41 protein-coding genes, 1 tRNA gene and 1 pseudogene are annotated in these 45,794 nt (G+C 58.9%); 16 read left to right on the top strand and 27 right to left on the bottom strand.

Features of this window, described 5'->3' with window-relative positions:
• The 3 genes and pseudogenes from AC33YF_RS04335 to rpmH all read right to left on the bottom strand — a co-directional run.
• Positions 1-247, bottom strand: a pseudogene (locus tag AC33YF_RS04335) (membrane protein insertase YidC); the annotation flags it as partial.
• A 50-nt stretch (positions 248-297) separates the two neighbouring features.
• Positions 298-684 carry a ribonuclease P protein component gene (gene rnpA / locus AC33YF_RS04330; RefSeq protein WP_491775972.1) on the bottom strand — a complete coding sequence of 129 codons (387 nt, stop codon included), beginning with the start codon at positions 682-684 and terminating at the stop codon, positions 298-300.
• 23 nt (positions 685-707) lie between these two features.
• Positions 708-842 (bottom strand): 50S ribosomal protein L34, encoded by a 135-nt coding sequence (gene rpmH, locus AC33YF_RS04325; RefSeq protein ID WP_083240473.1) that lies wholly within the window; start codon positions 840-842, stop codon positions 708-710.
• Positions 843-1,142: 300 nt separating this feature from the next.
• On the opposite strand from rpmH, the gene AC33YF_RS04320 reads away from it, so the two are divergent.
• The 3 genes from AC33YF_RS04320 to AC33YF_RS04310 all read left to right on the top strand — a co-directional run bounded on the left by AC33YF_RS04320 (position 1,143) and on the right by AC33YF_RS04310 (position 5,011).
• Complete coding sequence (locus AC33YF_RS04320; RefSeq protein ID WP_491775971.1) at positions 1,143-1,934, top strand: TVP38/TMEM64 family protein; 792 nt, start codon at positions 1,143-1,145, stop codon at positions 1,932-1,934.
• Between the two features lie 44 nt (positions 1,935-1,978).
• Positions 1,979-3,403, top strand: coding sequence for a dihydrolipoyl dehydrogenase family protein (locus AC33YF_RS04315; RefSeq protein ID WP_491775970.1), 1,425 nt, complete (start codon positions 1,979-1,981; stop codon positions 3,401-3,403).
• Positions 3,404-3,550: 147 nt separating this feature from the next.
• Complete coding sequence (locus AC33YF_RS04310; RefSeq protein WP_491775969.1) at positions 3,551-5,011, top strand: sensor histidine kinase; 1,461 nt, start codon at positions 3,551-3,553, stop codon at positions 5,009-5,011.
• A gap of 28 nt (positions 5,012-5,039) precedes the next feature.
• Here the strand turns inward: AC33YF_RS04310 and AC33YF_RS04305 are convergent, their stop codons facing one another.
• A complete protein-coding gene (locus AC33YF_RS04305) occupies positions 5,040-5,411 on the bottom strand; it encodes a hypothetical protein (RefSeq protein WP_491775968.1) in 372 nt (123 codons plus the stop codon).
• A 191-nt stretch (positions 5,412-5,602) separates the two neighbouring features.
• On the opposite strand from AC33YF_RS04305, the gene AC33YF_RS04300 reads away from it, so the two are divergent.
• Positions 5,603-5,679: transfer RNA gene (locus tag AC33YF_RS04300), tRNA-Arg, on the top strand.
• A gap of 34 nt (positions 5,680-5,713) precedes the next feature.
• Here the strand turns inward: AC33YF_RS04300 and AC33YF_RS04295 are convergent.
• The 14 genes from AC33YF_RS04295 to AC33YF_RS04230 all read right to left on the bottom strand — a co-directional run bounded on the left by AC33YF_RS04295 (position 5,714) and on the right by AC33YF_RS04230 (position 22,655).
• Positions 5,714-8,893: an efflux RND transporter permease subunit gene (locus tag AC33YF_RS04295; RefSeq protein WP_491775967.1), complete on the bottom strand. Its 3,180-nt coding sequence runs from the start codon at positions 8,891-8,893 to the stop codon at positions 5,714-5,716.
• A 26-nt stretch (positions 8,894-8,919) separates the two neighbouring features.
• Positions 8,920-10,026 (bottom strand): efflux RND transporter periplasmic adaptor subunit, encoded by a 1,107-nt coding sequence (locus AC33YF_RS04290; RefSeq protein WP_491775966.1) that lies wholly within the window; start codon positions 10,024-10,026, stop codon positions 8,920-8,922.
• Positions 10,027-10,261: 235 nt separating this feature from the next.
• Positions 10,262-11,275 carry an alpha/beta fold hydrolase gene (locus AC33YF_RS04285; RefSeq protein WP_491775965.1) on the bottom strand — a complete coding sequence of 338 codons (1,014 nt, stop codon included), beginning with the start codon at positions 11,273-11,275 and terminating at the stop codon, positions 10,262-10,264.
• 8 nt (positions 11,276-11,283) lie between these two features.
• Entirely contained in the window at positions 11,284-12,645 is a 1,362-nt protein-coding gene (glnT, locus tag AC33YF_RS04280; RefSeq protein ID WP_491775964.1) for a type III glutamate--ammonia ligase, read from the bottom strand.
• A 106-nt stretch (positions 12,646-12,751) separates the two neighbouring features.
• On the bottom strand, positions 12,752-12,928 hold the full coding sequence (locus AC33YF_RS04275; RefSeq protein ID WP_491775963.1) for a hypothetical protein: 177 nt from the start codon (positions 12,926-12,928) through the stop codon (positions 12,752-12,754).
• 39 nt (positions 12,929-12,967) lie between these two features.
• Complete coding sequence (locus AC33YF_RS04270) at positions 12,968-14,281, bottom strand: ammonium transporter (protein WP_491775962.1); 1,314 nt, start codon at positions 14,279-14,281, stop codon at positions 12,968-12,970.
• A gap of 239 nt (positions 14,282-14,520) precedes the next feature.
• Positions 14,521-15,876 carry a type III glutamate--ammonia ligase gene (gene glnT, locus AC33YF_RS04265; RefSeq protein ID WP_491775961.1) on the bottom strand — a complete coding sequence of 452 codons (1,356 nt, stop codon included), beginning with the start codon at positions 15,874-15,876 and terminating at the stop codon, positions 14,521-14,523.
• Positions 15,877-16,042: 166 nt separating this feature from the next.
• The gene (locus AC33YF_RS04260) at positions 16,043-16,519 is read right to left on the bottom strand and encodes a GNAT family N-acetyltransferase (RefSeq protein WP_491775960.1); all 477 of its coding nucleotides are present in this window, start codon (positions 16,517-16,519) and stop codon (positions 16,043-16,045) included.
• Complete coding sequence (gene glnT / locus AC33YF_RS04255) at positions 16,519-17,823, bottom strand: type III glutamate--ammonia ligase (protein ID WP_491775959.1); 1,305 nt, start codon at positions 17,821-17,823, stop codon at positions 16,519-16,521. Before glnT (AC33YF_RS04255) ends, AC33YF_RS04260 begins: the two co-directional genes overlap by 1 nt.
• Positions 17,824-17,883: 60 nt before the next feature.
• Entirely contained in the window at positions 17,884-19,209 is a 1,326-nt protein-coding gene (locus AC33YF_RS04250; protein WP_491775958.1) for an FMN-binding glutamate synthase family protein, read from the bottom strand.
• Positions 19,209-19,898 carry a protein glxC gene (locus tag AC33YF_RS04245; protein WP_491775957.1) on the bottom strand — a complete coding sequence of 230 codons (690 nt, stop codon included), beginning with the start codon at positions 19,896-19,898 and terminating at the stop codon, positions 19,209-19,211. The genes AC33YF_RS04250 and AC33YF_RS04245 overlap by 1 nt, the downstream gene beginning before the upstream one ends.
• 2 nt (positions 19,899-19,900) lie before the next feature.
• The gene (locus AC33YF_RS04240; protein ID WP_491775956.1) at positions 19,901-20,782 is read right to left on the bottom strand and encodes a class II glutamine amidotransferase; all 882 of its coding nucleotides are present in this window, start codon (positions 20,780-20,782) and stop codon (positions 19,901-19,903) included.
• 115 nt (positions 20,783-20,897) lie between these two features.
• Complete coding sequence (locus tag AC33YF_RS04235; RefSeq protein WP_491775955.1) at positions 20,898-21,602, bottom strand: helix-turn-helix domain-containing protein; 705 nt, start codon at positions 21,600-21,602, stop codon at positions 20,898-20,900.
• A gap of 96 nt (positions 21,603-21,698) precedes the next feature.
• Positions 21,699-22,655, bottom strand: coding sequence for a GlxA family transcriptional regulator (locus AC33YF_RS04230; RefSeq protein WP_491775954.1), 957 nt, complete (start codon positions 22,653-22,655; stop codon positions 21,699-21,701).
• A gap of 194 nt (positions 22,656-22,849) precedes the next feature.
• Here AC33YF_RS04230 and AC33YF_RS04225 point away from each other — a divergent pair, with 194 nt between their 5' ends.
• From AC33YF_RS04225 to AC33YF_RS04200, 6 genes are all read left to right on the top strand, one after another.
• The gene (locus AC33YF_RS04225; RefSeq protein ID WP_491775953.1) at positions 22,850-24,100 is read left to right on the top strand and encodes a sarcosine oxidase subunit beta family protein; all 1,251 of its coding nucleotides are present in this window, start codon (positions 22,850-22,852) and stop codon (positions 24,098-24,100) included.
• Between the two features lie 9 nt (positions 24,101-24,109).
• Positions 24,110-24,373 carry a sarcosine oxidase subunit delta gene (locus tag AC33YF_RS04220; protein ID WP_491775952.1) on the top strand — a complete coding sequence of 88 codons (264 nt, stop codon included), beginning with the start codon at positions 24,110-24,112 and terminating at the stop codon, positions 24,371-24,373.
• 7 nt (positions 24,374-24,380) lie between these two features.
• Positions 24,381-27,353 carry a sarcosine oxidase subunit alpha family protein gene (locus AC33YF_RS04215; RefSeq protein WP_491775951.1) on the top strand — a complete coding sequence of 991 codons (2,973 nt, stop codon included), beginning with the start codon at positions 24,381-24,383 and terminating at the stop codon, positions 27,351-27,353.
• Positions 27,346-27,948, top strand: coding sequence for a sarcosine oxidase subunit gamma (locus AC33YF_RS04210; protein ID WP_491775950.1), 603 nt, complete (start codon positions 27,346-27,348; stop codon positions 27,946-27,948). The genes AC33YF_RS04215 and AC33YF_RS04210 overlap by 8 nt, the downstream gene beginning before the upstream one ends.
• Before the next feature lie 182 nt (positions 27,949-28,130).
• Complete coding sequence (locus tag AC33YF_RS04205) at positions 28,131-28,565, top strand: hypothetical protein (RefSeq protein ID WP_491775949.1); 435 nt, start codon at positions 28,131-28,133, stop codon at positions 28,563-28,565.
• Positions 28,566-28,837: 272 nt separating this feature from the next.
• The gene (locus AC33YF_RS04200; RefSeq protein ID WP_491775948.1) at positions 28,838-30,595 is read left to right on the top strand and encodes a cation:proton antiporter domain-containing protein; all 1,758 of its coding nucleotides are present in this window, start codon (positions 28,838-28,840) and stop codon (positions 30,593-30,595) included.
• 23 nt (positions 30,596-30,618) lie between these two features.
• Here AC33YF_RS04200 and AC33YF_RS04195 read toward each other — a convergent pair whose 3' ends face one another.
• Both AC33YF_RS04195 and adh read right to left on the bottom strand, forming a co-directional pair.
• Entirely contained in the window at positions 30,619-30,993 is a 375-nt protein-coding gene (locus AC33YF_RS04195) for a DUF779 domain-containing protein (RefSeq protein ID WP_491775973.1), read from the bottom strand.
• Between the two features lie 104 nt (positions 30,994-31,097).
• Positions 31,098-32,618: an aldehyde dehydrogenase gene (gene adh / locus AC33YF_RS04190; protein WP_491775947.1), complete on the bottom strand. Its 1,521-nt coding sequence runs from the start codon at positions 32,616-32,618 to the stop codon at positions 31,098-31,100.
• A gap of 395 nt (positions 32,619-33,013) precedes the next feature.
• Between adh and AC33YF_RS04185 the strand changes: the two genes are divergently transcribed.
• Together AC33YF_RS04185 and AC33YF_RS04180 are read left to right on the top strand one after the other, a co-directional pair.
• Entirely contained in the window at positions 33,014-34,177 is a 1,164-nt protein-coding gene (locus AC33YF_RS04185; protein ID WP_491775946.1) for an FIST N-terminal domain-containing protein, read from the top strand.
• Positions 34,177-35,565 carry an ATP-binding response regulator gene (locus tag AC33YF_RS04180; RefSeq protein ID WP_491775945.1) on the top strand — a complete coding sequence of 463 codons (1,389 nt, stop codon included), beginning with the start codon at positions 34,177-34,179 and terminating at the stop codon, positions 35,563-35,565. The genes AC33YF_RS04185 and AC33YF_RS04180 overlap by 1 nt, the downstream gene beginning before the upstream one ends.
• On the opposite strand, the gene AC33YF_RS04175 is transcribed toward AC33YF_RS04180, so the two are convergent.
• The 4 genes from AC33YF_RS04175 to AC33YF_RS04160 form a co-directional block, all read right to left on the bottom strand.
• The gene (locus AC33YF_RS04175; RefSeq protein ID WP_491775944.1) at positions 35,562-36,236 is read right to left on the bottom strand and encodes a response regulator; all 675 of its coding nucleotides are present in this window, start codon (positions 36,234-36,236) and stop codon (positions 35,562-35,564) included. The two genes, AC33YF_RS04180 and AC33YF_RS04175, sit on opposite strands and share 4 nt — an antisense overlap.
• An 85-nt stretch (positions 36,237-36,321) precedes the next feature.
• A complete protein-coding gene (locus tag AC33YF_RS04170) occupies positions 36,322-37,320 on the bottom strand; it encodes a zinc-dependent alcohol dehydrogenase family protein (protein ID WP_491775943.1) in 999 nt (332 codons plus the stop codon).
• An 8-nt stretch (positions 37,321-37,328) separates the two neighbouring features.
• Positions 37,329-37,760: an Ivy family c-type lysozyme inhibitor gene (locus AC33YF_RS04165; RefSeq protein ID WP_491775942.1), complete on the bottom strand. Its 432-nt coding sequence runs from the start codon at positions 37,758-37,760 to the stop codon at positions 37,329-37,331.
• A gap of 71 nt (positions 37,761-37,831) precedes the next feature.
• The gene (locus AC33YF_RS04160) at positions 37,832-38,473 is read right to left on the bottom strand and encodes a hypothetical protein (protein WP_491775941.1); all 642 of its coding nucleotides are present in this window, start codon (positions 38,471-38,473) and stop codon (positions 37,832-37,834) included.
• Positions 38,474-38,914: 441 nt separating this feature from the next.
• On the opposite strand from AC33YF_RS04160, the gene apbC reads away from it, so the two are divergent.
• Both apbC and asnB read left to right on the top strand, forming a co-directional pair.
• Positions 38,915-40,108 carry an iron-sulfur cluster carrier protein ApbC gene (apbC, locus tag AC33YF_RS04155; RefSeq protein WP_491775940.1) on the top strand — a complete coding sequence of 398 codons (1,194 nt, stop codon included), beginning with the start codon at positions 38,915-38,917 and terminating at the stop codon, positions 40,106-40,108.
• 111 nt (positions 40,109-40,219) lie between these two features.
• Positions 40,220-42,220, top strand: a complete 2,001-nt coding sequence (gene asnB / locus AC33YF_RS04150) for an asparagine synthase (glutamine-hydrolyzing) (RefSeq protein ID WP_491775939.1) — start codon at positions 40,220-40,222, stop codon at positions 42,218-42,220.
• 146 nt (positions 42,221-42,366) lie between these two features.
• Here asnB and moaA read toward each other — a convergent pair whose 3' ends face one another.
• Positions 42,367-43,371 (bottom strand): GTP 3',8-cyclase MoaA, encoded by a 1,005-nt coding sequence (moaA, locus tag AC33YF_RS04145; protein WP_491775938.1) that lies wholly within the window; start codon positions 43,369-43,371, stop codon positions 42,367-42,369.
• Between the two features lie 220 nt (positions 43,372-43,591).
• Here moaA and AC33YF_RS04140 point away from each other — a divergent pair, with 220 nt between their 5' ends.
• Positions 43,592-43,786, top strand: a complete 195-nt coding sequence (locus tag AC33YF_RS04140; protein ID WP_491775937.1) for a DUF6494 family protein — start codon at positions 43,592-43,594, stop codon at positions 43,784-43,786.
• 4 nt (positions 43,787-43,790) lie between these two features.
• Positions 43,791-44,162 (top strand): gamma-butyrobetaine hydroxylase family protein, encoded by a 372-nt coding sequence (locus tag AC33YF_RS04135; protein ID WP_491775936.1) that lies wholly within the window; start codon positions 43,791-43,793, stop codon positions 44,160-44,162.
• Positions 44,163-44,192: 30 nt separating this feature from the next.
• Here the strand turns inward: AC33YF_RS04135 and ahr are convergent, their stop codons facing one another.
• Both ahr and AC33YF_RS04125 read right to left on the bottom strand, forming a co-directional pair.
• Complete coding sequence (ahr, locus tag AC33YF_RS04130) at positions 44,193-45,194, bottom strand: NADPH-dependent aldehyde reductase Ahr (protein WP_491775935.1); 1,002 nt, start codon at positions 45,192-45,194, stop codon at positions 44,193-44,195.
• An 86-nt stretch (positions 45,195-45,280) separates the two neighbouring features.
• Positions 45,281-45,794: methylated-DNA--[protein]-cysteine S-methyltransferase (locus AC33YF_RS04125; protein WP_491775934.1), on the bottom strand; the 514-nt coding region annotated here is incomplete at its 5' end.

Below are 45,794 nucleotides of genomic sequence, written 5' to 3'. Positions count from 1 at the left end.
CAGCCGCCCTCGTCATTCCCGTCGGAGCGCCTTCGGGCTGCGGGGCGGTGCCCGTGCTCGGGCGCGGCGCCTGACCGATTGCGGATGGAGACGGAGGCCCTTGTTCGCCGGTCTTTTGAGCCTGCTCGGTTTGGGCCGTCTGCTGCTCCCTGGGCGGGGGCGTTGGTACAAAGAAGAACTGCCAGGCGAAAAGCACGGTCATCGACAGCACGATTGCCAAGATGAAGTTGCGGTTGTTCTCGTCCATGTCGTCTTTGGCCCGGTGGCTGTTGTCGTGCTCGGTTCGTCCAATCGGTGCTAGGCCGAAGGGGGCTTGCGGTGCCGCTTGCCTGAAGAGGGCTCGTGCACCTTGGTCATCGCGCGCTGAAGATCCTTGATCACCTCGGTGAAGGGCCGTTGTACCGCGCCCCCGCGTGCGATCAACACATAATCATAGCCTTCGACGGCCTGATCGGCGGCCGTGAGGCGTACGGCTTCCTTCAGTCGCCGTCGCGCGCGGTTGCGCGTCACCGCACCGCCGAGACGTTTGGTCGCGGTAAAGCCGAACCGTGCAAGTTCGCTGTTCTCAGAGGAATTAGGCAATCGCCGCCGGGCCTGGAGGACGAGCGAAGGTGTCGCGAAGCGCGTTCCGCCCTTCACGAACACGTACTCTGAACGGGTCTTGAGACGTCCGATGGCCGTCACCGGGGGAGGCGGCTTATCTCCGCCTAAGCTGACAAGCGCTTGCGGCCCTTGGCTCTCCGGCGCGCGATGACTTTGCGGCCGCCCTTGGTGGCCATACGCGCGCGGAAACCATGGCGCCGTTTGCGGACGAGCCGCGAGGGTTGATAGGTGCGTTTCACGGACTTTCTCCTGCCTTCCGTCCTCGCAATTCACTCAGGAATTCGGGCCTCGGAGGCCAAATGGTTCGGAGCGGCTTATAGGTCTGGTACGCCAGCAAGTCAACAAACTGGGCGTCTTTTGGTCCCTCATAGGCAAGAAAAAACCCCAAAAATGGTTCGTTCGTTGATAAAACCCTTCACAGACCCTGACGGTCTATCACAAGACTGCGACAGAGCATTCCCCGATGGGTTTAATAGGTCCTATTTATGAGAGGCCGGAAAGGCGGGCGTTTTAATTTGCACGAAGGAGTGCCGGTCGGCATGGAGCGGGTAGAAGACATGACCTGGGGGGCGACAAATTGGCTGAAGCGGCTTTGGCCGCTGCTGCTTTTGGCTGCGGTTGCGGTCCTGGTCGTGACTTCGGGCTTGCATCGCTATCTGTCTCTGGAACACCTGGCGGTGAACCGGGATGGGCTGCGGACGCTGATAGGTGAGCACTACGTGGTCGCGCTGACCGCATTTACGGTCCTTTATGCCCTGATCATTGCGCTTTCGATCCCTGGGGGTGTCGTCCTCACGATTGCGGGAGGCTTTCTCTTCGGTTGGCTTGTTGGCGGCGCTCTCTCTGTCGTTGGGGCTACGATCGGAGCGACCATCATCTTTTTGGTTGCCAGAAGTGCGCTCCGCGACGTCTTGATCGCCAAGGCCGGCCCCAAGTTGCAGCGCTTTGCCGAGGGCTTTCGCGAAGACGCTCTCAGCTATCTCCTATTTCTCCGTCTGATCCCCGTCTTTCCGTTCTGGCTCGTGAACATCGCGCCGGGCCTCTTAGGCGTTTCCTTTTGGACCTATGTCCTGGCAACGGCAGTCGGCATTATCCCCGCTACGTTCGCCTTCGCGCTCGCTGGCAATGGTCTCGACAGTGTCATCGACTCACAGCAGGCCGCATACCAATCCTGCCTTGCAAAGGCGGGGGAGGGCGGTCATGACTCGTGTATGTTCGGGATTGATCCGGGGCGCTTATTGACCGCGGATGTGATTATTGCAGTCGTGGCGTTGGGCGTGGTGGCACTCATTCCTGTCGTGGCAAAAAAGCTGGGCCGGCGGACTGTCTGACTGATGCGGCCGACCGGATCGGCGCAAGGGGAAACAGGGCAAAAATGGAAGAAGAGCTAACGCCTGACCTGTGCGTTATTGGCGCGGGCTCAGGTGGCCTTTCGGTGGCCGCCGCCGCTGCTCAGTTGGGGGTCTCCGTTGTGCTCGTCGAGAAAGGCCTCATGGGGGGCGATTGCCTGAACTATGGCTGCGTCCCCTCGAAGGCTCTGCTGGCGGCCGCAAAACGCGCGGATGCGGTCCGGACTGCCTCAACGTTCGGTATTGACGTTCTCGAAGCCCAAATCGATCATCGCGCTGTCCACGATCATGTGCATCGGGCAATTGCGAATATCGCACCCAACGATTCCCTCGAGCGCTTCACCGGTCTTGGCGTCCGGGTGATAAAGGCGCAAGCAAGTTTCCTCGACAAGGACACGCTTGAAGCCGGGCCGGTGCTTGTGAAGGCTCGGCGTTTCGTGATTGCGACTGGCGGCACGCCTAATGTGCCTGCGATCCCCGGCCTTGATGAGGTGCCCTATCTCACAAACGAGACCATTTTCGATCTGGGAGAAAGAGTACAGCACCTGATTGTGCTTGGCGGCGGACCGATCGGTTTGGAGCTCGGCCAAGCCTACAACATGCTCGGTGCAGAGGTGAGTATCTTCGATACCGGAGACTTCATCACAAAAGAGGACCCCGAGGCGGCCCAGGTCGTGCTCAAGCGCTTGGAGGAGTCCGGAGTAGCGATGTATCCACACACGCGCGTCGAGCGAGTGGAGCCGTCAGTCCAAGGATTAACGGTACATTTCCAACAGGGTAATGAGAATGTCATCGTCAAGGGCTCACATCTATTGGTGGCCATTGGCCGGCGGCCGAATTTGAAAGCCCTCAGCCTCGATCGCGCCGGCGTTACCCATACGGATCGCGGCATCAAGGTCAACGAACAACTCAAGACGTCCAATCGGAAGATCTATGCCATCGGCGATGCGGTTGGCGGTCAGCAGTTCACGCACCTTGCCAACTACCACGCGAGTATCGTGATCAAGAACGCGCTATTCCGGCTGAAGCCCGATGTGAGCGCCATGCATATTCCACGGGTCATGTATACCGACCCCGAACTCGCTCAGGTCGGATTGACCGAGCAAGAGGCGCACGAGAAGTCACGCCGAATTCGGATCTATCGTTGGCCGTTTGCAGATAACGATAGAGCCCAGTGCGAACGCCAGACGGAGGGCTTCATCAAGGTCATCACAAAAAAAGACGGTACGGTGCTGGGCGCTACGATTGTCGGACCTGAGGCGGGTGAATTGCTGCAGCTTTGGATTGTCGCTATTGCGAAGGAGATGCGCATTGGCGATCTGACCTCGCTTGTTCTGCCTTATCCGACGTTCTCAGAGATTTCCAAGCGCGTGGCATTCTCATTCTATCGGCCAATGCTGCATAAGCGTTGGCTGCGCTGGATCATTGGGCTGTTGCGCAAGCTTGGATAACTCGTCTTGATCTATCTCCGACGATCCTACGAATTGATAGGCAACACGGCTCACAACGCGAAGATTATTGCCTCAATTGCGAGTATGATGTCGGCGCGTGTCGCAGGCCGCCGCCTGAGTGTGTGCGCCTTGAAAAAGAGCGAGCCAGTGAACGACGAGACTGAGCGCAAGAAACTTGCTTCCACACGGGTCACCCGGGCTGTAGCTGGGTTGTCAACGAAGCTCCTTTTGCTGACCATTTTGTTTGTGATGGTCGCAGAAGTGCTTGTCTTCGTGCCGTCCGTCTCGAATTTTCGCCACCAATGGCTCATGGAGCGGTTGCAAGCGGCACAAATCGCGTCGGTAGCAGCCGAGGCGGCGCCGGACGGCCGCCTTCCCGCCAAGCTGCGAGAGGAGCTTCTTGACCGTGCAGGAGTCAAGGCCATCTCCGTAAAGCACGAAGACAAGCGCGCGCTGATCGTGCGGTTGGAGACACCGGAGGAGGTTGAGACCTATGATTTGCGCGATGCGTCTTGGGCTGAGCTCATTACCGACGCTCTGATGGTCTATGTCACGCCCGGGAACCGTGTGATCCGCGTTGTTGGTGAGCCTGAATTGAGTCCGGGCGAGATGGTCGATGTTGTGCTGGACGAAGCGCCACTCAAGGCCGCAATGGTAAAATTCGGGCTCGATATTCTCGGCCTATCGATCTTGATTTCCGTTATCACCGCAACCTTGGTCTTTTTGGCGCTTGACTGGCTGCTCGTAAAGCCGATGACGCAACTCACCCGCAACATGGTGCGGTTTGCCGAACATCCCGAGGATCGCAGCCGTATCATCGCCCCATCCAAACGGCGCGATGAGATCGGCACGGCAGAACGTGAGCTTGCCGCGATGCAAAACGAGCTCTCGCAAACCTTGTCGCAGAAAACACGTCTTGCGGCGCTCGGATTGGCCGTCAGCAAGATCAGTCACGACTTGCGCAATATGCTGTCGAGCGCACAGCTTCTCTCCGATCGTCTCGCGGAAGTCAGGGACCCAACTGTCCAGCGTCTGGTTCCGAAGTTGATCGCATCCCTTGACCGCGCAATTCGCCTTTGCGTGCAGACGCTGGATTTCGGACAAGCCCAGGAGTCGCCTCCCAATCGCGCACGTTTCCCTCTTGCTCCTCTTGTTGGTGAGGTGGGCGATTCGCTCGGTCTGCCGCGCGAAGGTGCAATTGATTGGGAGACGGATCTGGAGGAGGGGCTCGAGGTCGACGCCGATCGAGATCATCTCTACCGGATTCTCGCAAATCTCTGCCGCAACGCAGTTCAGTCTCTAGAGAGCGAACCGGACCGCATTGGGCTAATCCGCGTTTTCGCGCGGCGGAATGGCGCTGTCGTGACGATCGACGTTGCGGATTCGGGGCCCGGTGTTCCGGAGCAAGCGCGGAAGCGCCTGTTTCAGGCCTTTCAGAGTGTCGCGCGCAAGGGCGGCACGGGCCTTGGACTGGCGATCTCAGCCGAATTGGCGATGGCGCACGGTGGCCAGATTGAACTTGTGAGCAACGACGGCGGCGCCACCTTCCGCGTTACAATTCCCGACGTGGTCGTGGAACTGGAGCGCGCACGCCGCCGTCGTGCCTAGTCCTCAGCCGTGCTGAATTTGGGCGACGTTATTGGGTTTTTTCCGCCGCGACCGCGCTGCCCTCTTCCTTGCCGTCCTTGAAAGCCGTCTTGCTGTAGCCTTCACCCTTCTTGGTGATCTTCGTGACCCATCCGTCCTGCCAGTTGATGGACACGGTGTCGCCCTCGACCTTCCACGAGCCTGACAGCTCTTTATCGGCGCGCTTGCCGGTGGCCGATCCCTCTTCATCGAGCATCACGGACATATCATTGCCCTGCGTGTCCTTTGTGGTGTAGCTGCCGACGAAGCTGCTGCTTTCCGTACCGGCATCGCCCTCGCTCGGGGCATCGCAGGCGGCGACGGTTAGCGCTAGTGCAGCTGCTGCGATCAAGGCTGCCAACTTCGAGATCGTTTGGGTCATCGTACTCCTCCCTTGCAGTGGTTGCGTCAAGAATAACCGAAAAACATGTTGAGTTGTGCGTGAGCCGCGCGTTTCGCGCAACGCCCTTGCCATCAATGTCCCGAGGTATTAGGTAGGCGGGTCTTGGGCAGCCGGTGACGGCCAGCTCATTATTGGCCTCACCGCTAAGCCACTGCGGTGCCATGGCTTTTGCGCCGGTAGCTCAGCTGGATAGAGCACTAGACTACGAATCTAGGGGTCGGGAGTTCGAATCTTCCCCGGCGCGCCACTCATGCCAAGTCGGCCCATGGCCGCAAAAAACTCTACTCCCCCGGCGCTGGGGTGGGAGCCGTCGCGGATGCGCGCGCGTCGGATTGCTTTCCATACCCCGCAAGCCGGAACACGGTTATCGACAGCGCTGGCAAGAAGGTTAGCGTTACGATTGCTGTCCCCAAAATGCCGAACAGCACGATCGCACCTACCCCGCGATAGAGTTCGGTGCCCGCACCGGGGATGAACACGAGAGGCGCGAGGCCGCAGATCGTGGTGACCGTCGACATGGCAATGGGCCGAAGCCGCGAGGCGACGGCTTCCATTACAGCCTCCCGTGCGTGCATCGACTTCTCACGCAGGTTCGACAGCGCTCGATCCACGATCAGAATTGGGTTGTTCACAACGGTGCCCATAAGAATGAGGAAGCCGAGCATGGTGATCATATCGAAAGGCTGAACCAGCGGGTCCAGGCCGAACCGCGGCATGAGCGTCCCCACCCAATTCATCAATGCGAGTCCCACAAGTCCGCCGGCGACACCTAGCGGGATCGTCGTCATGATCAGGAGCGGATACCCCCAATGGGTGAAGATCGCGACGAGCAAGAGGAAGATGATAGCGACGGCCACGAGATAGTTGCCCGCAAGCGCATCGCGTGTGGCGTCAAGGTCATCCGACGCCCCGGAGATGGTCATCGTCACCTCGAGGGGCACCTCGCCTGCGCGCTTGAGATGGTCGATCAACTGCTCCTGGACCATGGCTACGCCGGTCTCAAGGGCGACGTCGTCTGGCGGAATGATATTCAGCGTCACCGTTCGGCGGCCGTCGATCCGACGGATCGTGCTTGTGTCCACCGTCTCCCTGATTTCGGCCACGGAGGAAAGCGGTACGATCGTGCCTTGCGGCGTGTAGACTGGCATTTGCGGGAGCGAGTCGACTGAAGTTCGCAGCCCATCCTTGCTGTAGAAGTAAATGTCGAGTTTCTCGTCGCCTCGGAAGAACTCACCCACATAAGCCCCGTCCGTCAGTGCGGCCACGGTGAAACCCACATCGGCCGCTGTCATCCCAAGTTCTGCGGCACGTTCCCACTTCGGGCGAATCTCGATGAGCGGTTGGGACAGCGTCAGGGTCGACGGTTCGGCCTGGATGCGTGGATTGTCGAAGATCTCGCCAGCGCGCCGGTAAGCGCTGCCCGCCACGGCGTAGACTTCTTCGAGGCTGGGGCCCGCGATATCGAGGCTGACACTCCGTGTACCGCCATCGTTGCTGGTGATGATCGAGCCGCGCGAAACAAACGACCGCATCCCCGGATAGGTTTGATACCGTTCGCGCACCGCAGCCATGAACTTACCGATGTCTCTAGGTGACACGGTCTCGGCAATTATGAGGATGCCGTCCGCCTGGACCATCAGAAAGAAGTATTTTATCGCCGGTACGTCCGCTTCGCCGCGCTGGAAGCGCTCAGGGTCGTCGTCCACGAAAGGCAAGAGCCAATCCTGAAGGTCCTTGCCGATATCCTCCATCGTTTCGAGATTGTACCCGGGCGGAGCATTGAGCCGGGCGAACATTTTGGGCTCCTCGCCCTCCGGCAGGTACTCCGCCGGCGGTGTCAGCAACAGGATGATCGCGGCGCTCGCGGCAGTGACACCCAAGATGGTCAACGCACGCCTAAATGCGGTGGCCATCAACCAACCGACGCCCTTCACAATGGCGCCGTCCGCAGCATCCACAGCCTTATTGTCCTTCGGCTTTAGGTCGAAATGGGCCGCGGCAGTCGGAACAAGGGTGATTGCCACAATCATGGAAGCCAGGATCGAAGCCGAAATCGCGATTGCGATATCCGAGTAAAGCTGACCGGCTTCCTCTTGAATGAAGATGATGGGCACAAAGACCAGAATCGTCGTGAGCGTCGAGGCAAGAATAGCGGGCCATACCTTGCGCACGCCTTCGACGGCTCCTTTGAGACGCCCTAGTCCACGTCGCCGTTCCAGGTCGATGCTCTCGAGTACTACAATCGTGTTGTCGAGAGTCATGCCGATGGCGAAGGCCACTCCGGCCAGTGAGATCACATTGATGGTCCGTCCCGCTAACAGCAACCCGATGAACGCGGCAATGGTACAGATTGGGATCCCGATAATGCCGATCACCGTGGCTTTAGCCGAGCGCAGGAATAGGAACATCACCAGCGTTGCCAGTGCCGCGCCGATAGAAAGATTGGTCCAAACATTGCGGATTGAGGACTGTACGTAAGTCGCATCGTCCGCCGTCAGTTGCAGCTCCATGCCCGCCGGGATCAGAATCTCGCGGTTGATCGCCTCGATCTCTTCCACAACTGCGTCCTTGATGGCGATGACATTGGAGCCAGCCTCACGGCGGACGGAGAGGAAGATGCCGGGTCTTTCATTCAGAAAAGCGCGCGTATAGATCTCAAAATGGCCAAGCCGCACCTCGGCCACGTCTTCGAGCTGAATAATGTTGTCGCCTCGACGCGCGATGATCAGCTCCTTCAGGTCTTCGGGATTGTCGAAGCGTCCAATGGTCCGTAGGAGGTAGCGTCGTTTGCCGCTTTCTATTTCACCGCCCGATGTATCGCGATTGCGGTCCGCAACCGCGCGACGGACATCGGTTACGGATATCTTGCGCTCCGCCAGTGCTGAAGGATCGAACAGGATTTGAATCTGTTTCTCGGCGCCACCCCAAAGGCCGACGTCTGACACGTCCGTGACGCTCTCGAGCCGTGCCCGCACATTGTCGTCGATAAAGTCTCGCATCATCGGCAGATCCAGCTGGCGCGGATTGCCCGTCAGCGGGGTGACCCGGAGATACATGAAGGCGTTGGCGCTGAAGGAACTTGCGCGCACGCGAGGCTGGTCCACGTCTTCCGGATACGAGGGAACCTGACTCAGCGCGTTGTTGATGCGGATAAGAGTTTCGTTGAGATCGATATCGAACGGGAACTCGAGTTCAATCCGAGCCTCGCCGCTGGAGGAGCGTGAGATGATCCGCTCTAGACTTGGGATCGAGCGGAGGTACTCCTCCTGCTCGATGATGATCTCCTTTTCAACATCCTGAGGCGTTGCGCCGGGCCATCGCGTTTGCACGGTCACGGTCCTGACCTCAAGGTCCGGGATCATCTGAACCGGTATGCGAAATGCCGCGACAATGCCCAGCACGCAGACGATGAGCGCCATCACCGTGACGAGGGTTCCACGCTGGACGACACGCTCAAACATTTAGGGTCCTTCTCTCGTCCCGCGTCTCAGCTCGCGAGCCGAACGGTTTGGCCTTCACGTAACGACTCGTTTCCACGCACGACTACGCGCTCTCCTTCTTTCAGGCCAGAGAGCACTTGGACTAGGCCGTCAAAAGCAAGCCCGATTTCGATGCGCCGTTCGGTGACACTCATCTTGTCGCCTTCGGTATTGACGACCCATACCGTGATCCGCCCATCAGGATATCGGATCAGTGCATCCCTGCTCACGACCACATCGTGCGCGCCCGTATCGAGATCCACGAGCACCCGGGCCGACATGCCCGGCGCGATGGGGATATTGTCGCGTGTGGGCAAAACGCGCAGCGTGAATGTCCGTGCGTCCGGATCGCTGACCGGGATCAGGGCGCCGATCTTGGCGGGAATCTCTTCGCCAGGGAGTGTGTCGACTTCGATGGCGACATCGGCGCCTTCGCGCAGGCGTGCGTAATAGTATTGCGGGACCGGCACGTCGATGCGGAAGTTTTTCATTGCGACCAGCTCGAACACGGCAGTCCCAGGCGTGACCCATTGGCCCACTTCGACCATGCGCTTCGAAATCACCCCGTCGAAGGGCGCTTTCAGCTTGTGCCGGTCGAGGATGACCGCCCGGCGTTTTTGTTCGGCTCGGTACCCGTCATGAGTAGCAACATCAATCTCGACTTCGGCGGAGCGCGCGTCGACTTCGTTCTGCGGTCCGTACTGCCGTTTTGCGAGACTGGCGGCAATATCTAAGCGGCGCTTCGCATCCTTGACCTCGCCGGCCGCCTGCTCGGTTTGCGCGGCCGCCTGTTCGTAGGCGGCTTCTTCAAGCTCAGAATCGAGCTCCAGCAACAGATCGCCTTCTTTTACATCGGCGCCGCTGTCGAAATGGACCTTGCTCACGAGACCCGGCACCAATGTTGAGATTTGCGACTGATGGGGCGAGGTCACGCTTCCCGACAATTCCAGCTTCCTGATCACTGGCGACTCTCGGACAGTCTCGGTCTCGACCGGCGGCACGGGTTGTGCCGCGGCGGGGGCTGCGGGATAGGCCCAAGCGCACAGGGCAGCGAGTGCAAGAACATAAGGGCCTAGGCCGCGTGCACTGAAGTCCACACGTTCTATCCTCTTCAAGCGCCGTTCCATCAAGATCTTAAGTCTGGTTTGGATCATTGGAACCAATGGTAATCCAGGCCCATCGTTCAGAACATTACGATGAGGAAAGGTCAGGCGAACCAGCCGGCCATTTCTCTCCATGGATGTAAGGACTTGAGAGGAATGGCGCCAGGATGAGCCATGTCTATAACCCGGATTTGATGGACCCCGAAGCGCTCTGACCAGCGTCGGTGCCAGTCATCGTTAACGCGACCTAGGAGGCCAGTAGGGCCTTTAGTGTCTGGTCAATGAACTCAGTGTCCGCCTCGTGCTGCCCCGCCCCACACATATGTCCCCATATCGATGGTATCTCTTGAAGGCGACCATCCTGCAGATGCTGAAGCTCTTCCTCGCTGTCCGCGGTCCTAAAGTAGAGGTCGGTCATGCCGGGCATGAGCACGGTCTTCGCCGTAATCGCCCCTAGTGCTGCGTCGAGGTCGCCGTCGAAAGTCTCATTGGCGCTGATGTCATTGTGGATCCAGGTCCACGTCATGGCCATGATGTTGTTGGCGTCCCGCTCCTTATAGAGAGCATCCCAATAGCCGGTGAGGTAGTCGTCTAGAGTCTGAAACCCGAGCGCGCGATAGCCCTTTGCGCGATACCAGTCCTGCGAATAGGCCCAGCCCGCGTAAATGCGGCCCACGGCGCGAAGGCCGCCGAGCGGCTGGGTGTCGTAGTGCCCGTCGCGGAACAAGTCATCAGCCTCGATGGCCGCGCGGAGACTCTCAAGGAAGACGCGATTGTGGTCCGTCGTTTTTGCGGTCCCGCAAAGACATGCCAGTCGCGGCACCATGTCGGGATAAAGCGAGGCCCATTGGTAAGCTTGCTGCGCGCCCATCGACCAGCCCACCACCAGCGCAAAACGTTCGATGCCCAGAACTTCTGATATCAAACGGTGTTGCTGGCGAACATTGTCGTAGATCGTGATGTTGGGGAAAGCGCCGCCGCCGTGCGGGGCGGGCGTATTTGTTGGCGATGACGAAGCACCGTTGCCGAACATATTCGGCACAATGATGAAGTACTTCTCGGTGTCGAGCGCGTGGCGCGGCCCAATCATAAATTCGTTTTGCTCATGCATTCCCCCGAAACGGGTGGGGAAGAGGATCGCGTTCGAGCGCGTCGCATTCAGCGTGCCATAGGTCTTGTAGACGAGCCGTGCCGCGGGAAGGGGGGCGCCGCCTTGACGCCTCAAGTCGGCAACAAGCTCGTGAATCTCGCCATCGGTCACAGCGCACCCTAGAAGAATTTGAGGTAGCGGTCCCGTTCCCAGTCAGAGACGTGATTATGATAGCTCGACCACTCATCTCTTTTAAAGTCTATCCACGCGGCGTGCATCGCCGGACCGAAGACGTCTTTCGTAAGAGGATCGGCCTCGAAAGCTTCAACGGCTTCTTCGAGTGTTCTAGGGAGGAGGCTGACCCCGAGCGCTTGCAGTTCCTCCGGGGACTTCTTGTACATATTGTCCCGATAGGGCTCGCCCGGGTCGATCTTCTCGCGAATGCCCTCTAGCCCGGCTGCTAGCGCAAGGGCAGCGCCAAGATAGGGGTTGCACGAACTGTCGGCCGGCCTCAGTTCGACACGACCGCCAGCCAGCGGAATGCGCAGCGAATTGGTTCGATTGTTGTTGCCGTAGCATGCGAACACGGGCGCCCACGTGAAGCCGGACATCGACCCTTGCTTGATCAGCCGCTTATAGCTGTTGACCATCGGCGAGCACACCGCGCAGATCGCCGGAACATGAAGGAGCAGTCCTCCGAGAAAGTAGTAGCCGAGTTCCGAGAGCTTGTTGCCTCGTGCATCGCTCTGCGAGGCGAATAGATTGTCGCCGGTCTTTATATCGGCGAGAGACATGTTGAAATGAGCGCCTGATCCCGCTCGGTCGCCGAGGGGCTTGGGCATGAATGTCGCAAAGGCCCCGTGGCGCCGCGCGATTGAATTCGCCATGAAGCGAAAGAAGACATAGCGGTCAGCCATCGTCAGGGCATCCGCATAATTGAAGTCGATCTCAAACTGGCCGATGCCGTCTTCATGGTCGAAGGAGTACACGCCCCAGCCGAGGTCGTTCATCGCGTCAACGAGGTCGGCGAGCCAGGGAAGATTATCGAGGAGCCTTGTCGCGTCATAGGCAGGCTTGTCGAGATGAGGAAGCGTAGAGAGCGGCTCGTACCCGCCATTTTCCGTGTCCTTGAACACGAAGAACTCGGCCTCCATGCCGAACTGCATGAGAAAACCGAGTTCCTCGGCGGCGCTGACTTGGCGCTTGAGGATGTTGCGCGAACACGGCTCAAAAGGTGCGCCCTCGCACCAAAGGTCACTGGCGAACCATGCGACATCGCGCTGCCAGGGCAGTATCGTGCACGAGGAAGGGTCCGGGTGCGCGGAAACCTCTTCGTCACTGACATCTTGAGGGACGCCGTCCAAGGCCGCGCCCGTGTAGAGTTCCGAGCCCGCTAGCATCTGGCCGATATGATCGAGTGGGACCATTTTCGTCTTGGACACACCATGCATGTCCGAGAAGCTGGCCATCAGATACTTAACGCCCTTCGCCGCGAGAACTTGCTCGAGCTTGGCTGCATTCGCCGGTGCTTGTTCGTCCATGGGCGTACCTCTGATACAGTCTTTCGCCTTTGTTTTGGACCACTAAATGACGAGCCCCGCCGACCCAAGAGAGGCCAACGGGGCTCGCCGTTCCAGGTGGGCTAACTTAGTCGGAATACTCGACCTTCTTAAAGGCTTCCGTCTCATGCTTCGCCGCTTGGACGATCGTGAGAACACAAGCAAGAACTGCCAGTGCGAGAATGAGGTAAAGCGCGCCGGGCATGTCCGCGAACGTGAAGTAGGCGCCCACATCCTCCCAGCTTGTGACTGGACTGCTATTCATCGATATCTCCTTTCGATCGTTAGGTTTGATGCAGCTCGGTTACTCAGCTGGTACCAGGCTTCCGCTCTTGTACCCCGCCGCTTCCGGATAGGCCTTGGACGGAATCTCAGCAATGTCGAGACCGACCTCTTGCACTTCGTCCGGCACTCGCAGGATTCCAATCGACTTGAGCAACAGCGAGATGACGTAGCCCGGTATGAACCCGCATAGGATCATCACGATCACACCGACAAGCTGACCGACAAAAGACGTGTCCGGAGCATCGCCTGGGTTAGGATACCCAGCGGCAAATACACCAACGGCCATGACGCCGAGAACACCAGCAAATCCGTGGACCGAGACGGCGCCGACGGAGTCGTCAATGCCCATCTTCACCAAGAAGTCGTTGCCGGGTTTGATGATCGCTCCGCCAACCATGCCAAGAAGGAAGGCAAGCGGCGGATACCAGATATCGAGCCCAGCAGCGGCAACAAAGATGCCGGCAAGTGCTCCCGACATCATCCAGAACGGATCGCGTGTCGTAATCCAGGCTCCGATAATCCCGCCGGAGAAGCACATCAGCGTATTGAAGGCATAGGCCGAAAGGGTCATTGGCTGGCCGTAGATGTTCGTCCACTGAGCGCCAGGGTTTAGGATTGCACAGCCTCCGAGGAACCCAAAGAAGCCGACAATGATGAGCATCAATCCAATCAGCACCATCGGGATGTTGTGAGGCCGAAGGTCATTCGCCGTGCCGTCCTTGTTGAACTTCCCGATGCGTGGCCCGAGATTGATCAGCACGCCGAGCGCAAAGAACCCGGCGACAACGTGGATGAGACCGGCGCAGCCAACGTCATGGTAGCCAAACTTTGTCAGCAACCATCCGTCCGGGTGCCATCCCCAAGATGCTGCCAGGATCCAGGCGCCCGAGCCAAGGGAAATCGCAAGGATCACGAACGCCGAAACCCGAATACGTTCGATAACGGCGCCGGAGAAGATTGAGGCCGTTGTCGCGGCGAACAAGACAAAGGCCGCCCAGAAAACGCCGGTCGCATTATCTTTGAGGTTCGGACCCATATCCTGCGCCCACGGAAGGCCAGCATTGCCCGCTTCAACAGGGATGAAGCCGTTTGGAAAGGCGAGGTAGATCCACCAACCAAAGAAAAAGAACGTGGGAACGATAAAGGCGAACGCGAGTATGTTCTTAACGCCTGAGGCGAGCACGTTCTTCGCCCGCGATGCTCCCATTTCGTAGGCGAGAAATCCTGCATGGATCAGGATCATGATCGCCGTACACCACCAATAAAAGATCTCAAGTTGGATCGTGCCGAGCATCGCGCCCGACTTTGTCAGTTCAGCTATTTGCTGTTCCATCAGCAACACCCCCTTCAGAGCGAATAAGGCCAATTTTCTTGGCCGTTCGCCGCTTCTCGCATCGCGACGCTGTTTCCGCGTAGGAAACAGAATTTACGAGCATTTGTCTCAGCAAGGAGTGTGCCAGCACGAAGAGAGTGGGCGAATCAACGGCTTGCCCAAAGTCGGCTGCAGCTGCGGTTCGAGCTGCCCTTTTTGCAGGCAGCGAACTGCCCAAGATTTGTTGTCTCGTAATATGGTCAGAAAAAGTTGAGGTAGCGGTCCTGCTCCCAATCGGAGACGTGGTTGTGATAGGCCTCCCATTCCTCACGTCGGAATGCGGCATAGGCCTTGAACATCTCGTCACCCATTACCGCGCGAGAAAAGGGATCGGTTTCGAAGGCGTCGATCGCCTCTTCGAGCGTCCGAGGTAGGAGCGCAATTCCCAGTTCTTCCAGCTCCTCAGGGGTCTTGTTGTACATGTTCTCCGTATGCGGATCGCCGGGATCTAGTTCTTCCCTGATGCCTTCTAGTCCCGCGCTGAGTACCATCGCGGCGCCAAGATATGGATTGTTGGCGGAGTCTGATGCCCGTAACTCAACGCGTCCCCCACCAAGCGGGATACGCAGCGCATTCGTTCGATTGTTGTTGCCATAGCACACGAAGACTGGCGCCCAGGTTGAGCCGGACATTGAGCCCTGCTTAATGAGACGCTTGTAGCTGTTCACCGTAGGCGACACGACTGCACTAATTGCCGGCAGATGCCGCAATACGCCGGCGACGAACTGATAGCCGAGGTTTGAGAGCCCGCACCCCCGAGGATCGTTATCGTCCTTGAAAAGGTTTTGGCCCGTTTCCAAGCTTTCCAGCGACATATTGTAGTGGGCGCCTGACCCGGTACGATCGGCGAACGGCTTGGGCATCCAGGAAGCGAAGTAGCCATGCTTCTGGGCGATTGCATTTGCCATCATCCGCAAGAACACGAACCGGTCGGCCATGGTCATCGCATCTGCATAGCGGAAGTCGACTTCGAACTGCCCATTGCCGTCTTCGTGGTCGAAGGAATAAACATCCCAACCAAGATCATCCATGGCGTCGACGAGTTCGGACAGCCAATGAAGATTGTCTAGAGCGCCATAACCGTCGTAGCAGGGCTTGTCGAGTGTATCGCGGGCCGACACTGGGACGACATCGGACTCACCATCTTTCAACACATAGAATTCGGCCTCCATGCCGAGGTTCATGACGAATCCCATGTCGGCAGCCGCCTGAGTGGCGCGCGCAAGAATGTTGCGGCTGCACGCGTCGAAGGGTTTCCCCTCGCACCAGAGATTGGATGCGAACCACGCGACGTTGGTTTGCCAAGGCAATATGATGCACGACTGAGGATCCGGATGGGCCGAGACTTCCTCATCGCTCACATCTTGAGGAACGCCGTCCAAAGCCGCTCCCGTATACAATTCTGACCCGGCCATCATCTGATCGATGTGAGAGAGCGGCACCATCTTGGTCTTAGACACACCATGCATGTCGGCGAAGCTTGCCATCAGGTAGGCCACGCCGTTGCTACTCAAGTGACTGCGGAGTGTCTCAATCTCAGTGGGCGTAGGCGGCATGCTGATCTCCCATTCTATTTCCGGAATTAGGACGAGCGAATGCTAGCAACGGTGGGATGGTCGTAAGAGCTTTTTGTGTAGGTGAAGGCCTTATGACGCATATGCCGGGCCTCTAGTAACCGATCCATGGACCCGGAGCCTCCATCAAATCAATTCGCGTTCGTTGTTACTCCCCTTTGACATAGTCGCTTAGGGAAATGCGGTAGCGGACGAAGCCGTCAGCCTTCGTATAACGGTCGTAGAGCGCTCGGGCGGTACTGTTGCCAGAATCGGTGTGCCAATAGACCCGGTCCCAGCCCTTCTCCTTGGCCATTTTGAGGAGATCGTCGATCAGTGCGCGTCCGACGCCGTGGCCGCGCGCGTCTCGATCAACAAAGAGATCCTCAAGGTAACAGTTCAGGTCTGGTGTCCATGTCGAGGGGTGGAGCGTGGAAATCGCAAAGCCGACAACCTTGCCGTCGTAGTCCGCGACGCGCGCGAACATCGGAACGGTTTCAGCGAGGATGCGCGACCAGGTAAGACCGGTCACCGCGTCGGGGACCTCGACCTGATAGAAGTCGATATGCCCGGCCCAGAGGCTTCGCCAGGCTGATTCGTCTTTGCTCTCCGCCGCACGGATGAGAACTCGTGCTGACCCGGCCACTAGCAATCGAGCGTATTAGCCCGTTCCCAGCTCGTGAGCTGGTGAGAGTATTCGTTCCAGTTGTTTGTCTTCAGCTTCACATAAGCGTTGACAAATTCGTCACCGAATTCCCGCCGCAACAGTGCCGAACCGTCGGTGAGACGGAGCGCATCCAAGAGATTGAGCGGCAGCTTCTTAACGTCAGCGGGTGCCTTGTGACCCTCCGCATACATGTCAATGTCGAGTGGTTTGCCCGGATCTGCGTTGTTGGCAATGCCGTCGAGGCCGCTTGCCAGCACAGCCGCGGGGAACAGGTAAGCATTGGTTGCGCCATCCGCGAGACGTAGCTCGAACCGTCCGCTGCCCGGGACGCGGACCATATGGGTCCGGTTGTTTCCGGCGAAGGTCACTGTGTTGGGCGCCCAGGTCGCCCCGGAAGACGTGACCGGCGCGTTGATCCGCTTGTATGAGTTGACCGTGGGATTGGTGATTGAGCAGATCTCATCCGCGTGGTCGATCAGGCCACCGATGAAGTTGTAGGCTACTTTCGATAAGCCGAGGCCGTCATTTTGGTCTTCAAACAGGTTCTTGTCCCCGTCCCAGAGCGATACGTGCATGTGGCAGCCGTTTCCGGTCAAATGCGAGAAGGGCTTCGGCATGAATGTCGCGCGGATGCCGTGCTTTTCGGCAATCGCCTTCACCATGTATTTGAAGAAGACCATCCGGTCCGCTGTGGTCAGCGCGTCGGCAAACTCCCAGTTCATTTCGAACTGACCATTCGCGTCTTCGTGGTCGTTCTGATAGGGCCCCCAACCGAGTTCCAACATGCAATCGCAAATTTCGCTCACGACATCATAGCGGCGCATTAAGGCCGATTGGTCGTAGCAGGGCTTGGCCTGAATATCGGTTGCATCGCTCAGCGACTCCCCGTCGGCACTTACAAGGAAATACTCTGGCTCGACGCCCATCTTCATGGTGTAGCCCGCGTCCTCGGCTTTATTCAGCATTCGCTTCAGCAAGTTGCGAGGGGCTTGTTCGACAGGTTTGCCATCCATGTACGGGTCGGCGGCGAGCCAGCCGACCTCCGGTTTCCACGGGATCTGTATCAGGCTATTGGGGTCCGGGATTGCAAGCATGTCGGGATGCGCCGGCGTCATGTCTAGCCAGCTTGCAAATCCAGCGAAGCCCGCCCCTTCCTCGGCCATGTCGGCAATGGCACTTGCTGGCGCGAGCTTTGCGCGCAGCGTCCCGAACAAATCAACAAAAGAGATAAGGAAATACTTGATGCCCCGCTCACGGGCCTCTTTCTCTAAATCGATCGCCATTGTCGTCCCTTTCAAATGGAAAACGGCTCGCATATGCGAGCCACCCAGTGTGCCGTCAAGCTATGCGCCCGTCAGCCCCGGAATCCAAGTTGTCCCAGCAAGAGGCACTTGCGCCATAGCGGCGGCTTCGACCGTGAGCGCCACAAGATCCTCGGGTTCGAGGTTGTGAACGTGGCTTTTACCGCAGGCCCGAGCGATCGTCTGGGTTTCAAGCGTCAGTACCGACAGATAGTTGGCCAGGCGCCGCCCGCCGAGTTCCGGGTCGAGTCGCGCCGCGAGTTCAGGAATTTGAGTGCTGATGCCGGCGGGGCAATTGCCCTCATGCCAATCGTCGTAAGCGCCAGCCGTCGTGCCCAGCTTCTGGTAGTCTTCTTCGTATTTGGGGTCGTTGTCGCCGATAGCCGCAAGAGCCGCTGTGCCGATCGCAACTGCATCCGCGCCGAGCGCCAGCGCCTTCGCAACATCGGCGCCTGTCCGAATGCCGCCGGACACGACCAGCTGAACCTTGCGGTGCATGCCAAGGTCCTGCAGGGCTTGGACGGCTGGGCGGATAGCGCCCAGCAACGGTAGCCCGATATGCTCGATGAACACTTCCTGCGTCGCTGCAGTGCCGCCTTGCATGCCGTCGAGGACCACAACATCGGCCCCAGCCTTCACAGCAAGCGCGACATCGTAGTAGGGCCGGGAGGCGCCCACCTTGATGTAAATGGGAATCTGCCAGTCGGTGATTTCGCGGAGTTCCTGAATCTTAATTTCGAGATCGTCCGGCCCCGTCCAATCGGGGTGACGGCAGGCCGAGCGCTGATCGATGCCCTTGGGCAATGTTCGCATCTCGGCAACACGGTCAGAGATCTTTTGGCCGAGCAGCATCCCTCCACCGCCTGGCTTGGCGCCCTGACCCACGACCACTTCGATCGCATCAGCGCGTCGCAAATCATCGGGGTTCATGCCGTAACGAGATGGGAGCAGTTGATAAACAAGAATGGAGGAGTGTCCTCTTTCTTCTTCCGTCATGCCGCCATCACCTGTTGTGGTCGACGTGCCCATAGTGCTAGCGCCTCTGCCGAGGGACTCTTTCGCCTGCGCCGACAGCGAGCCGAAGCTCATGCCTGCAATGGTAACGGGGATTTTGAGGTGAATTGGCTTTTCCGCAAAGCGCGTTCCAAGCCACACATCTGTCGAACACTTCTCGCGATACCCTTCCAACGGATATCGGCTCATCGAAGCGCCAAGAAAGAGAAGATCGTCGAAGTTTGGCAGCTTGCGTTTGGCGCCACCGCCGCGAATGTCGTAGATGCCCGTGGCCGCTGCCCGGCGAATCTCGGAGAGCGCATAGTCGTCGAATGTCGCCGACTTCCGGGGTTTCGTGATCGGTGTGGCATCCATTAGTACTCTCCCGCGTGGTCCACATTGAAGTTGTATAGTTGACGGGCCGAGCCGTAACGCCGGAATTCGCCGGGATCGACTTCGCCGTTGAAACCGGCCTTAGACAGAATGTTGTGTAGAGCCGACTTGTGCTCGTCGCGCATTTCCTTCTCGATGCAGTCCGCGCCGAGGCTCTTGACGTCACCCCGAATGAAGAGCCGTGCTTCGTAGATAGAGTCCCCAAGGGCGTCGCCTGCGTCACCAAAAACGATCAGGTTGCCGGCCTGCGCCATGAAAGCGCTCATATGGCCAACGGAACCTTTCACCACGATGTCGATCCCCTTCATCGATATGCCGCATCGAGAAGACGCATTGCCGTCGATGCGCAGGAGGCCGCCACGGCCTGTGGCGCCTGCGGCCTGGCTCGCATCGCCGCTTACATGCACGAAGCCGCTCATCATGTTCTCGGCCACGCCAACACCAGCATTCCCGTGAATCTGAACGGTCGCGAGCTTGTTCATGCCGGCGCAGTAATAGCCAACGGGACCCTTGATCTCGACCTTCAGCGGGGCATCGAGGCCCGCGGCGATTGCGTGCTGACCTGCCGGATTCCCGATAACCCAGTGCGTCTCATTCGTATCTTTCGGGAGCTTGTGCAGCGCTCCGTTCAGTTCTCTTAGTGGCGTTACGCCGAGATCAATCTCAGGCATGCCTAGCGCTCCCAGAAGTAGACGGTGGCGGGCTCTGGCTCCCAGATCCGAGCCTGGCCAATCCCCGGTAGGTCGGCGAGAACGCGGTACTCGGATCCGAAGGCCACGTACTGATCGGTCTCCGCCATGACCGCGGGCTTGCAGGCAATGCCGTCGCGGAGCACGCCAAAGCCGTTCTCGGTTCCGACGACGAACGTGTAGAAGCCGTCGAGATCCTCAAGACCCACTTCGAGCGCATCGCCAAGGGAGAGTCCTTTGCGCATGCGCCATGTGAGATAGCCTGCGGCGACTTCCGTATCGTTCTCGGTTTCGAACGTCATGCCCTCGAGGCGGAGTTCGCGGCGAAGATTATTGTGGTTGGAAAGCGAGCCGTTGTGGACCAAGCACTGGTCTTGTCCAGTCGAGTAGGGGTGTGCGCCGTCGGTGGTCACCGCCGACTCTGTGGCCATTCGCGTGTGCCCAATTGCATGAGTCCCGCTCATTGTCGGCAGGCTAAAGCGCGCGGCCACGTCAGCGGGTAAACCGACTTCCTTGAAGATTTCCATGCGCGACCCTCGGCCGACAATCTCTGCGTCTGGCGTCAGCTCGAGCCAAGCGATCAAAGCTTCAACTTCATCATCGGGAACTGAGATAACTGCGTGGGTATCGTAGATGGCTGTCTTCGCGCTTGGGAATCCGGAGTCGAGTGCACGTTCCTCAATGGCGAGCGGTGATGTTCCGCGCACAGTGACCTTCGTACGACCCGCTTCGCCTTCGCCATAGACAGCAAAGCCGGCGCTATCAGGCCCGCGCCCCGTCATGGTCTCAAGCATGCCCGCCGTTAGCTTCCCGAGTTCGGGCTCAAGAGCGGGGTCCTTAATGAACAATCCAACAATGCCACACATGCGCTTGTGCTCCAGATTCCAGCTCCGAGCAGCATGCGACAAACGGCTAGAAGCCGTCAACCATGAAGAAATTATATTTCCTAGAAGGAAATAAAGCTGTGTGGGATGATTGGTGCTATTGGCGTGGGTAGACGATGATCGAAAGGTAAGTCATTGGCGTGGTTACAAGTTCCTCTGGGCCGTGGAGGGCTCCCGCATCGAAGAACAGGGTGTCGCCCGGCGCCAACGGATAAAGCTTGTCAGCATGGCGATAGATCACCTTGCCGCTGAGCATGTAGATGAACTCCATCCCATCATGCTGGAACTGCGTGTATGTGCTTGCATTGGCGTCAAGCCGGATCAGGTAGGGTTCGACCACGATGTCGCCGGACAGCGAGTGGCCTAAGAGCTCGTAATGATGGCCGGCTTTCGTGCCTCGCCGTTCAATTCGAACGCCTTGGCCAGCCGGCACGAACGAACAATCGCGCCGTTCCTCGAAATCGGCGAAGAAGCTGGTCATGGGAACGTGTAGTGCTTCGGCGAGCGCTCTCAGCGTCGAAAGGGACGGGGATGTGCCGCCATTTTCTATTTTGGACAACATACCAGGCGAGAGTCCGGCCTGCGCGGCGAGGTCTGTTGCCGTGAGTTGAAGACGTTGGCGTAACGCACGCACACGGCGACCGATAGACGCTTCAAGATTAAGATCCGTTGGTGGCGCGTTGGAGCCCGTGACCGACGCATTCGCCTCGGCCGACGTCTCACCGGCATCGGTTCGCGTCGCCGATCTTCTTCGTGATTGGGTTCGGGTGCGGAGTTCTTTCGAAGTCAACCGTGATGCCATCGCTCCCCTCCCTGGCCTTCGAGCAAACGCCTGCTTCGCAGAAACCCAATACTCTAGCCCGAGACTCTAGCACCTTTGGTTTGACCCACGCGACTGTTACGTCAGTGTTCGCGTTCGGCTTGGCGGTTCTCCGAAGGCTTGCGCGTAAGCTCGTGAAAACTGGCTGGAAGAAGCGAAGCCCGTTGCAAGCGCGACGTCGAGGACGGGCAGTGAGGTTTCACGCAAGAGGTGCCGTGCACGCTCTAGCCGCAGCCATCGATAGTGCTGATGAATTCCATGTCCCACATATTCGTGGAAGAGCCTTTCAAGCTGCCTGAGGGATATCCCTGCTTCCTGCGCCAGATCATGTCGCGATATGGGGTTCTCGAGATTCATCTCCATCGCACCCAGGACGCGCAGAACTTTCTCATCCGCTATGCCCAACCGATAACGCAAGTCGAGCCGCTGAGGTCCGTAGCCCTCGCGAATGTGCGTGTGCAAGAACCAGTCTCCTACCGCGGCTGCCAGCGGCCGGCCATGGTCTCGCTCGATCAACGCAACCATCATATCAAGCGCCGAGATGCCACCCGAGCACGTGATGCGGTTTCCATCGATTTCGAACAAAGACGGCACGACAGTTACATGTGGGAACGCTTCGCGAAATGCCGGCAAGTGTTCCCAATGCAGAGTGGCTCGTCGGTCGTTCAGGAGACCGGCCTTTGCAAGAAGAAATGGCCCCCCCGAAATGCCGCCGAGCGTGGTGCCTTGCCGCGCAAGCCGGCGAAGCCAAGAGAAGGTCAATTTGTCGCCAAACGTTGTCGGGTTGCCGCCGGCGCAGACAAAGACCATATCCGCGCCTCGTTCCGAGCGCGTGCCGCAATCAGGTATTACCGCAACGCCATTGGAAGCCGAAACAGGCTCTCCAGACGGAGCGGCGTGCCACCAACGGTAAAGCGTTTTTCCGGACAAAAGGTTTGCCGCACGCAATGGTTCAATCGCCGCTGTGTAGGACATCAGCGCGAAGCCGGGCACAAGCAAAAAGCCGACCGTCGAAGTCGATATCTCACGAGCCATGCGCGAGCCCCTATGGTCACCTGTGTAATCGAGAACACGCGTGCTGAGCTTCAGAGCCTAGAGCGCTGTATGCTGACCCAACTTGCGTGCGTTTGCGATTATTCCAAAGGTAGTAATCACTCAAAGGCGTAAAAGCTCAAATATATGTCGCAAAATGTCAATTGATAGAATCGGCATCGCGCACAGTTGCGCCGATGCGCTATTCACTCGCCAGCCTTCTCGCGAATGCGCTGACCGGCAATAAGAATTGGAAACCGGTCTGGCGCGAGCCGGAGCCCAAACCTTCCTACGATGTCATCATCGTTGGCGGTGGAGGGCACGGCCTTGCGACGGCGCACTATCTCGCCAAGGAACACGGCATTACGAATGTCGCGGTAATCGAGAAGTCCTATCTGGGTTCGGGCAATGTCGGCCGTAACACGACGATCGTCCGGTCGAACTATCTGTTGCCAGGCAATGAGCCCTTCTACGAATGGTCGTTGAAGCTATGGGAAGGGCTGGAGCAAGACCTCAACTACAACGCAATGGTCAGTCAGCGCGGCGTTTTGAATGTCTTCCACTCCGATGCGCAACGCGATTCATTTGTCAGGCGCGGAAACGCCATGCGATTTCACGGCGCGGATGCTGAACTCTTAGACAATGATCAGGTCCGGGCACTGGTTCCGTTTGTGGACCTCGACAATGCGCGCTTCCCCATACGCGGCGGCCTGTACCAGCCGCGTGGCGGCACGGTGCGGCACGACGCCGTGGTCTGGGGCTATGCGCGGTCCGCGGACCAGCGCGGCGTCGACGTCATCCAAAACTGTGCGGCGACCGGGTTTCGCGTTGAGAAGGGCCGCATCGTGGGCGTCGAAACCGAAAAAGGGTTCATCGGCGCGAAGAAGGTTGCGCTCTCTGTTGCTGGAAGCTCCTCTCGGGTCGGAGAGATGGTGGGCCTGCGCCTGCCTATCGAGAGTCATGTACTTCAGGCTTTCGTTACGGAAGGGATCAAGCCGCTGCTTGATACGGTGATCACTTTCGGCGCCGGCCACTTCTATTGCAGTCAGTCCGACAAAGGCGGGCTCGTCTTCGGTGGCGACATCGATGGCTACAACACGTACGCGCAGCGCGGGAACTTGCCTGTCGTAGAGGATGTCGCCGAGGGTGGCATGGCGCTGATCCCCGCGATCGGCCGACTGCGCATTTTGAGATCCTGGGGCGGACTGCTTGACATGTCGATGGACGGATCGCCCATCATCGACCGGACCGACATCGATGGCCTCTACTTCAACGGTGGCTGGTGTTACGGAGGCTTTAAAGCCACCCCGGCCGCTGGCTGGTGTTTCGCGCATCTTATCGCTACAGGCCAGCCTCATCCTTACGCCGCAGCTTATCGCTTCGATCGTTTCGCCTCGGGCCGCGTGATCGACGAAAAGGGCATGGGCGCCCAGCCGAACTTGCACTGAGGAAGGGCCATGCGGATCACCTGTCCATATTGCGGCGCGCGCGGCTTGGAAGAGTTCACCTATCGCGGCGACGCGACCGTGCCGCGGCCTAGCAGTATCGACGCGCGCGCGACTGAAGCCTGGGTTGACTACGTCTACCTTCGAGACAATCCGGCCGGGCTTCATAAGGAATTCTGGCAACACAGCGCGGGCTGTCGCGCCTGGCTCGAAGTAGCGCGCGATACCACTACCCACGAAATCGTTGCCGTCGAACTCGCTGCGAAGGAGCGCTGAGGTGCGGATGAGCCAGATCAACCGACTGATGAAGAGAGGACTTGTCGACCGCGACAAGAGTATCTCGTTCCGGTTCGATGGGCAGCGTCTCGAAGGGCATCCAGGCGACACGTTGGCTTCGGCACTTCTGGCTAACGGCATTCGTCTCGTCGGGCGTTCGTTTAAGTATCACCGTCCGCGGGGCGTGCTTGCTGCCGGGTCCGAGGAACCTAACGCACTCGTTGAGCTTCGCACCGGTGCGCATCGAGAACCGAATACGCGCGCAACCACGATTGAGCTCTATGAGGGCCTAGATGCCGCGAGTCAGAACCGCTGGCCGTCGCTGAAATACGATCTCCTTTCGGTAAATCAGCTGGTGTCCCCGATTTTCGGCGCGGGCTTTTACTACAAGACCTTCATGTGGCCGGCCTCGTTTTGGGAGAAGCTGTACGAGCCAACGATTCGTCGGGCCGCGGGGCTCGGCTATCCATCGAAGCAGCCCGATCCCGATACCTATGAAAAGGCTAACGCATTCTGCGATGTTATTGTCATCGGCGCTGGGGCGGCGGGACTGTCGGCGGCGCTGTCGGCGGCGCGGGCGGGCGCACGCGTTATTCTGTGTGATGAGGATTTCGTTCTGGGCGGCCGCTTGCTGGCCGAGCGGGGCGAGATTGACGGTAAGCCTACACAGGAGTGGGCGGCCGCGGCTGCTGCCGAACTGGAGAGTTTTCCCGACTGCCGGATCTTACGGCGCACGACGGTGTTTGGCGTTTACGATGGTGGCGTCTACGCGGCTGTCGAACGCGTCGGCGATCACCTTCGCAAACCCGCGCCGTACACGCCGCGGCAGAGGCTTTGGCGCATCGTGGCCAAGCAGTCCGTAGTTTGCGCCGGCGCATTCGAGCGGCCCATTGTCTTCGGCGACAACGACCGACCGGGCGTGATGCTCGCAAGCGCCGTGCGGACCTATGTCAACCGTTTCGGCGTCACACCCGGCCGAGCCGTAGTGGTCTTCGCCGACAATGACGCGGCGCTGAGCACGGCAAAAGATCTTTCAGATAGCGGGGTCGAAGTGCGCGCGATTGTTGACCCGCGGCCGGACGCTTCGCCAACGGCCGGACAAGCAGCGACGGCTATCGGCACTGAATATGTGAGCGGAATCGTTGATAGCGTCAGCGGCGCCCATGGGATCAAGTCCGTGCGCATCAAGGACACTCAAGGCAGGATGACGTTGTTTAACTGCGACCTGCTTGCAGTTTCGGGCGGCTGGAATCCCGCAATCAACTTGACGACCCATTTGGGCGGCAAGCCTGTCTGGGACGAAGCTCGATCCTGCCTCGTGCCGGGCGCTCTCGCGCCTGGCATGCGGGTCGCCGGTGCGGCAGCCGGCCGGTTCTCGCTGGACGCCTGTTTGGCGAGCGGGGAGACGGCGGGTGGTGAATCCGCAAGAGACTGCGGATTTTCTCCTGTGGCACCCAGCCGTTCAGCGCCGGCGCAAGACGACGAGCGTGTTACGCCCGTCTGGCATGTCCAAAGTAGGGGCGGCAAGGCGTTCGTCGACCTTCAGAACGACGTCACGGTCTCTGACGTAAAGCTCGCGGCACGTGAGGGCTTTCGCGTGCCCGATCACCTAAAACGTTACACAACGCTCGGCATGGCTACCGACCAAGGCAAAACGTCCAACCTCAACGGTGCGGCTTTGCTCGCCGAGGTGACCGGGCGGTATCTCGGTTCTGTCGGTTCCACGACATTTCGCCCGCCCTATACGCCTGTCGCGATTGGCGCTCTGGCAGGGCACCATCGCGGCAAGGAATTTCGCCCAAAGCGCCTACCGCCGTCGCATCGCTGGGCGGAGGAGAACGGCGCTGAGTTTGTCGAGGTTGGCGCTTGGATGCGCGCGCTGATGTTTCCGAAGTCTGGCGAGACGGCACAAGAGACTGTCGATCGCGAAGTTGCCAATACGCGCAACAATGTCGGCGTTTGCGACGTCTCGACCCTTGGCAAGATCGACGTTCAAGGACCCGATGCTGGAACGCTACTCGATCGCGTTTACATCAATGGATTTTCGAAGCTGCCAGTGGGAAAAGCGCGCTATGGGCTCATGCTGCGCGAAGACGGCTTTGCCATGGACGATGGCACGACCGCGCGCCTCGCCGACGATCACTTTTACATGACAACAACGACCGCCAACGCGGTGCGGGTCAGTCAGCATTTGGAGTTCTGCCAGCAGGTGCTATGGCCTGAGCTCGATGTTCAGACCGTTTCCCAAACAGAGCAATGGGCGCAATATGCTGTCGCAGGTCCTCAGTCACGCAAAGTGATCGAGGCGCTGCTGGATTCAGGCCAAGACATTTCCAACGAGGCCTTCCCCTACATGGCCTGTGGAACCTTCACAGTCTGTGGAGGTACGCCCGCGCGGCTCTTCCGGCTCTCCTTCTCAGGGGAACTAGCATATGAGATCGGTGTGCCGGCGCGATTTGGCGATGCTTTGATACGCGCGATCATGGATGATGGCGCCGAACACGGTATCGGGCCTTACGGTACTGAGGCACTTGGTGTCATGCGGATCGAGAAAGGCCATGCCGCGGGCCCCGAGCTGAACGGTCAGACGACCGCGCACGATTTGGGGCTTGGTAGAATGATGTCCAGAAAGAAGGACTTCATCGGCCGTTTCATGGGCGAACGAGAGGCCTTGAACGAAGCCTCACGAGCGACGCTTGTCGGTCTGAAGCCGCTTGATCCAAAAATGCGGGTCAGCGCCGGCGCGCATCTTGTACCCCGGCACGCAAAGGCCGACGCGGCGAACGATCAGGGCTATGTGACATCACAAGCGTACTCGCCCGAGCTTGAGAGCTTCATCGGGCTGGCCATGCTGAGCGATGGCCCAGCGCGATACGGCGAAGTCGTCAGGGTTTGCGATCCACTACGCAACTACGAAACGCTGGCTGAAGTCTGCAGTCCGCATTTCGTCGATCCGGAAGGAGAGCGGCTACGTGTCTGATTTGCAATGCGCGTCTGCACTTGACGGCATGTTGGTCTCGGGGCGTCACGGCAGTCCTGATGGTGACGCCGGAGTCACTTTGACAGAGCGCGCCGACCTTGGTCTCGCGACCTTAGAGGTGCGCAGATGCCAAGGCGCCGCTCTGGATGAGTCCGTTCGAACAAGTTATGGCGTTGGGCTGCCGAGCGCGCCAACCTGTGTTGAAGGCAAAGACGTCCGTTTTATCGGCGTTGCACCGGGCCAATGGTTTGCCGTATCCGAGGCGCTGCCCAATGAGATGCTCGCGGACGATCTTGCCTCAAAGCTCCGAGGTAAGGCGTCGGTCGCCGATCACAGTAGTGGCCGAGCGGTCGTTCGCCTCGAAGGATCAGCGGTCCGCAGTGTGCTGTCCAAAGGTCTGGCAATCGATCTCGACCCAAGAGTTTTCGTCGATGGCGCGGCTGCGGTGACGTCCATCGGGCACATGGGCGTGTTGATCTGGCGTGACACAGAGGCGTTCGATTTAGCCGTCTTTCGCAGTTTTGCTGGTAGTTTTTGCGCATGGATCGAGGACGCCTCCGCCGAGTTCGGCTTGGATGTAGTCACGAGATCGTGACCGGTTGGCCCACGGTCATACCCATTCCGAGCGAAGACCGCCTTGGGAATCCTGGCAATTGCCACTAGAGTTGCCCGTATTGGGGGAGGCGGGGGCATGAGCTCCGCAGCGGCATCGGCCAGCCGCAGTCAAGATTCTCGATGAGGGCGTGGCCGTCAGCCCTGGGAACGAGAAAGAGTACAATGAGATCTCTCACTATCCTCGTCTGCGCGTTGGGCATCTTGCTTTGTGGCCCCGCAGCGGCTGACCCCGATCAACCAACCCGCATGGGTGCTGAAAAAGAAAAGACCGTATACGTACAGCTCATCGTGAAGGCCTGCCGCGGTGTTGTGACGCCGCTCGAACCGATCAATCACGGCAAGATCTACGACAATGAAAAGCCGATGACTGCGGCAGAACGAAAGGCAGCCATCGTGGCGACGGGCTGCATCGATGTGCCTGTGCCCATGGATTTCTTGGCCGACGCCATGTCCCCGAACGCATGCCTTGGCCGCGGTGGCTACATGGCTGCGATGCAGTTCCTGCAGCAACGACAGGATTTGCGTGAGTTTCCCACAGTGGGCTCTTGGCACTGTGTTGTGACGGACCACGAAGTCATTGGCCCGACGACGATGTAGGGCTTTGCTTGGAGCGCCCACGTTCCCGGAGGGGCGCGCATGCATATCGCAAAAAAAAGCGGCACGAGACTTGGTCATCGTGCCCTTTTTTGTGTCGCATGGTTTGATCGTGCCAAATTTGCAAAGGTTCTGAAAAACCTTTGGTTGCGGCAAATCTCTCGTCACATCGAGACGCAGATGTCGTATTCAGAATGAGGGGAGTTGGTGTGGGCTGACTCACGGATTAGCCGTGGGCGCCCTGCCACGACGACGGCCACCTGGGACCGAGCGATATGCACCATGTGCCACCACTCGTTTCGACGCTTACGATTGGTCTGGTGCTCGCCTTCAGCCTAGGCGTCTTGGCGCACCGGCTAAAGCTGCCGCCGCTCGTCGGATATCTGGTGGCTGGTATTGTTATCAGCTTCGCACCTGCTGTCGGTGCTGACCAGAATATCGCCAACCAGCTTTCGGAAGTTGGCGTCATCCTTCTCCTCTTTGGCGTTGGTCTACATTTCTCGGTGAAAGACCTATTGTCGGTCCGCGCGATCGCAATACCGGGCGCGATCGCGCAGGGTCTCGTTGCCACGCCGCTTGGCATGGCGGTTGGCTGGGCGCTTGGCTGGAACCTTGCCGCAGGCTTCATCTTCGGTCTCGCCCTATCGGTGGCCAGCACCGTTGTGCTTCTGCGCATGCTGCAAGAGCGCCGTCTCCTTGAGACAGAGCGCGGAAAAATTACGATTGGCTGGCTGATCGTTCAGGACATTGCCATGGTGCTGGCTTTGGTCTTGTTGCCCGCCATAACGAGTCTTTTCCAGGGCGATGCGCCACCCGACATTGTCCAGATGACACGGCAGGTCGCTGAGGTCGTCGGCAAGCTTGTTGTTTTCACATTGGCAATGCTTGTGGTCGGCAAAAAGCTGATCCCAGCACTCCTTCACTACATTGCGCACACGGGGAGCCGAGAGCTGTTTCGCCTTGCCGTCTTGTCGATCGCGCTCGGCTTTGCCTTTTTGGCGGCTGAGCTGTTCGGGGTGTCGCTGGCGCTCGGCGCATTTTTCGCTGGCATGGTCTTGAGTGAATCTCAGCTGAGCCAACAAGCCGCGACGGAATCGCTTCCTCTGCGCGATGCGTTTGCGGTTCTGTTCTTTGTCTCTGTTGGCATGTTGTTCAGCCCAGCCATCATGATCGAAGCGCCTCTTGCTTTGCTGGCTACGGTGGCGATCATAATCTTCGGCAAGTCACTCGCCGCTTTCGCCGTGGTGCGTCTATTCGGGCAGCCGACAAATACAGGCTTAATGATCTCCGCGTCGCTCGCCCAAATCGGCGAGTTCTCGTTCATCCTTGCCAGCCTGGGCCTGACTCTCGGCGTATTGCCGAATGAAGCGCGTGACCTGATCATCGCAGGCGCGATTATCTCGATCCTGTTAAACCCTCTCCTGTTCGCGTTGCTCGACCGGTACTATGCCTGGCAAGAGAATGCCAACGCCCGCACAGATGATGCTCGGCCGGAGACGAAGGACGAGGAAGCCGAGGCAAAAAAGGAGGCAACCCCAACCCGCGAGCCCATCCCTGCAACGACACTCACCAACCACGTCGTGCTAATCGGCCACGGACGTGTCGGACGCTTCGTGTCGAAGTCTCTGCTCGAGAGAGGTATCCCGGTCTACATTATTGAAGATGATTCGGAGGACGCCGCCGACCTAAACGCGCATGGCGTTCAAGCGTTGCACGGCAATGCGGCCGATCCCCACGTCATCGAGTCCGCCAATCTCGACGAGGCGCGCTGTATGCTGGTTGCTATTCCGGACGCATTCGAAGGTGGACAGGTAGTCGAACAGGCTCGGGCCATAAACCCGACACTTCGCATCGTGGCCAGAGCGCATTCGGAAGCAGAGATTGATCACCTCGCTAAGCACGGTGCGGACTTCGTCGTGATGGGCGAGCATGAGATTGGCAAAGCCATGCTCAGCGAGTTGAGCGATGAGGAACGACCCATTTCCGATGCGGTGACCGGGATGGCAACCATGGGTCCGATCCGGGGCCGTTAGCGGCGTGCCTCTATTCCGCTCGGTTACGACGCGGTTGCAGCCTCCGCTGCCAGCAAGTCGGCTTCTTCGTCGGTGAACACGCGTCCACGGGTCAGGAACCGGACGCCCTCCGGTGCTTCTAGCGAGAACCCCGCGCCTCGACCTTTGACAACGTCAATCGTTAGCTGCGTATGTTTCCAATAGTCGAATTGATCGGCGTCCATAAAGAAGGGACAACCTCCGATTTCGCCGAGCTGAACGTCATTGACGCCAACGCGAAATTCCCCTTCCGGGTAGCACATCGGCGCAGAGCCATCGCAGCAGCCGCCGGATTGGTGAAACATCAAAGGTCCGTGCAAGTCCCTGAGCTTGTCGATTAGCTCAAGGGCCGCATCTGTCGCCAAAACCCGCTCAACCATCTCTTCACCCTTTCTCGCGAAACGGCCCGGCGAGGGATCCCGCCAGGCCGCCAATAACGATGTGTTAGCCCAAGCCGTCTCGCTCAGGCCCATGCCCTTTTGGCCTAGAAGAAGCCTAGCGCTTTGGGGCTATAGCTCACCAGCATGTTTTTGGTCTGCTGGTAGTGGTCGAGCATCATTTTGTGTGTTTCACGCCCAATGCCGGACTTCTTATAGCCACCGAAGGCCGCGTGGGCCGGATAGAGGTGGTAGCAATTCGTCCAGACACGGCCGGCCTGAATGCCACGCCCGAAGTGGTAGGCGCGGTTGATGTCGCGGGTCCACACGCCTGAGCCAAGGCCGTAAAGCGTGTCGTTTGCGATCTCAAGCGCCTCTGCATCGTCCTTAAACGTTGCAACTGAAAGCACCGGCCCGAAGATCTCCTCTTGGAAGATGCGCATCTTGTTGTGGCCGCGGAAAACCGTGGGCTTCACATAGTAACCCTCGGCCAGATCGCCCTCATGGACCGCACGCTCTCCGCCCGTCAGCAGCTCGGCGCCTTCCTTGGTGCCGATGTCGACGTAGGACAGGATCTTTTCCAGCTGATCGTTGGACGCTTGAGCACCGATCATGGTGTCCATATCGAGCGGGTTCCCCAGCTTGATCTTTTCGACGCGCTCAACAGCCTTTTCGATGAAGCGGTCGTAGATGGACTCCTGAACCAATGCGCGCGATGGGCACGTGCACACTTCGCCCTGGTTCAGCGCAAACATCGCGAAACCTTCGAGGGCTTTGTCGAAGTAGTCATCGTCTTCGGCCATCACGTCGGCGAAGAAGATGTTCGGCGACTTGCCGCCCAGCTCAAGCGTGACCGGGATCAGGTTTTCGGACGCATACTGCATGATGAGGCGACCAGTGGTCGTTTCGCCCGTGAACGCGATCTTGGCGATGCGCGGGTTTTGCGCGAGCGGCTTACCCGCCTCGACACCGAAACCGTTGACGACGTTCAAAACGCCAGGCGGCAGGATGTCGGCGATGACGTCCATGAGGACCATGATCGACATCGGCGTTTGCTCGGCCGGCTTCATGACAACACAGTTGCCAGCGCCCAGCGCAGGCGCCAGCTTCCAGGCTGCCATCAGGATCGGGAAGTTCCACGGAATGATCTGGCCGACGACACCAAGAGGCTCATGGAAATGATAGGCAACAGTGTCATGGTCTATTTCACCAAGCGTTCCTTCTTGCGCCCGAATGCAAGCGGCGAAGTAACGGAAATGGTCAATGGCGAGGGGAATATCCGCAGCGGTGGTCTCACGGATGGGCTTTCCGTTATCGATCGTCTCGACAGCGGCCAGAAGCTGGAGGTTCTCCTCCATGCGGTCGGCGACCTGGTTCAGAAGCTTTGCGCGTTCTGCAGGGGAGGTCTTGCCCCACGCCTCGCGAGCTTTATGAGCGGCGTCGAGTGCGAGCTCGATGTCTGCGGCTTGCGAGCGCGCGATTTGGCAGACGGACTTGCCCGTGACGGGGCTGATATTATCGAAATAGCGACCGTCCACCGGGGCAACCCACTCACCACCGATGAAATTGTCATAGCGCGTCCTAACGGCCACGCGTGCATTCAGGGTTTCGATAACCTCGTGAAGCATTGTCTTCTCCCTAGATTTCCGGCGATTTCACCAATTTTTACCCAACTTCGAGCGGCGAATTCATCACCGATTCCTGGGTGCGGCCCGGTACGCTCGATTGGTCAATTTGTAGACTATTTGAGTTTCTTCAACGGCAAAACTCTACTTTCGGCGCACAATGAAGCCTCGTGTGCCCTTGACCCGCCTCCCCGGTATGAGGCGGCCTGGGGTCGCGGCGACTTCGAACATCACCTCCGAAGTGCTGCCCGAATATGATACTCCATTGATTGCTTCTCAGCACGGGTATTGTACTTTCGGCCAATAGTGCAGCCGAATACGGCAATAGACCCGGAAGTCGCTGATGTAAATCAGAATATACGAAACTGGGCGTGCCACGGAGATGGAGGAAACGCGCTTTGCCTCGAGCGCATGCAGAACGCCGTGCCTGCGGCATCCAAACGGCCTGGACGTGTGCCGATACGCCGGACAAGGCAATCACTGAAATCGCGCAGGTCTTGGACCCGTCGGATATCGGGCAGATACTGGTCTTTTTCTCTCAGCCCTATGAGGCGGAATCGCTCTGTGCGGCTCTTTCAGCCAAGTTTCCTGACGTACCGGTCGCGGGCTGCAGTACATCCGGAGAAATCACCTCCGACGGCTTCAGCGAACAAAGCGTCTTGGTTGTGGCCTTTCCCGAACAGGGGTTCCACTTCGTGAGCAGCGTGATCCCCGAGGTCAAAGCCCTCAGCGTGGACCGCGCCTCAGAGGCCGTGCAGGCATTGCGTGCGCGGCTCGATAAGCCAGATGGCGCGCACTACGATAATTTGTTTGCCATTTCGCTGATCGACGGACTCTCAAGGTGCGAGGAAGCCATCGTGTCCGCCATTGCGTGGGCTCTGGGCGATATTCCCCTGGTTGGCGGCTCTGCAGGCGATGGTCTCACGCTCTCGGGCACGAGCCTCCTTCATAACGGGCGGGTCTATCGGGGGGCGGCGTTGTTGCTCCTGGTCGAGACTGAGCATCCGGTACGGAGCTTCTACTGCGACCACTTTGAGCCGACAGAAACGAAGCTCGTCGTAACGTCGTCGGATACGTCCACAAGGACGGTCTACGAACTCAACGCCGAACCTGCAGCCCTCGAGTATGCCAACTCAGTTGGCCTCGAAACATCTTCATTGGCCCCGATGAGCTTTGCGGCACACCCCGTCGTCGTTCGCATAGGTGGAGACTATTATTGCCGATCAATTCAACGCGTGAACGACGATGGTTCGTTGTCTTTCTTTTGCGCAATCGATGATGGGGTCGTGCTCACCGTGGCCGAGCCCAGAGATATGGTGAAGTCGATGGAAGCCGAAATGGAACGTCTTGACGAGGCGGTTGGGGGCGTCGACTTTGTCTTGGGTTTTGAGTGCGTGCTCCGGCGCCTGGACGCGGAGAACCGCCAAATGAAGCGGAAAGTCAGCGAACTCTACCGTCGTTACCATGTTGTCGGATTTCACACCTACGGCGAGCAGTACAATGCAATGCATCTCAACCAGACCTTCACAGGCGTTGCGATCGGACGGCAGGGAGGTGCCTGATGCAAGGTGACGCGCCGAATCCCCCCTCGGATGGTGCCGATCAGGAAGGATTACAAGAACGGCTTGAGAAACTGTCGAAGATCAATGCCGTTCTTATGGATCGCGTCGAGCGCTCCATGGATCAACAGGGCAATGCCTTTTCCCTCTTCCAAACAGCGATCGGTTTGGACGCAAAGGTACGCGCACGGACCGAAGAACTGACCGCGGTACTCCGCAGGCTCGAATGTTCCAACGAGGCGCTGGTCGAGGCGAAGGACGAGGCCGAAAGGGCTAATCTCAGTAAGACCCGCTTTCTTGCCGCTGCGAGCCACGACCTTTTGCAACCGTTGAACGCGGCACGCCTCTCGATATCGGTTTTGAAGGACCTGCAGGAAAGCGATGACACGCGGCAATTGGCCGGGCGAGTGGATCAGTCGCTCCAGACCATTGAGGACTTGATCAATACGCTCTTGGATATTTCGAAACTCGATGCCGGCGTTGTTACGCCGGATATTCAGACCTTTCCGCTTGACGAGACACTCGAAGTCCTTGAAGCGAGTTTCGCCCCGCTCGCGGAGGCGAAGCGGCTGAAGCTCAAAGTCCGCCGCTCTGGCCTGCTCGTCGAGAGCGATCCCCTGCTTCTTCACAGAGTCCTCCAGAACCTTGTATCCAATGCGCTGCGCTACACCACGAGCGGGGGTGTGCTCATCGGTGCCCGGAGGCGTGGCGATGCGTGCCAGGTCGACATCGTTGACACCGGCTGTGGCATCGCGGAGGACGAGCGGGAAACGATGTTTGAAGAGTTCTATCGTGGCACCGCGGCCGCGAAGAGTGACCACGCAGGATTAGGACTGGGGCTTTCGATTGTTCAGCGCACTGTCCATGCACTGGGCCACACGCTCGAAGTGAAGTCACAGCGGGGCCGAGGGTCGACTTTCCGGCTCGGGCTCGACTGTGCTGGGCCAGCAATGCCAAGGATTACCCAACACGCGCCCGAGGTTGCAAATTTAAATGTCGCGCTTGGCGCGTCGGTCGTTGTGATCGAAAACGACCGGGACGTGCTGAATGCAACTGTGACGTTGCTCAAAAGCTGGTCATGCACAACCTTGCCCGGAACCCGATTAGAAGCCATCGAACCGGCTTTGGCCGAACTCGGAAGGGCGCCCGATATTGCGCTCGTTGACTACCACCTCGATGAGGGGAGGACAGGCGTTGATGTCGTGCGCGCATTGCGAGCGCGCTTTGGCCCGAACTTTCCGGCTCTGGTCGTGACTGGCGACTGGAGCCCTGGGGTGGCCGCCGACGTGTCGGCGGCCCAGTGCGAGTTGCTCCGTAAGCCGACGCGACCCGCGGAGCTTCGTGCTCTGATGACCCATCTCCTAGGGGAGTATTCCGTGTCGGGCGCCTAGCTGCCGGCGGGTTTTTCGTCGCCGGTGATTGCCTCGAAGTCGAGCTGCGATGTCTTGATGACCGCCTGCGTGCGACTCACGACATTCAGTTTGCGGAGGATCTCTGAGACGTGCGCCTTGATTGTCGTCTCGCTTACGCCAAGCTCGTACGCGATCTGTTTGTTGAGTTGACCATTGCGTATAAGCTGGAGAACGCGCATTTGCGCAGGAGTGAGATTTGCGACCAGGTCTGCGATGTCGCTGGAGCGCGATTCCGCGCGCTGACCCTGAGCGCTCTGAGTGAGTTCTGGCGGTACGAAAACCGAGCCGCTCAACACGACCGACAGCCCTTCCGCCAGAGTTTCCTTGTCCACGGACTTCGACACAAAACCCGCTGCACCAAGCCGGATCGCTTCGCTGACAATTTTGGGGTCGTCGAGTCCAGAAACGATCATGATGGGCGTCCGCGGAAAGGCCGACCGCAAGAGGATCAAACCGTCAAAGCCGCGCGTGCCTGGCAAAGACAGGTCTAGCAGCACAATCTCGATGCCCGGTTCGTCACGAATGATCTCATGCGCGGCCTCGATGCTGCCAGCTTCAAGAATCTCGGCATCCTTGCGGGAGAACTTTACGGCGCTCCGCAAGGCCTCGCGAAACATTGGGTGATCGTCAACGATCAATATTTTTGTCATCGTCAGAGGCCGTCCATTCTATGGGCTCCCTTACGGAAACCCAGAATGCTAGTCTGCCGCAATTCTCATAAAGTCGTAAGGGCTTCTACGGAATAAGAACGGCCGCCCCAGTGAGGGCCCCTTCGCGCAGACGCCTCAGGGCTTCGTTCGCCTCCGATAGTTTCATCGGAACAACAGTCGTTCTTACAGGTATCTGCGGCGCTAAAGCGAGGAACTCTCGAGCATCGTCCCGCGTCAGATTCGCAACTGACCGAATTTCGCGTTCTTCCCATAGGATGTCGTATGAGAAGGACGGTATTTCGCTCATGTGGATGCCGCCGCAGACGACGAAGCCGCCTTTGCGTAGGGTTTTCAAGGCGGCAGGAACGAGCGACCCAACCGGCGCGAAGATCAGCGCCGCGTCCAGCTCATCGGGTGGGTTTTCATCCGAGCCGCCTGCCCAAACGGCGCCGAGGGATCTGGCGAACTCTTGGGCTTGGACGTCGCCAGGACTCGTAAACGCGTAGACGGCGCATCCCTGATAGAGCGCGACCTGCGCCACGATGTGCGCTGCTGCGCCAAATCCATAAATGCCAAGCCGCTTCGTTTCGCCCTGCAGCGCCTCTTCGGCCATCTTGAATGAGCGGTAGCCAATTAGACCCGCACAGAGCAACGGTGCAGCCTCGGCATCGGAATATCCGTCAGGGATCGCAAAGCAGTAGCGTTCGTCCGCCACCGTGTAGGCCGCATAGCCGCCGTCGATCTGATAGCCCGTGAAACGCGGTTCATCGCAGAGATTCTCGTGCCCCTCGCGGCAATAGCGGCATGTGCCGTCCGTATAGCCGAGCCACGGTACGCCAACGCGCATCCCTACCGCAAAGCCCGACGTATCCGGCCCGAGTGTATCCACCCGGCCTACGATCTCATGACCAAGCACGAGAGGGAGCTTTGGGTCTTCGAGCTCGCCGTCGAAAATGTGCAGATCGGTACGGCACACCCCGCAAGCGAGCACTTTGAGTAGGATCTGCCCGGAGCCCGGCGTGGGTATCGGCAACGCGGCTTCGCTAAGCGGCTGCCCAGCCTTCTCAAGAAGCATCGCTGCCATTTCGCTGGTCATGATGGATTGTCGTCGCTCTCCAACCGGCCCATGATGGCGGCCCGAATGCGGTCATCAGGGTAGCCGAGCCAGACTTGCCCCATATCGGCGGTCGCTAGCAGGCCGTAAGCCTTAGTTCCGTCCGGCGCGAATAGAACGATAAGCTGGTTGTCCTCGCACTCGAATGGTTTGCAGGTGTAGCCCCACAAATAGTTTTGATTGTCGATCGTCAGTCGACGGCTTGGGACAGGCGGACCATCCAATGTCGATGTGTACTCTGCAACCCAATCCGGCGTCGTTTCACCGCTGAGCATGGACTGCCAAGCGCCAAAATAGTTGGGTTTCTTCAGGAGGTCGCCGAGAACCGGTCCGGCCTCCCCGGCATTATTTTGCGCCAGAGCAGACGAACTGAGGGACAACAACAAAGTCAGCACTAAAGTTGGGCGCATGGGTCACTCCGTCTTCCGCGGTGAGGCCGAACCGCTCGCACCAAAGGATGACGATATTATAACGCAGCCCGTTAGTTTCGTAGTAGAGGCCAGCCCTCGACGGACCGAGATGCGACCGCAAGTGATGCGTCCCCAGGGCTGGTGTCCGCCGCAACACCACGCTCAGCAGCATGAATATCGAGGAGATGGATCGGGACGAGGTCTGACGCGGCCCACAACGCTTCGAAGGCTCGCGAGCCGTGTAGTAGGGCTTCTGGCGTGTCGTCGAAGAAGGCCAGCCGGTTACGCCTGTTTGCTCCACGGCGGACGGCATCTCCGGTCCAGCACATCTCCCGTCCGTACACAGCCTGTTCATGCGCATCCAACAGCTGCGGCTTTCGGGCCCAGCGGACATGGGCATTCAAGTTGCCGTCTGGCAGAAGAGCCGCCAGCGCGAGAAGGAGTGAGTGGAGCTCCTGGTCAGGCTCTACCGTGCTCAGGATGACTTTCGCGAGGATGCCGGCATCGGCCAAAACATCTCGCATTTCGGTCAGGGCGAGCGCCGGCAACGACTTGGCCGAACGGAGTAGCAGCGTGCAGATTAGCGGCTTGTCTTCGTCTTGCGGGGGCCGTTCAACCAACCGCGAGAGGGCTTCTAGGTGATCTTCGAGCTCCCCACGCTGAGAATCGTCCTCTCGACAAAGCACCTCGTTCCGTCGCCCCACAACGCGCATAGGTCCCCCTTCGTCTGTTCTGCTGCGAGAGCTGCGTTTTCTCTGCAGCCCGCTGAAACGAAGATGCGGCGGCTCTGGTTAAGGAAAACTTGATGACTGTTTCTTTTCGGATGATCCGGGGCTGTTTTCGTTCGGAAATTGATGACAGTGACCGGAACTTTATTTGGAGCAGCACGTTTGTCTTACCGGCCCGGCGGTGTGCGCACCCTACCCGAACCCAAGCTCCGCTTGGCCGATGGCTCTCCCCAAGCCCGAAAGCCCGGCGGAAACGCCGGGCTTTTTCCTTTCAGGCAACATAGTCCTGCAAGAGGGGATTGTGCCGGTCAGGGGGCCGCATGGCCCTCCGCTCGGCCTCTTCGCCGCCTCTTACTTCGAAAATTTTGCACTGCGGTGTATTCCTCACTACATTTCGCGCAAGGACGTGTGAGCAAGACCCAAAAAATGACGGAAACGCTGACCAAAGAACAAATTCTAGCTGCATTGAAAGGCGTAAAAGGCCCTGATCTCTCGAGCAATATTGTGGCCCTCGGCCTTGTTTCCGAGGTCGTTATCAATAAGAGCAAGGTCTATTTCGCGATTTCTGTGGATCCGGCCCGGGCTCCTGAGCTTGAGGGCTTACGGCAAGCCGCTGCGACAATTGTTGAGGGCTTGCCGGGTGTTGCGAGCGCCACGGTGACATTGACGGCGGATCGTGCACCGGGAAGCCCGAGTTCAAGCCCCGCTCCCGCGGCTAGTGCGCAGCCCAAAGCCCCGACGGTTGCGGCAGGCGCTGCTCCTGGCAGTGCGGCCTCGCCCGGCTCTTCGCGGACAGGGCGCCAAGGCGCGGCCGGTATTCCTGGAATACGGCACATCATCGCCGTTGCCTCCGGCAAGGGTGGTGTTGGCAAATCAACAACTGCGGTGAATCTCGCTCTGGCGCTCAAGGACCAGGGATTGAGCGTCGGCATACTCGACGCGGATATCTATGGGCCCTCCATGCCGCGTCTCTTTGGCCTCACAGGTCAGCCGCAGGAGCTTGCCGGCAACAAGCTGGATCCCATGCGCCGCTACGGGCTCAAAGTGATGTCCATGGGCTTTCTTGTCGATGAGTCCACGCCCATGATCTGGCGAGGCCCGATGGTGATTTCCGCCATATCCCAAATGTTGAAAGACGTTGCCTGGGGAGAGCTCGACGTTCTTGTGGTCGACATGCCTCCAGGTACGGGCGATGCTCAGCTAACCATGGCCCAGCAAGTTCCGCTCGCTGGTGCCGTCATCGTTTCGACGCCCCAAGACCTCGCGCTGATCGATGCCCGGAAAGGGATCAACATGTTCTCGAAGGTCAACGTGCCCGTACTCGGCATTGTCGAGAACATGTCAACGTTCATTTGTCCGCATTGCGGTGGCCGGTCCGATATCTTCGGTCACGGCGGCGCTAAAGCGGAAGCTGAGAAGCTGGGCGTGCCGTTCTTGGGCGAAGTGCCGTTGACGATGGTTGTGCGGGAACGGTCGGATAGTGGTGAGCCGGTGGTCGCCAGCGTCCCGGATAGCGAGGTAGCCCAAGCCTACCGTCAGATTGCCCAGACTGCATGGGCGGAGATTGAGCGAGCGTCCGGAGAGGCGCGGCCAGCACCGAAGATCGTGATGGAAAGCTAGCCACGCGGCGACGCCGTGGGGCCCAACGCACAGTGAAGCCGCCTCTAGCGTGCTTCGCTCCAATCAGCGCGGGCAGCTCTTTACCGAGCATCGCCAGAGGAACGAACTCATATGTGTGGCATTGCCGGGTCGATAAATCTTGCAGCGAAGAGTCTGCCGGACCGCGCCATGTTGCAGCGAATGGCGGATGCGTTGACGCATCGCGGGCCCGAGGACGAGGGCTTCCTGGTGGCGCCGGGCGTAGGCTTCGCGCAGCGACGCCTCAGCATTGTAGGGCTGGAGGACGGGCAACAGCCGATCCACAACGAGGACCGCACTGTCGCTGCGATCTGCAATGGTGAGTTTTTCGAGTACCCAGAACGCCGCGCCGATCTCGAAGCCAAAGGGCATGTTTTCAGGACGCACAGCGATAGTGAAATCCTGGTCCATCTATACGAAGAGTATGGAGAGGGGCTGTTCCCTTACCTGAAAGGGCAGTTTGCCTTTGCCATTTTCGACTTGGAGCGTGGCGTTGTGTTGCTCGGTCGGGACCGCGTCGGCATATGCCCGCTGTTTTGGACCCGTCAGGGCGACACGGTCTACTTCGCCTCGGAGATCAAGGCGCTGATTGCTTCCGGCGCGTTGCGACCAGAAGCCGACCCCCGTGGCTTGGACCACCTCTTCACGTTCTTTGCCCTCAGTTCGCGGCGCACGGCGTTCAAGGGCGTTCAAGCTCTCGAGCCCGGGCACTATCTGCGAATTGAATTGCCGCGGGGACGGGGGGCGGCAAATCCGGTCGAGCGCAAGTACTGGGACTTCGACTTTCCGGATTGGGGCCAGGAATTGGATGGAGATGCGGGTCAGCTCACCGAGTCGTTCGAGGCCGTTTTCGAGCGCGCAGTCGACGTGCGCCTGCGCGCGGATGTGCCCGTGGTCGGCTACTTAAGCGGGGGTGTAGACTCGGCTTTCGTCATGGCGACAGCTGCGCGTGTCGCGGGACGCCCACTGCCCAGTTTCACGCTTCGCATACCCAAGGACAACCTCGACGAAGTCGACGAGGCCATGGAGGCCGCTGAAGCAATCGGTGCGCACCCAACCGTTGTGGAGGCAGGTTCCGATCTCATCATGGGGTCCTATGAGGCGCTTACCCGCGCCGCAGAGTCCCCCGTACTCGACACGTCATGTGCTGCTTTGCTTGCGCTGTCACGCGAAGTCCGGTCGCAAGGCTATAAGGTCGTCTTGACGGGGGAGGGCGCTGACGAGGGATTTGCCGGCTATGTCTGGTTCAAGATGCGTGAAATTGCGCGCGCCTTGGATATTGGAGACTCCTTTTCAACGACGAAGTTTCTGAGCCGGGCCGTCCGCCGGATCGGTGCGCGGCAGAGCATAGAGCGCCTGAAGGAGATCGATGCGCTCATTGGCGGTCCGCACGCTCAGTCGGTCATGTACAGTCTCGTGTCGACCTCTCGAGACCGCTACTACAGCGCTGGGTTCAAGGAAGAACTTGGCGGCCACCTTGCGTATGAAGACTTGGACCTCGACCTCGATCGGATGGCGCGATGGCACCCGCTCAATCGTTCGCTCTATCTTGGCTACAAAGTCCATCTTGCGGGCTTGCTGCTGAGCCAGAAGGGCGACCGTATCGCCATGGCCAACAGCGTCGAGACCCGCTACCCCTTCCTCGACGAAGACGTCATAGCGTTCGTTTCCCAACTTAGCCCCCGATGGAAATTGCGGCGGCCAACGCGAGACAAGTACCTCCTCCGAATATCGGCGGAGCGGATCCTGCCGAAGAGCATTGCCCAGCGTCCAAAGCACATGTTCCAGGCGCCTTTGGCGGATAGCTTTCTCGTAAACGCTCCCGAATTCGTGCGTGAGCTGATTAGCGAGGAAAGCCTCAAGAGGACGGGATATTTCGATGTAGACCAGGTGTGGCGTGACTGCGCTCTAGTGGCCGCTAAGGGATCGAGCCGCAGCCTTGGCAGGTTCTACAGCCTCGGTCTAGGGGGTGTCGTGGCCACGCAGCTTTGGCATCACGTTTATCTGGGCGGCGGTCTGTGCAGTCTGCCCGACCAATCGATGGCAGAACCTGCGGAATACAAGCCGCTTAAGGCGGCGATCCCCGCTGAGTGATTACGCGAAGAACTTTTTGATCTGTACACGTCTTTTCGTCGGCAATTCGTTGGCGAGCGCCTTCGAAGCGAGACAGAAGATGGAGCGGTCTGTTGAGAATTTTCTGGCTTCTCTGCTTATCGGGCCGTCGTCAGTCGCAGCTGCAGCTAGCCCCCCGTCGCGGACATGAACCTGGACAAAGCAGGGACGCTGTCGCGATCAATTACGAAATCATGCCCTTTGGGTTTGCGCGAAATGGCCTCGTCAATGGCCGCGTGCAACAACTCGTCCGAACGGCTAGCACGCAAAGGTGAGCGCAAATCAGCAGCATCTTCTTGACCGAGACACATATAGAGCGTGCCAGTGCAGGTCACGCGAACCCGGTTACAGGACTCGCAGAAATTATGGGTCATAGGGGTAATGAAGCCAAGACGGCCACCCGTTTCGCGGACACGGACATAGCGCGCCGGGCCGCCTGTTCTGTCGGGGATATCCTCTAAGGTGAAGTGCTGGGACAAGCGCGTCCGCACGAGCGAAAGTGGCAAATACTGGTCTGTCCTTTCGGCGTCGATCTCGCCAAGAGGCATTGTCTCAATAAGCGTCAAGTCAAAGCCCCGGCCATGGGCCCAGCGCAACAAGTCTTCAATCTCGTCCTCGTTGGTGCCACGCACCGCAACCGTGTTGATCTTGATCTTCAGCCCTGCGCGCGCGGCAAGGTCGATACCGTGCATAACCTGGTGGAAGTCACCCCAACGGGTCAATACGCGGAACTTTGCCGGATCGAGCGTATCCAATGAGACGTTGATCCTTTCGACGCCATGTGCCGCAAGCTGATCGGCAAAGCGATGAAGCTGGCTCCCATTTGTTGTGAGAGTGAGTTCATCGAGCCCAGCGCCACGATGCTTGGATAGCGCTTCGATGAGGCTCATCACGTTCCGCCGCACTAACGGCTCGCCGCCCGTGAGCCGAAGTTTGCGGACACCGCGTGCGAGAAAAGCGCTGCATAGCCTGTCGATTTCCTCAAGCGTAAGTAGGTCCTTGCGCGGCAGGAAGGTCATGTCTTCTGCCATGCAATAGGTGCAGCGAAAGTCGCAGCGATCCGTAACGGAGACACGCAGGTAGCTCACAGCGCGGCCGAACGGATCGACCAGGTTAGATTCCAATTCGTTCATTAAGGCTTCACTTTGCAGCGTTGTCTCAAAAGGACGCGCTGTCTCGCATCAGTTGTTCTTTCGGAGCCGGCATTGTGGGTGGATCTTGGTGCCCGATCCCTAACTTCCGCCTCGATGGTAATGGATCATATAGACTATATTGAATTTGCAGCCTTTCAACAGCACCTGCGTCGGCTGAGCTTCAGGCTCATCTGGCTTGCCAAACCAAAGGAGTCTGGCCATGGACGAAGATCGTTTCAACATGTCGATGCGACGTTTCTTGAAAGAGGTCGGCGTTACGTCGCAACACGCAATTGAAGCCGTTGTCCGCGATTCCGGCTTGGAGGGCCAAGGCAAACTTAAGGTGAAGATGGTCCTCACTGCGGAAGGCACGCCACTTGACCATGTGGTTGAGGGCGAAATCGACCTTGGATGACAGGATGCGTGCCAACCCAGATGATACGGCAGCCTGGCCGACCGAATTGAAGCTCGACAAGGAAAAGCGCACATTGACGATTGCCTTTGACGACGGCGCACAGTTTGCGCTGCCGGCAGAGCTCTTGCGGGTGTTCAGTCCCAGTGCTGAGGTTCAGGGGCACAGCGCCGAGCAACGCGTCACGGTGCCTGGAAAGAAGGATGTCCGCATCTTGGAGCTGGAACCGGTGGGTACGTATGCTGTGCGCATTACGTTCGACGACGGCCACGATACAGGGCTCTATATGTGGGCTTATCTCCGCGGCCTCGGTGAGAACCAAGAGGCTCGGTTCAGCGACTATCTGAACGAGCTTGCCGAGAAAGGGCTCTCGCGTTGAGCTGCTGAGGCTCGAGACCGGCTCAGAGGCTCATGCGTCCAAAACAATTCGGTATCGGGCGTTGCCCGACTTAAGGTGTTCAAGCGCCTCGTTGACCTGGTCCATCCGAAAGTGCTCGGTCTGTGGCGCGATGCCGTGACGGGCCGAAAACTCCAACATCTTCGCAATCACCTTCGGGCCCGCCGTCGGCGAACCAGAAATACTGCGCTGCCCGGAGATGAGGTCCATAGCAAGGACCGGCAAAGGCTTAAGCACCGCACCGACCATATGCATCCTGCCGCGCGGCGACAGCATTCCCACCATGGAAGGCCAATCCAGTGGCACATTGACTGTGACGAGGAGGAAGTCGAGCGTACGAGCTCGTGCGCGTAGCGCCTCTCTGTCACGGCTGTTAACAACGTGGTGCGCACCGAACGATCGCGCTTCTTGGGCCTTAGCATCGGTCGAGGTAAAGGCCGTGACTTCACAACCCCACGCCTTCGCAAACTTCAGCGCGAGATGACCAAGACCGCCAATACCCACAATGCCCACATGCTGCGTTGGGCTGATGTCGTATTCGTAGAACGGTGCGAAAACCGTGGTGCCGCCGCAGAGGAGAGGGCCTGCGGTCTGTTCGTCAAGCGCCTCCGGCAATGGAAATACCCACTGCCAATGTGCTCGAACCCGATCGGCAAAGCCGCCATAGTGCCCGACAATAGTTGCTACGTTCTCGGCGCAGAGATTGCCATCGCCTGCTAAGCACTGCGGGCAGTGCATACAGCTCTCGGCGCTCCAGCCGATCCCGACGCGCTGCCCTACCGCCAGTCCTTTGGCCTGCGGCCCCAGTGCCGCGACTCGTCCAATGACCTCATGGCCAGGCACCGCAGGATAGGTTGAGATCCCCCAGTCGTCGTTGATGACGGATACGTCGGAGTGGCAAATGCCGCACGTTTCGACGCTTACCTCGACATCTTCAGACCCCAGAGGGCCAGGGTCGTACTCGAAGGGCTCAAGAGGCCGACCAGCGGCCATGACCGCCCATGCCTTCACCATATTCAGTCTCCCGGGACTTGATTGCGGTAAGAAGGTTCCACCAAGTTCGGCTGACAATCAAACGAACAACTGCTGCCCACTCTGTGTCAGCCTTTCTCCCTATCGAGAAGCGCACGCTTGCGCGCCGTCCCCCACCGATAGCCCGCTACGGAACCGTCACGGCGCACGATGCGGTGACACGGAATTGCCACGGCAAGCTTGTTCGCGGCGCAGGCGCGGGCGACGGCGCGGACTGCTTCAGGGGCCTCGATCGCTGCCGCGACGTCGCTATAGGATTGCGTTTGGCCGGCCGGGATCTTGCGTAGCGCCTCCCAGACTCGCCGTTGGAAGGCTGTTCCGCGAATATCGAGCGGGATCTCGATTTGACCCTCTTGTGTGTCGACGAGCGCCACGACTGCGGCCGAAGTCGCGGCGAACTTGGCGCCGCCTTCGCTGAGCGACGCCATGGGGAAGAGCGCGCGTAGATCACGGGCAAGATCTTCTGCGCTGTCACCGAGCAAGATTGCGCAAACACCTTTTGCGCTGGCGGCGACCAGGACGTGACCGAGCGAACAGGGCACGGTTGAAAAGGTCAGCTGTTCGGAGGCACCGCCTTTTCGG

The organism is Methyloceanibacter sp. (assembly GCF_058506495.1).
This window is presented reverse-complemented; position numbering and strand designations above follow the sequence as displayed.

What these genes read in the sequence shown, in the direction of transcription:
- AC33YF_RS04320 (WP_491775971.1), top strand. Translation starts at nt 1,143, where the DNA reads ATGGAGCGGGTAGAAGACATGACCTGGGGGGCGACAAATTGGCTGAAG.
- AC33YF_RS04315 (WP_491775970.1), top strand. Translation starts at nt 1,979, where the DNA reads ATGGAAGAAGAGCTAACGCCTGACCTGTGCGTTATTGGCGCGGGCTCA.
- AC33YF_RS04305 (WP_491775968.1), bottom strand. Translation starts at nt 5,411, where the DNA reads ATGACCCAAACGATCTCGAAGTTGGCAGCCTTGATCGCAGCAGCTGCA.
- AC33YF_RS04295 (WP_491775967.1), bottom strand. Translation starts at nt 8,893, where the DNA reads ATGTTTGAGCGTGTCGTCCAGCGTGGAACCCTCGTCACGGTGATGGCG.
- glnT (WP_491775964.1), bottom strand. Translation starts at nt 12,645, where the DNA reads ATGGACGAACAAGCACCGGCGAATGCAGCCAAGCTCGAGCAAGTTCTC.
- AC33YF_RS04275 (WP_491775963.1), bottom strand. Translation starts at nt 12,928, where the DNA reads ATGAATAGCAGTCCAGTCACAAGCTGGGAGGATGTGGGCGCCTACTTC.
- AC33YF_RS04270 (WP_491775962.1), bottom strand. Translation starts at nt 14,281, where the DNA reads ATGGAACAGCAAATAGCTGAACTGACAAAGTCGGGCGCGATGCTCGGC.
- glnT (WP_491775961.1), bottom strand. Translation starts at nt 15,876, where the DNA reads ATGCCGCCTACGCCCACTGAGATTGAGACACTCCGCAGTCACTTGAGT.
- glnT (WP_491775959.1), bottom strand. Translation starts at nt 17,823, where the DNA reads ATGGCGATCGATTTAGAGAAAGAGGCCCGTGAGCGGGGCATCAAGTAT.
- AC33YF_RS04250 (WP_491775958.1), bottom strand. Translation starts at nt 19,209, where the DNA reads ATGGATGCCACACCGATCACGAAACCCCGGAAGTCGGCGACATTCGAC.
- AC33YF_RS04245 (WP_491775957.1), bottom strand. Translation starts at nt 19,898, where the DNA reads ATGCCTGAGATTGATCTCGGCGTAACGCCACTAAGAGAACTGAACGGA.
- AC33YF_RS04240 (WP_491775956.1), bottom strand. Translation starts at nt 20,782, where the DNA reads ATGTGTGGCATTGTTGGATTGTTCATTAAGGACCCCGCTCTTGAGCCC.
- AC33YF_RS04235 (WP_491775955.1), bottom strand. Translation starts at nt 21,602, where the DNA reads ATGGCATCACGGTTGACTTCGAAAGAACTCCGCACCCGAACCCAATCA.
- AC33YF_RS04230 (WP_491775954.1), bottom strand. Translation starts at nt 22,655, where the DNA reads ATGGCTCGTGAGATATCGACTTCGACGGTCGGCTTTTTGCTTGTGCCC.
- AC33YF_RS04225 (WP_491775953.1), top strand. Translation starts at nt 22,850, where the DNA reads ATGCGCTATTCACTCGCCAGCCTTCTCGCGAATGCGCTGACCGGCAAT.
- AC33YF_RS04220 (WP_491775952.1), top strand. Translation starts at nt 24,110, where the DNA reads ATGCGGATCACCTGTCCATATTGCGGCGCGCGCGGCTTGGAAGAGTTC.
- AC33YF_RS04215 (WP_491775951.1), top strand. Translation starts at nt 24,381, where the DNA reads ATGAGCCAGATCAACCGACTGATGAAGAGAGGACTTGTCGACCGCGAC.
- AC33YF_RS04205 (WP_491775949.1), top strand. Translation starts at nt 28,131, where the DNA reads ATGAGATCTCTCACTATCCTCGTCTGCGCGTTGGGCATCTTGCTTTGT.
- AC33YF_RS04200 (WP_491775948.1), top strand. Translation starts at nt 28,838, where the DNA reads ATGCACCATGTGCCACCACTCGTTTCGACGCTTACGATTGGTCTGGTG.
- AC33YF_RS04195 (WP_491775973.1), bottom strand. Translation starts at nt 30,993, where the DNA reads ATGGTTGAGCGGGTTTTGGCGACAGATGCGGCCCTTGAGCTAATCGAC.
- adh (WP_491775947.1), bottom strand. Translation starts at nt 32,618, where the DNA reads ATGCTTCACGAGGTTATCGAAACCCTGAATGCACGCGTGGCCGTTAGG.
- AC33YF_RS04180 (WP_491775945.1), top strand. Translation starts at nt 34,177, where the DNA reads ATGCAAGGTGACGCGCCGAATCCCCCCTCGGATGGTGCCGATCAGGAA.
- AC33YF_RS04175 (WP_491775944.1), bottom strand. Translation starts at nt 36,236, where the DNA reads ATGACAAAAATATTGATCGTTGACGATCACCCAATGTTTCGCGAGGCC.
- AC33YF_RS04170 (WP_491775943.1), bottom strand. Translation starts at nt 37,320, where the DNA reads ATGGCAGCGATGCTTCTTGAGAAGGCTGGGCAGCCGCTTAGCGAAGCC.
- AC33YF_RS04165 (WP_491775942.1), bottom strand. Translation starts at nt 37,760, where the DNA reads ATGCGCCCAACTTTAGTGCTGACTTTGTTGTTGTCCCTCAGTTCGTCT.
- AC33YF_RS04160 (WP_491775941.1), bottom strand. Translation starts at nt 38,473, where the DNA reads ATGCGCGTTGTGGGGCGACGGAACGAGGTGCTTTGTCGAGAGGACGAT.
- apbC (WP_491775940.1), top strand. Translation starts at nt 38,915, where the DNA reads ATGACGGAAACGCTGACCAAAGAACAAATTCTAGCTGCATTGAAAGGC.
- asnB (WP_491775939.1), top strand. Translation starts at nt 40,220, where the DNA reads ATGTGTGGCATTGCCGGGTCGATAAATCTTGCAGCGAAGAGTCTGCCG.
- moaA (WP_491775938.1), bottom strand. Translation starts at nt 43,371, where the DNA reads ATGAACGAATTGGAATCTAACCTGGTCGATCCGTTCGGCCGCGCTGTG.
- AC33YF_RS04140 (WP_491775937.1), top strand. Translation starts at nt 43,592, where the DNA reads ATGGACGAAGATCGTTTCAACATGTCGATGCGACGTTTCTTGAAAGAG.
- AC33YF_RS04135 (WP_491775936.1), top strand. Translation starts at nt 43,791, where the DNA reads ATGCGTGCCAACCCAGATGATACGGCAGCCTGGCCGACCGAATTGAAG.
- ahr (WP_491775935.1), bottom strand. Translation starts at nt 45,194, where the DNA reads ATGGTGAAGGCATGGGCGGTCATGGCCGCTGGTCGGCCTCTTGAGCCC.